Source organism: Mesorhizobium sp. Primo-A (assembly GCF_003997175.1).
Classification (GTDB): domain Bacteria; phylum Pseudomonadota; class Alphaproteobacteria; order Rhizobiales; family Rhizobiaceae; genus Mesorhizobium; species Mesorhizobium ciceri.
This window is the reverse complement of record NZ_RZTG01000002.1, coordinates 1-56,822: the sequence shown is the minus strand read 5'-3', so window position 1 is coordinate 56,822 and position 56,822 is coordinate 1. Positions and strand designations below refer to the sequence as shown.

Sequence of the window (56,822 nt, the reverse complement as noted above, 5' to 3'; positions counted from 1 at the left end):
CTGCGCCATCTCGGTGATCGCTACCCCGAGGTGATCGACAATTTCCGGCTGCCGAGCGGCTTCAATCCGACATTGGCGAACCGGCGTAAATTCGGGAGGCACGGCTGGGTGTCGGAGGGCCACTATGGGCTGGATCAGGGTATCGTGGTGATGATGATCGAGAACCATCGGTCAGGGCTGATCTGGAAGCTGATGCGGTCCAATCAGCATATCCGTCGCGGCCTGCACAAGGCCGGATTCAATGGCGGCTGGCTGTCTCAGCCGGCAAGCCCGGCGTCAGGTGGCGGCAATGTCGCGTGACCGGACCAGGACCACCGCCTTCCCCGTCGACAGCAACGACATCAGTCTGATCGCGAGCGCCCATCCGCCGCACTGGAAGAACCCGCAGCCGGACGGTCCCTACAACCTCGTCGTCATCGGTGCCGGGCCGGCTGGGCTGACTGCCGCCTACGAAGCGGCCGGCCTCGGCGCAAAGGTCGCGCTCATCGAGCGCAATCTGATCGGCGGAACTTGCGTCAATGTCGGTTGCATCCCGTCCAAGTCGATCATCCGCACCGCAAGGCTTTATGCCGACATGCGCGATGCCGAGAATTTCGGCGGCGACATGCCGGACCGTCTTCACGTCGACTTTCCGCGCGCCATGACGCGGATGCGGCAGATCCGGCAGCGGATCAGCCGCGCGGATGCCGCCGATAGGCTGGTTTCCGAAGGCATCGACCTTTATTTCGGCGAAACGCTGTTTTCCGGACCGGACGCTGTCACGGTCGCCGGACAAACCTTGCGTTTCAGGAAGGCGCTGATCGCGACAGGCGCGCGCCCGAGGCTGCCGACGATTCCAGGCCTTGCCGAGGCCGGCTATCTCAGCAACGAGACCATGTTCGAGCTCACGGAGTGCCCGAAGCGGCTTCTGGTCATTGGCGGCGGACCGCTCGGCTGCGAGGCGGCGCAGGCCTTCTGCCTGCTCGGTGCCAAGGTCATCCTGGCGCAACGGGAACCGATGTTCCTGCCCGGCGAGGAACGCGACGCCGCCCAGATCCTTTCGGACGCGCTGGCGCGCGAAGGTGTCGAGGTTCGCCTCAACACCGAGGTGGTAGCGGTGCGAACGGAAGGCGGCAAGAAGCTCGCCGACCTGGTGTGCGACGACATCACGACAACGATTTCCGTCGACGAGATCATCACCGGCATCGGCCGATCGCCCAATGTCGACGGCCTCGACCTGGAAAACGCCGGGGTGGCATACGATGCCGACGGTATCAAGGTGGACGATTATCTCCGCACCACAAATCCGCACATCTATGCGGCGGGCGATGTCTGCCTCGCCTACAAATTCACCCACACCGCCGAGGCCACAGCTCGCATGGTCGTGCGCAATGCCCTGTTTCTCGGACGCAGGAAACTGAGCGAGCTGGTCATTCCGTGGTGCACCTACACCGATCCGGAGATCGCCCATGTCGGCCTCTATCCGGCGGAGGCGCGCCAGAACGGCATCCCGGTCAAGACTTATACGGTGCTGATGCACGATGTCGCCCGGGCGGTCATGGACGGCGAGGAGGAGGGTTTCGTCAAAATCCACGTCAGGGAAGGGTCCGACCGCATCCTGGGCGCCACGGTCGTCGCCAGCCATGCCGGTGAGATGATCAATGCGGTGTCGCTGGCCATCAAATCGGGCATGGGATTGCGTGCGCTGGCCGACGTCATCCATCCCTTCCCGACGCAGGCGCTAGGCATAAAGATGGCCGGCGACACCTATCGGCGGACAAGGCTCACCTCATCATGGAAGCATCTGGCTGGCCGCTGGTTGGCGTGGTCCAGGCGATGGTGACATTCCGGCAGCCTGCCGCAGCTGGTGCATCGGACATTCGGCGACGATGCGGCGCTTGACGAAAGCCTCGTCGACCATCTCGGATATCCGCCAAACGTCGGTGCCATCCAGAGGTTAGCCGGCTCTATATTTCCGCGGATCCTGCGGGCCCTGCCGACCGCGACTCCAATTTCGTGGCTGCCCTGTCAGAGTGCGTGCAGAAGTTCTTGCCGAATGGGCTCGAGATAGGTTTGCGGATGCAAGCGTCCCCAAACATGGTCGCGCTCGGTCAGATGCTTAACCTGCTCTATCCAGCGCCTTGGCGCATCGGGGTCCCTGACCTCATGCCAGTCGTCGACGACAATGACCGGCAGACCCTGATAGAGCGGGTCGAGCGGCGAGGTCTTGGTGACGACGATGCAGCCGAGATAGAACAGCTCCCATGTCCTATGGCAGTCCAGGCCGTTGCCTTCGGTGGACAGGACAAGCGGGTATTGCGAGTACAGTTGCCAGATCGAGCGCTGCGAGACGCGTTTCGCCAGGAAATCGACATGCGGACATCCGCGCAGGACATCAAGCAGTTCCCGGCGCTGTCTCGAGCCATTGCTGATGCTGAAATCAGAGAACAGTCTGGGCGGGCGGCGGTCCACATGATCCTGCCGGGCGCGTATGATTTCCAGTTGCTTCACAAGCCCTTCCGGCGTGGCGAAGGACCGAGGCGTGTGAAGATCGAGCCCGATCGGGAAAGGCTTGACCCTGGGGTGAGTGCCGTCACAATTCTGGCTGTACCAGGAGACCAGGAAGGGGTTGGCGAGAAGCTGGTCGACGGTGCCCTTCGCCAGATCAGACGGCACCGAAGCATCGCCATCGGTCGTCAGCAGCGTGAACGGTGCCGTGATCGTCGGCAACACGATCCTGACGAACGTGTCGAGATCACAGGTTTGCGCATCCCTGGACAAGGTGCTCAGACGCAGCCAGACGATGCCATGTGCGCCGCTGTAATGCTGGCGGAAAAATGCCTCGCTCTGTGTCGATGCGGTTGACGCGTTGCGATACCAGCGCGGCCCGGCGAAATCGCAGAAATGTCCGATCCCCTGCGACCACAGCACGGGCGGAACGCCAAGAAATCTCAGCGCCCTGGAATAGACGGCTCTTTTGACTGCCCTTCGCAACCTGCCCATGGGCAACTCCTAGCGCGGATGCCAATACCGTTGCAACGTGCTGCCCGACATATTCGCCTTGAGCGGAACAAAGGCCAAAAGTTTCCCCGCAATACCCCTTCCGGCTCCGGAGAACCCAACTTACGACAGGCGCAGCCGCCGGCGAGGCTCGATCTACAGACTTGATTATGACAAAGGTCGAAGGGCTTGCGGTCGGCGCAAGGCCGCACGTCTCAATCGTGCAATTCCCGCGATATCGGCGGCCCCACCGAAAAGCCGGAGAATGTGACCTCGAAGCCCTCGCGTTGCGGCGAACAGCACATCATGCCGACATCGACCGTCCTGGAGATCGGAAAGTAGGCGAGCCGCACAGGCTTCCAGTGGCCGTCGGAAGCATCGAGATACTGGACACGGATCGTTTCGGCGTGACGGGTCAGCCGGATCCTGACGCCGCCCGGACCGGCATGAATGGCGACCAGCGACCAGTCTGACGTGTCGTTGGTGACCACGACGGAGAAATAGGCAAGGCCGTCGGTGTACTCGATACCGGCCTTGATCCAATGGGTTTCGCTGAGCCGGACCATCAGCCCCGCCTGATCATAAAGCACCTCGTAGTCGCCTTTGACGGTGACCTCGGCGGTGAAATCGCCTTCGACGGGCCGGTGCAGGAAGTGGCCATTGTCGCGCCAGAAACCGTAGAAGGTCTCGCGCCAGAAATCGGTCTCCTTGCCGGTGCGCACACGAACGCTGTCGCCGTCGATAGAATGGTGCGGCGGCGGGTTAAGCCAGGTCAGGTCCTGCACTGTCATCCTTCGCGCCGCTCCAATCCAGATGTGCATGGCGGGGTTGCCGGCGTGGTCGGCAGTGACCGATCAGCCCGGCTGATCGGTCGACGGCTGATCAGCCCGCGAATGTGTAGGCCGTCTTCACCGTGGTGTAGAACTCCGCCGCATAGTGGCCCTGCTCGCGCGGCCCATAGCTCGAACCCTTGCGGCCGCCGAAGGGAACATGGAAATCGACACCCGCCGTCGGCAGGTTGACCATCACCATGCCGGCCTCCGAATTGCGCTTGAAGTGCGTGGCATGCTTGAGGCTCGAAGTGCAGATGCCGGAGGTCAAGCCAAAGGGCGTGTCATTGGCGACGGAAAGCGCCTCGTCATAGTCCTTGACGCGAATGACGCTGGCGACAGGCCCGAAAATCTCCTCGCGCGAACTGCGCATGGCGTTGGTCGCCTCGGTCAGCAACGCCGGCTGCAGGTAGAAGCCCGGCGTCTTGCGGTCGAGCCGCTCGCCACCGAAGGCGAGCGTGGCACCTTCCCTGACGCCGATGGCGATATAGTCCTCGTCCTGCTTCAGCTGCGTCGCGTCGACGACAGGACCGATCTGGGTCTGCGCGTCGAGCGCATCGCCGATGACCAGTTTGCTCATGCGATCCTTGAGGGCGTCGACGAAGCGGTCGTGAATGCCGTCAGCCACAATCAGCCTGGACGAGGCGGTGCAACGCTGGCCGGTCGAGAAGAAGGCACCATTGAGCGCGCAATCGACGGCGATCGCGAGGTCGGCATCGTCGAGCACGACCAGCGGGTTCTTGCCGCCCATTTCAAGCTGGAACTTGCGCATGTGTTCGATGCTTGCCGCAGCGACGCGCTTGCCGGTGCCGACCGAGCCGGTGAAGCTGATGGCGTTGACATCGGGACTGTCGAGCATCGCCTGACCGACGACCGAGCCCTTGCCCATGACGAGATTGAGCACGCCCTTCGGCAGGCCGGCGCGATGCAGGATGTCGACGATGGTCCAGGCGCTCTCGGGAACCAGTTCCGCAGGCTTGAAGACGACGGTGTTGCCGTGTGTCAGCGCCGGGGCGATCTTCCAGGCCGGAATAGCGATCGGAAAATTCCACGGCGTGATGATGCCGACCACGCCGACCGCCTCGCGCGTCATCTCGACGCCGACGCCCGGCCGCACGCTCGGCACGACCTCTCCGGTCAAACGCAACGTTTCGCCGGCAAAGAAGTCGAATATCTGGGCGGCGCGAATTGTCTCGCCGATGCCTTCGGCCAGCGTCTTGCCTTCCTCTCGCGCCAGATTGCGGCCGATCTCGTCCTTGCGCGCCAGAATCTCGTCGGAGGCCTTTTTCAACACCGCGTGACGCGCCAGCGGACCGGAGCGGGACCAAGCCGGGAACGCTGCCTTGGCCGCAGCGATCGCCTGCTGGGCCTGTTCGACACCCGCCGAGGCATAGTCGCCGACGACGTCGCCGGTATCCGAGGGGTTGATGTTGCGCGAACCGGCATCGCCGACCCACTCGCCATCGATGAGGTTCTTTCGAAACAGCGTCATATCGTATGTTCCTGCTTGTTGGCCGCGCGGGCATCTGTCTGAACTGGTATTTGCCAGACAATTGCCTCGCGGGAAAGCAAACAGTGAACCGCCAGCCGCGACAAAAATCCCCGTGCCTGCGCCGCGCGGATGGCGGGCGACGACGATTCCCCATCGAGCCTCGATGCAGCCAACCTCCATCGTGCATCAATCCGCTTGGGCCGATTCATCCTGTACACTTATGTCCATAGCCTTGATTTGCCTGAGGCAGCATGTCATGCGTCGTGTCGATGGCAGCTCTCGAAACGACGATTCAGCGCGCCGGCGCCACCGGCAACATCAAGGCCACTCGCGAAGACTGGCTGAAGCTTGCGCTTGAAACGTTGATCTCTGACGGAGTCGAACGCGTCCGCGTGCTGACGCTTGGCCAGAAGCTCGATGTGTCGCGCTCCAGCTTCTACTGGTATTTCAAGAGCCGGCAGGATCTGCTCGATCAGTTGCTGGACTACTGGCGGCAGACGAATACCAAATTCATCGTGGAACGCGCCAGGCGGCCTTCCGCCACCGTCATACGCGGGGTGATGAGCATTTTCGAATGCTGGGTGGACGAAAGGCTGTTCGACCCCCAGCTGGATTTCGCGATCAGGGCCTGGGCCCGTCGCTCGCCCGCCATCAGGCGCGCCTTAGACGAGGCCGACGAGGAGCGTGTCAACGCCATACGCGACATGTTCATGCGTCACGGCTACGACGAGGAGGATGCCTTCGTGCGGGCCCGCGTGCTGTATTTCATGCAGATCGGCTATTACTCGCTTGAGCTCAACGAGCCGATGAGCAGCCGCCTGCCTCACGTCGCCGGTTATCTGCGCAGCTTCACCGGCCAGGAGCCTCCGGCGGAGGATGTCGAGGACTTCTCGCGCTATGTCGAGAAGACGCTTTCGCGCAATCGATAGTACGGGCCGCTCGGCCGCCGCGGCCTGACGATTTCGCGTCGTGCATCGGCCCAATAGCAAGCACGGTTGCTGCCGACAGCAGCAGAGGAGCCCTCTGCCGTATCGGCGCAGAGCGGCGCACGGGCGCTCATTCCGCTGTCCGCCAACCTCTAGACACATATGTACAATACCGATAGGGTACGCCACACTGGCTGGGTGGAGTGCGACAGGATGAAATCCCAATATCGGGCGATCGTCATCGGCGGCGGCGTGGTTGGAGCCTCGGTGCTCTATCACCTGGCGAAGTTCGGCTGGAGCGACGTCGCGCTGATCGAACGCGAGGTGCTGACCGCAGGGTCGAGTTGGCATGCGGCCGGCGGGTTCCATGCGCTGAACGCCGATCCCAACATCGCCGCCCTGCAGGCCTACACGATCGACCTGCTCTCCGAGGTCGAGAAAGAATCGGGCCAGAGCATCGGCATGCACATGACCGGTGGCATCTCGGTCGCCTCCGCGCCGGAGCGCTGGGAATGGTTGAAAGCGTCATACCGCATCTTCCAGACCATGGGCATCGACGATGTCCACCTGGTCGGAGTCGATGAGATCAAGCAGCGCTGCCCGATTCTCAACACCGATGGCATGCTGGGTGGACTCTATGCCGCGCGCGAAGGCCATATCGATCCCTCGGGCGTCGTGCACGCCTATGCCAAGGCAGCCAGGCTGCGCGGCGCCGATATCATCGAGCACAACCGCGTGCTGGCACTCAACCGCCGCGCGGACGGCGGCTGGGACGTAGTCACCGAGAAGGGCACGGTCATTGCCGAACACGTCGTCAATGCCGGCGGGCTGTGGGCCAAGCAGGTCGGCCGGATGGCCGGCATCGACCTGCCGGTGTCGCCGATGGAGCACCATTATCTCGTCACCGAGGCGCTGCCCGAAATCCAGGCGCTGGACAAGGAATTGCCGCTGATCGTCGATCTCGAAGGCTTCACCTACATGCGCCAGGAACAGAAGGGCCTGCTGCTCGGCATCTACGAGATCAACCACAAGCACTGGAACATGGATGGGGCGCCGTGGGATTACGGCATTGAACTGATCCAGGAAGACACCGACCGCATCGCCGACGAGTTGGCCCTCGGCTTCAGCCGATACCCCTGCCTGGAGAATGCCGGCATCAAGCGCTGGGTGAACGGCGCCTTCACCTTCTCGCCGGACGGCAATCCGCTGGTCGGCCCGGTGCGCGGGGTTCCCAACTACTGGGTGGCGTGCGGCGTCATGGCCGGTTTCCTGCAAGGCGGCGGGGTCGGCAAGTCGCTTGCCGAATGGATGATCCATGGCGAGCCGGAAGCCGATGTCTACGGCATGGACATCGCCCGCTATGGCGATTTCGCCTCCAACCGCGAATACATCAGGCAGACCACCGGGCAGTTCTATTCGCGCCGCTTTGTCATGAGCTATCCCAACGAGCAGTTGCCGGCGGGGCGGCCCTTGAAGACAGCCGGCGCGCATGACGCGATGGATGCCGCCGGCGCGCGCTGGGGCAATTCATGGGGCATGGAAGTGCCGCTCTATTTCGCGCCGCATGGCTTCGTCGAGACACCGACGCTGAAGCGCTCCAACGCCTTCGACATCGTCGCACAGGAGTGCCGCAAGGTGCGCGAGGGCGTCGGTCTGCTCGATATCACTGCCTTCTCACGCTACGAAATCGCCGGGCCGCAGGCGGAAGCTTGGCTCGACCGGCTGCTTGCCTGTGCGCTGCCCAATCCGGGTCGCGCCAAGCTCGCGCCTATGCTCGGCGAAAACGGCAAGCTCAAGGGCGACCTCACCGTCTTCAACTGGGGCGATGGCTCCTGGTGGATCATGGGATCCTACTATCTGCGGCAGTGGCATATGCGCTGGTTCGAGCAGCATATGAGCGACGGCGTCACCGTCCGCGACATTTCAGACGCGGTCGTCGGTTTCTCGCTGGCTGGTCCCAATGCGCGAATGTTGCTTGAGCGCCTCACACATCAGGACGTTTCGCACGAGGCCTTTGGCTTTCTAGCCTGCAAGACATTGGATGTCGGGCTGGTGCGGGCCAAGGTCGGACGGCTCTCGGTCATCGGCGAACTCGGCTACGAGATCCATTGCCAGGCCAATGAGCACGCGGGCCTGCGCCGCGCTCTGCTGACGGCAGGCAAGTATCTGGGCGTCACCGAATACGGCTTCAGCGCGGTCAATTCGCTGCGGCTCGAAAAGAGCTTTGGTATCTGGTCGCGCGAGTTCACGCAGGACTATACGCCCGATGAGACCGGGATGGACCGCTGGATCGCTTTCGACAAGGGCGATTTCATCGGCCGCGAGGCGGCCCGGAAGGAGCTGAAGGCTTCATCGAGGCGCACGCTGGTGACGCTCGAAATCGACGCGGCGGACGCCGATGCCAGCGGTTACGAGCCGGTCTGGTATAGAGGCAAGCTTGCTGGCTTCGTCACCTCGGGCGGCTACGGCCATACGGTCGGCAAGAGCCTCGCCATGGCGCTGGTCGAGCGCGAAGTGGCTGATATCGATACGCAGTTGACAACCCACATCGTCGGCGTCGAAAGAGGTGCGCGCGTCATCGCCTCGTCGCCATACGATCCACTGGGCAAGGCGATGCGGGCATGACCGATCGAACCGGTGACGTCGGTGCGGAAGACCATGCGATGATCCACGTTTCTTTCCGAAAATCAGGCCGGTCCGGCACGTCATGACCACACGCTATTCCGCCTTTTCGCTGTTCAAGGAGGGCCTGGCCGGCCAAACCGGCTGGCAACCGGCGTGGCGCTCGCCCGAGCCGAAACTGTCCTATGATGCGATCGTCATCGGTGGCGGCGGCCATGGGCTGGCAACGGCCTATTACCTGGCCAAGAACCACAACATCACCAGGGTAGCGGTGCTGGAAAAAGGCTGGATCGGCGGCGGCAACACCGGCCGCAACACCACCGTGGTGCGCTCCAACTACTATTATCCGGAGAGCGTCGAGCTATACGGGCTGGCGCACCGGCTCTATGAGGGATTGTCGAAAGAGCTCAACTACAACGTCATGCTGTCGCAACGCGGCATGGTCAATCTCTGCCACTCGACCGGCGAGATGGAGATCGGCGCCCGCACCGTCAACGCCATGCAGATCAACGGCATCAATGCAGAGCTGTTTTCGCCTGACGATGTGCGCCGGGTGGCGCCGATCTACAATTTTTCACCGGACGCACGCTTCCCGGTGTTCGGCGGTATCTGGCAAGGCAGGGCCGGAACGGCACGCCATGATGCGGTCGCCTGGGGCTATGCGCGGGCCGCAAGCCGACTCGGCGTCGACATCATCCAGAACTGCGAGATCACCGATTTCATCATCGAGGGCGGCCGCTGCCGTGGCGTCCAGACCTCGCGTGGCGCGATCCGTGCCGAGCGTATCGGCATGGCGGTGGCCGGGCATTCTTCGGTGCTGGCGGCCAAGGCCGGCTTCCGCCTGCCGATCAATTCCTATGCGCTGCAGGCCTGCGTGTCCGAACCGGTCAAGCCGATCCTCGACACGGTGGTGCTGTCGCCCGGCTGCGGCGTCTATGTCAGCCAGTCGGACAAGGGCGAGATCGTCATCGGCGGCGGGCTCGACCGCATCCCCTCCTACGCGCAGCGCGGCAATCTGCCGACGCTGGAGGGGGTGATCGCCGGCCTTTTGGAGATGTTCCCGATCTTCGGCCAGCTCAAGCTGATGCGGCAATGGGCTGGGATCGTCGATGTCGTGCCGGACTCCTCGCCGATCATCGGCCCCTCGCCGCTGCCCGGCCTGTTCCTCAATTGCGGCTGGGGCACGGGCGGCTTCAAGGCCATTCCCGCAGGCGGCACGCTGCTGGCGAACCTGCTGGCGACTGGCGAACACAACCACATCAGCCGTCCGTTCGACCTTGATCGCTTCGCCAGCGGGCGGCTGATCGACGAAGCGGCCGGCTCCGGCATCGCGCACTGATGCATGTCGCCCAAAAGTACGCAGCGGTTTGGGGAGAACGACATGCATAAAGACGAAGATTGAGGATTTTATGCAGCTTTTCCCTTGCCCATTCTGCGGCCCGCGCGACGAAACCGAATTCCACTATGGCGGCGATGCCGGAAATGCGCGGCCGGATGGCGCCGATGTGCCGATCGATCGCTGGGCTGATTACCTCTATCTGCGCACCAATCCGAAAGGCACGGCGCGCGAAATCTGGGTTCACATGAACTGCGGCGAGTTCTTCGTCATGGAGCGCGACACCGTCACCCACAAGGTGCTGTCCTCGGCCGCACTCGGCGGGGAGCACGTCGCGTGACCGCCTCGCGCCTTGCCACCGGCGGCAGCGCCATCGACCGCTCGCGCCCGATACGCTTCAGCTTCGACGGCACCACCGTGCAAGGCTTTGCCGGCGACACCATCGCCTCGGCGCTGCTGGCGGGTGACGTCGCGGTCGTCGGCCGCAGCTTCAAATACCACCGGCCGCGCGGCATATGGGGCGCCGGCGTCGAGGAGCCAAATGCGCTGGTCGATCTCGGCGGCACGCGGGCGACGCCGAACACCCGCGCCACGACCGAGCCGGTGCGCGACGGACTGGTGGCGAAAAGCGTCAACGCCACGCCCAGCGCACTGGCCGACCGCAACGCCTTCCTGGACCGTTTTGCGCGCTTCATCCCGGCCGCGTTCTACTACAAGACCTTCATGTGGCCGGACTGGCACAGGTTCGAGCCGCGCATCCGCGCCATGGCGGGGCTGGGCACAGTCGACGCCGACTGGACCTCGCCCGGCATGGCCGACCAGATCAACCATCATTGCGATGTGCTGGTTGTAGGCGCGGGACCGGCCGGGCTGGCGGCGGCAGGGCTGGCGTCCGGTGCTGGCCTGACCGTCACACTGGTCGACGACCAGCAGAGCCCCGGCGGATCGCTCGGCCATCGTGCCGCGGAGATCGACGGCAAGCCGGCGGCCGTATGGGGCAAGGAGACGATTGCCGGGCTTGCCGCTGGCGGTCACCTCATCCTGCCTTCGACCACCGCCTTCGGCATTTACGACCACAATCTGGTCGGGCTGAACCAGCGTCATCTCGACGGCCGGCCGGATACGCTGTGGCGGGTCAGGCCGCGCCAGATCGTGCTGGCGACCGGCGCCATCGAGCGGCCGCTGCCTTTCGCCAACAACGATCTGCCGGGCATCATGTCGGCGGATGCGGCGTTCGCCTATCTCCGGCGCCACGCTGTGCTGGTCGGCCGCCGCATCATCGTCGCCACCAACAATGACAGCGCCTATGAGGTGGCGGGGGCGCTTGCCGAGGTTGGCGCCGAAGTCAGGCTTGTCGATATCCGGCGTGACGGCGCGCCTGCGGCGGCGGCCAATGTCCGGCTGATCAAGGGGCGTTCTCTCGCATCCGCCAGCGGCAAGCTGCGCGTCGACGGCGTGACGCTCGACGACGGCACGAGGTTCGATGCCGATTGCGTTGTGGTCTCCGGCGGGTGGACGCCGACCATCCATCTCTTCGGCCAGGCCAAGGGCAAGCTCGCCTGGAGCGATGCGCGCGCGGCCTTCCTGCCGGGCGAACCGGTCGGCGGTATCGCCGTGGTCGGCGCCGCAGCCGGCGCGGTCTCCTTGTCGGAGGTGTTTGCCGGCGTGGAAAAGGCATTCGCCGGCAAGGAGAACGCGGCAACACCACGCAGCACCGGGCCGGAGGCGACGGACGGCATTCTCCCGGCCTGGCCGATGCCGGGCTCGAAAGGCCGCATCTGGATCGACTACCAGAACGACGTGACGGTGAAGGACGTCGAGCTGGCCGCACGCGAAAACTTCGTCTCGGTCGAACATCTGAAGCGCTACACCACGCTCGGCATGGCGACCGACCAGGGCAAGACCTCCAACCTGCCCGGGCTGGCGCTGATGGCAGGGATTACCGGCCGCACGGTGCCGGAGGTCGGCACCACCACCTACCGGCCGCCGTTCACGCCGGTGCCGCTGGCAAGCTTTGCCGGCGCGCGCGTCGGTGAATTGATGGCGCCGGTACGGCGGCTGCCGCTCGAAAACGTCCATCGCGCCAGCGGCGCTGTCTTCCAGGAATATGGCGGCTGGCTGCGGCCTGCTCATTATGGCGGCAACGCGGACGCGGAACGTTCGATCGCGGACGAGGCGCGACGTGCGCGCCAGTCGGTCGCGCTGTTCGATGGTTCGACGCTCGGCAAGATCGAGGTGATCGGGCCGCAGGCGGCGGCGTTCGTCGATTTCCTCTACTACAACACCATGTCAACATTGAAACCGGGCCGCTGCCGTTATGGCTTCATGCTGTCTGAGAACGGCGTGGTCTTCGACGACGGCGTGCTGGTGCGGCTGGACGAGCATCGCTTCGTCGTGTCGTGCTCGTCCTCGCATGTCGCCGCCGTCCATGCGCGGCTGGAGGAATGGCGCCAGGACCGTTTTGGCCGCGGCGCCGTCTACATCCACAACGCCACACCGGACATGGCGACACTGACCGTTTCGGGGCCAAATGCCCGCAAGCTGCTGGAAAAGCTGCATCTTGGCCTCTCGCTCGACGATGCCGACCTGCCGCATATGGCGATCGGTCATGGCACTTATGCCGGCGACGAAGTCCGCATCGCCCGCGTCAGTTTCACCGGCGACAGGAGCTACGAGATTTCGATCCGGGCCGACCACGCCGAGCCGCTATGGGCGCATCTGCGCGAGGCCGGCCAGGCGCTCGACGCCATCGTCATCGGCCTGGAGGCGCTGATGATCCTGCGTGCCGAAAAGGGTTTTATCGTCATCGGCAAGGACACCGACGGCACCACATTGCCGCATGATCTCGGCGTCCACGGTCCGCGGGCCAAACGCAAGACCGAGTTCGTCGGCCGCCGCTCATTGTTCACCGAGGAGGCGTCGCGTGACAATCGCATGCAGCTTGTCGGGCTGGCAGTGCCGCAAGGCGAAGCACCGCTGCCGACCGGCGCGCATGGCATCAAACGGATCGACGGCAGATTGCGCAGCCAGGGCTTTGTCACCTCGAGCTACCAGAGCCCGACGCTTGGCCGCCCGGTTGCGCTTGGGCTGATAGAGCGCGGCGCGACGCGGCACGGCGAGACGATTGACATCCAGTATCTCGGCAAGATCAGCAAGGCGACAATTACCGCCCCTTGCGCCTTCGACCCGGCAGGAGACCGGCTGCATGCGTGATCTCGCGGAAAAATGGTCCGTTGCACCGGACTGGCAATCGGCGGTGATCAAGGTGCCCGGCCTTGTGGTGCGCGCGGTCTGCGGCCTCAACCAGTTGCTGGTCAGCGGCGACCTCGACGCGTGGGCGCGGGCTTCGAGCGCCGACGGGAACGGAGTCGGAGCCTTTGGCACCGCACAAGGTGACCGCTATGCGGCGCGACTGGCGCGCGACCGGCTGCTGATCGTCTCGAACAGCCCGCTTGCCATCGCCTCGGGCTGGCACACAGACGGGTTCGCGGTGACGGCGATCAGCGCCGGGTTGCAAATGTTCGAGGCCGAGGGCACGGCGCTCGACGCTTTCATCGCGCGTGGAACGACGCTCGATCCCAGCCAAGCGAGCGCCAGTGCAGCGCTGTCCTTCGCCGACATCAGCGCCGTCGTCTATCGCCATGACGCCAAGCTGCGCATCCATGTCGATCGCGGTCTTGCCGCCTATCTCTGGACATGGATGGAAATTGCCGCCGGCAACATCGCCGCAGGATCAGCGAAGTAGCCGGTTACGGCTGGTCAGAGTGTGAACGACCAGAACAGGCAGGCCAGCGTCGCAGCGGCAAAGACGACGAAGAACAGGCTGCGCAGCAGCACGTTGCGGCGCAACTCGTTCATGACAAAGTGACAACCGACGATCGCCGCGGCAAACAGGAACCGCCAGTTCAGCAATGTCCACACGGCGCTGCCCTGCCCGAACGCCCATCTGGCGACCATACAGCCGACGATGGTCGCAAACAGTGCGATCACGGTCCAGAAAAGGGCATCGGCGGCATGGGTCAGGACGATACCGGCCGCCCTTATCGGCAGGATCATCATCAGCATCGCGCTGAAGAAATAGACGGCGGCAATCGGGATGAACACGCCGGCGTCGGCAATGCCGTCAAGGCGCCTGACGCCGATCGCGCCATAGGGATAGCCGTGCCTGGCGACAGCCAGGCTCAACGCCATGAGCAAGGCGGTCAGCACGGCGACCAATGCGAAGGATGTGAGGGCTTTGCTCATGACGTTCCTGTCCCAGACGAATCAGACAGGAACGGTTTTAGCGGTCGGTCGTAAATTGCGCGTAAGCGGGGGCGCTGCCCTCACGGATTTCGTTCAGTTCAATCTGGCTGACGACAGGCTATTCAGCGGCGATCCGGCCTGCCGAACGATTGGCCAGCACAAAGCCGACCTCGTCGACCGCCTGCGCCGCACGCTTAAGGATCGCCTCGGAGCGCAGCACGCCGTCGGTGAAATCCTTGTCGGTGGCGTAGACGGCGGTGGGCAGCGCAAAGGCCTCGAAGAAGCCGAACAGCGGCCGCAGCTGATGCTCGACGATCAAGGCATGGCGCTCGCCACCGCCGGTCGCCGTCAGCACGATGGGCTTTCCCCGCAATGCCGCCGGATCGATCAGGTCGAAGAAATGCTTGAACAGGCCGGTATAGCTGCCCTTGTAGGTCGGCGAGCCCACGACAAGCACGTCGGCGGCGAGGATTTGTTCCAGGATCGCGTGCGCCTGGCCGTCGAGATCGCGGGCCCATTTCGCCGTTCCCAGCGACGGCCCGAGATCCTCGATATCATAGGTGCTCGCCGATAGGCCGTGGCTGGCGGCGATGTCCCTGGCGACCAGATCGACGAAGGCGCGCGTCTTTGACGGCCTGGTGATGTTGCCGGAAAAGCCGACGACTGTTGGGTTTGACATGGCAGTGGGCCTCTTGGATGGTCGAAGGTTTGACGTGGCGGGCCGCCAGCCCGCCGGTGGAAAATCAGCTCCAGGCGTGCAGCGGCGGATTTTCGCCGTTGAGGAAATATTTGCCGAGGATCGAGTATTTCCAGCGCACCGGATCGTGCAGCGTGTGCGTGCGCGCGTTGCGCCAATGCCGGTCGAGATTGTGCTCGGCCAGGGTTGAGCGGGTCCCTGCCAGTTCGAACAGCTTGTTGGTGGCGGCGATGGCGATCTCTGTCGACAGGATTTTTGCCTCGGCAGTGACGATCTGGGCGTGCGCCACCGTCTCGGCTGTCGGCTCGGCCACTGCCCGGTCGATTGCATGACCGGCCTTTTCGAGCAGCGCCTGCGCCGCGTGCAGGCGCAGCGTCAGGTCGCCGATGGCCTGAATGGTGTAGGGATCGTCCCAGGCGTTGTCGACGCCGCTGTCGATCCAGGCGCGGCTTTTGGTCCTGACGAAATCGACCGTCTCGTCGATCGCCGCCTGGGCGATGCCGGTGTCCACGGCCACCTGGATGATCTGGAAGATGGCGCCGTCGGCGGTCGGTTTGTCGTAGCCCTTGTAGCCGGGTACCAGATGCGTCTTCGGCACCTTGACGTTGTCGATGATGACGGTGCCGGACAGGGTCGTGCGCTGGCCGAAGCTCGACCAGTCGTCGATGACGGTCAGGCCGGGTGCGCCGCGGTCGGCGATCGCATACCAGGCGCGGCCCTCGTCATCGAGCGCCACGATCGGCACCAGATGGGCGAGCAGCGCGCCGGACGAATAGAATTTCCGGCCGTTGACGACCACATGATCGCCGGCATCGGTGAAGCGGGTCTCAAAATCGGCGGCGCGCTTGGAGCCGAACTCGGAAAAGGCGTTGCCGAACCGGGTGCCCTTCAGCGCTTCGGCGAACAGCAGCTTCTGCTGGTCCGCGTCGGAGACGGTGCGGATGGCAGCGACGACGCCGAGATGGTTCTGCGCAACCTGGCCGATCGAGGAATCCGCCGCCGAGATGATCTCGATCACCTTCGCCAGCGTCGCATAGGACACCTCCGGCCCACCGAATGCCTTGGGTACATTGATCGACCACAGGCCGCTTTGCGAAAAGGCATCGAGTTCGGCGACCGGCCAGATCCGTTCACGGTCGCGCCGGGAGGAGTCCTTGACGAATTCGGCGGCGAGCGCATGGGCAACCGCAATCGCCTCGGCGTCGTCCTTGATGATGTGCGCCGGGGCGATCGGCCTTGCGACTGGCGGCACGGCGGCGGAAGCCTTGTCGGTCTTGACGGTCGAAACGGTCATTTCACTGCTCCTTGGGATTTCGATTCAGGCAACGGCGTGGAGATGGGCGGGCTTGGTGGCGGGTGACGCCTGTTGCCCGGGGTTCGATTGACCGAGATAGAAGGCCCTGATGTCCTCGCGCTGGCGAAGCTCGGGGGCCGCGCCGGCGAGAACGGAAACGCCGTTCTCCAGCACCGTGGCATGGTCGGCATATCGCAGCGCCACTGCGGAGTTCTGCTCGGCGACCAGGATGGATAGGCCAGTCTCGCGGTTGAGTTTTTTCAAGCTCTGGAAGATGTCCTGGACGATGATTGGCGCGAGCCCCATCGACGGTTCGTCCAGGACGAGCAGCCGCGGCCGCGACATCAGCGCCCTGCCGATGGCGGTCATCTGCTGTTCGCCGCCGGAGGTCAGGCCGGACAATGTCCGGCGTTTTTCCCGAAGCCTCGGGAAATAGCCGTAGATCCGTTCGAGATCCCCGTTGATCTCGGCGCGGCTGCCGCTGCGGCCGATGCCGCCGGCGATCAGATTCTCCTCGACGGTGAGGCTTTTGAAGCAGTGGCGGCCTTCCAGCACCTGAACCAGCCCGGCGCGCACCAGATCACCCGGTTTGCGGCGCGAGACATCCGAGCCGTCATAGCGGATGGTGCCGGCATTGACCTGGCCGCGTTCGGCCGGCAGCAGGTTGGAGACGGCCTTCAGCGTCGTGGTCTTGCCAGCGCCATTGGCACCGAGCAATGCCAGTATCTGGCCGCGCCTGAGCTCGAAACTGACGCCATGCAGCGCCGTGATGGCGTGGTTGTAGGTGGCATGGACCGTGTCCACAGCAAGAATGACGTCATCGTTCGGCATAGGCTGTTCTTTCGCGGTTCGAAAACCGAACAGGTCGGGCGCCACGGAAACTTGGTCCGCGACGCCCGGCACTGACTGATCAGTTGGTGGTCACAGCATTGGCATCGTCGGCGGTGCGCAGCTTGATGCCCTTCTCGGCGGCGTAGGCCTCGGCGGACTTCTCGATGATTGGCCGCAGCAGCGCCCAGTCCGGCGCGATCCAGTCGGAGACGACGTTCCACTTCTTGCCGTCCCACTGCTGGAAGGTCACGTAGCCTTCGCCTTCATGGTTGTCCCAGCTGACATTGATCGAGTGGAACAGGTCCTTGGCGCCGAGCGCCTCGACCTTGGCCGGATCAAGCTTGAGATGCTCGAAGCCCCAGCGGACCTCGTCGCCGGTCAGCGTGCGGTGGCCGAACTTCTCCTGCGCGATCCGGATCGCCTCGACATTGAGGATGCCGTTGACGATGCCGAGATTGTGGTAGACCGAGCCGATGCGCGCCTTGTCTTCAAGGTTACCCTTGCCGGCGCCGTAGACCGTCTTCACGATCTCCTGAACCACCGGGTAGGAGTTGCCGGAAGCCTGCGTGGTGATGGCGGTGTAACCCTTGGCGGCGTCGCCGGCAGGGATGACATCCTCTTCAGAATTCGACCAGACATTGCCGACGATGTGATCGACGGGATAGCCGACCTTGACCGCCGTCTTCAGCGCCACCGGGTTCATCACACCCCAGCCGCGCAGGACGACGAAATCCGGCTTGGCGCGGCGGATGGTCAGCCACTGCGACTGCTGCTCGTTGCCGGGATGCGGCACCTCGATCTGCTGCACGGTGAAGCCGTATTTCTGCGCCAGCAGCTCATAGATCGGGATGGTCTCCTTGCCGTAGGGCGAGCCGTGATAGAGCACGACGATCTTCTTTCCCTTCAGCTTGTCGATGCCGCCTTCCTTGGAGGCGATGTAGTTCACGATGCCTGATGTCTCGCTGTAGGGATTGAGCAGCAGCGGGAAGACGTAGGGGAAGACACGCCCGTCGGTGGAATCGGTGCGGCCGTGGTTGACGGTGATCAGCGGCACCTTGTCGGCGGTGATGCGGTCAATCATGGCATAGGCGATGCCGACCGAGAGCGGGTTCCAGGCGGCGGCGCCGGCATGGCTCTTCTGCCGCTCGTAGCATTCGACGCCGCGCTCGACCTCGTACTGGGTCTCGCATTCGTCCCAGGTCAGCTTGACGCCGTTGACGCCGCCGTCGCGGATGTTGATGAGGTTGAGATAGTCGATGAAGCCGCCGAAGAAGCCGGTGCCGCCGGCCGCGTAAGGCCCGACGCGATAGCTCTGCAGCGGAAAATATTGTTCGTCGGCGTGCGCGGCGGGCAAGGCCACCGACACGATCATCGCCGCGGACAACGCCGCCGCCTTGATTGTGCTGAGGAAAGTCATGGTCGAGGTACTCCCGGTATGGGCCGTCTTGTTCGGCCCCTTGTTCATTTTCCGATGGGATTCATTTTCAATGCATCAGCTCAAGTCGACTGCCAGGCGAACAGGAGCCGTCTTCGGACCCTGTCCCACAGCGCCACCAGCCCGTCGGGCTCAAGGATCAGAAACAGGATGATGAGCGCGCCCAGAACGATGCGCTGGCTCATGTCGAGCACGCCCGAATCGAAGAGATCGCCGAGCAGGAAGCCGCCGAGGCGCGACAGAGCGAGCGGGAAAACCACGATGAGGGCGGCGCCGAAAAACGCGCCGCGGATCGAAGCCAGCCCGCCGATGATGATGATGAACAGGATTTGGAACGACCGATCGAGATCGAAGCCGTCCGGCTCGACGGTCCTCAGATAGGCGAAGGCCCAGATGACGCCTGCGACGCCGATGATGAAGGACGAGATGGCGAAGGCCAGCAGCTTGGTCTTCAGCACCGGGATGCCGATGATGCGGGCGGCGGTTTCATTGTCGCGGATGGCGATGAAGTTGCGACCGGTCTGCGACGAGACCAGCCTATAGGCAAGGAAGGTCAGGACGGTGACGATTGTCAGCGCGAAGAGATAGCGACCGATGGCGCCGTCGAGCGCGAAACCTGAGATCGACAGTCTCGGCGCGTCGATGACGCCTGACGCCGAGTTGTTGGAGAACCAGCTGAACTTGGTCAGCGCCCATTGCACGAAGAACTGCGCGGCGAGCGTCGATACTGCGAGATAAAAACCCCTCAGCCGCAGGCTGGGCAGGCCAAAGACGATGCCGATCGCGGCGGCGACGATGCCGGCCAGGAAGATGCTGCCGATCGGCGGCAGGCCCTCGACGCGCAGGTTGAAATTATAGGCGGCGAAGGCGCCCGCCGCCATGAAGGCGGCACTGCCCAGCGAGACCTGGCCGGCATAGCCGGTGAGAATGTTCAAGCCCACGCCGGCGAGGCTGAGCGCCAGGAACGGCAGCAGGATGGCCTCGAACAGATAACTTGAGCCGATCAGCGGCACGACACCATAGGCGAAGGCGAGCAGCAGGACCGGTACGACCCATTTCGGCAGCACCGGCGCGGCGACGAAATCGCTTGTTATCGCGGTCATCGTTCAGATCCTCTCAACGAGCTTCTGGCCGAACAGGCCGGAAGGGCGGATCAGCAGGAAGACGAGCGCGACGACATAGGCAAACCAGCTCTCGATGCCGCCGCCGAAATAATCGCCGATATAGACCTCGGCGAGCTTCTCACTGGCGCCGATCAGAAGCCCGCCGACGATGGCGCCGAGGATGGAATCGAAGCCGCCGAGCACCAGCACCGGCAGCGCCTTCAGCACCACCAGCGACAGCGAGAACTGCACGCCGAGGCGTGCGCCCCAGAGCAGTCCCGCCACCAGGGCGACAAGGCCGGCGGCAGCCCACACGGTGGCCCAGATCAAGGGCAGCCTGAGGCCGACCGCGAGGGCCGCGAACTGGTCGTCGGCAACGGCGCGGAAGGAGAGGCCGATGCGGGTGTAGCGGAAGAACAGCGACAGCAGGAGGACCATGCCGGCGGCAACCACCGCGGCAAAAATGTCGAACTGGCTGATCAGCACGCCGCCGATTTCCAGCGGCACGTCCTCGATGCCGAGATCGAGGCCATGGACCTGCGTGCCCCAGATCAGCTGGGCGGCGCCCTCGATGATGTAGGACAGGCCGAGCGTCGCCATGAACAGTGTGATCGGCGGCTTGTTGGTCAGTGGCCGCAGCACCGTGCGCTCGATGGCGACACCCATCGCCACCATGATGGCGAAGGTGACCGCCAGCGCCAGCGCGAACGGAATACCGCGCTCGACGAGGCTGACGAAGGTGAGTGCCGCAAACAGCAGCATCGCGCCTTGCGCGAAATTGAGCACGCCCGAGGTCTTGTAGATGAGCACGAAGCCGATCGCGACAAGCGAATACATGACGCCTGAGAGCAGGCCGCCGACGAGCACTTCGATGAAGAATTGGTAGTCGAAATCGGCGATCATATGCCTGCCCCGTCCTCATTGTCCGAGGCGACGCCGAGATAGGCATCGATGACGCGTTGGTCGTTCCTGACTTCATCGGGCGTGGCGTCGGCGATCTTGCGGCCGTAGTCGAGAACGGCGATGCGATCGGACAGACCCATGACGACGCCGACATCGTGCTCGATCAACACCACGGTGGTGGCGAAACGATCGCGCGCGGCACGGACGAAAGACGCCATCTCGCTCTTTTCGCTCGCTGTCATGCCGGCCATCGGCTCGTCCAGCAAAAGCAGGCGCGGCTCGGCCACCAGCGCGCGGGCCAGTTCGACACGCTTCTGCAGCCCGTAAGGCAAGGTGCCGACAAGACGGTCGCGAATGGCGGTGAGATGGAGGAATTCAAGGATCTGTTCGGCACGGCTGCGTGAATCGCGCTGCTCGCCACGCGAGCGGCCGATGCCGAGCACCTGGCCGGCAAAGTTGGAGCGAACCTTGTAGGCAAGGCCAGAGGCGACATTGTCGAGGACGCTTAGGCCCTTGAACAGTGCGAGATTCTGGAAGGTTCTGGCGACGCCGAGATGGGCCAGCCGCTGCGTCGGGACCTGGGCATAGGAGGTACCGTCGAGCCGGACATGGCCGCGATCCGGCCGGTAGACGCCGCTGATGACGTTGATCAGCGAACTCTTGCCGGCGCCGTTCGGGCCGATGATGGCACGGATCTCGCCTTGGCGGACCGATAGGTCGATATCGGCCAGTGCCACGACGCCGCCAAAGGACAGGCTGATGCCCTGAAGCGAAAGCAACGGAGAGGCGGCGGCAACGGACTCTGCCGGCCTGGCGGCATCTTCGAACGACTGCTCCGGCCGCTGGTCTGACGGCAGGCCGCGCGCAAAGACCTCCGGTGCATAGGCGGAAGCCTCCATCACTCCGAGCGTATAACTGGGCAACGGCATTCCAATCGTCCTCGATTAGGCGCGCAAAATCCTGTTGCCGCCCGACGGATCAGCGCGCCGGGCAAGCTTCGTGCGTGCGGGCCGGCGCCTGTCCGGCGTGCCTATGGGGTGACTATTCCGCCGCCAGCGACGCCGCCGCCTCGGCGTGTTCCAGTTCGCGAACGAGCGGGATGACATGCTTGCCGAAATACTCGACCTCCTCCTGGAAGTGCAGGAAACCGAGCAGGATAAGATCCGCACCCGCGCGCTTCAGGTCGACGACGCGTTGAGCGACCTGCCTGGGGGTGCCGATCAGGTTCGAGCGGAAACCGTCATTGTACTGGACCAGATCGTCGAAGGACGATTTCGCCCAATTGCCCTCACCTTCCGGCGAGGCCTTGCCGGCATTCTTGACCTCATGGCCAAAAGCATTGACCGCGTCGGGATTGGCCTCGGCGATGATTTCGGCGAGCACCGCCCTGGCCTCGTCCTCGGTCTCGCGAACGACCGCGAAGGCGTTGACGCCAACTTTGACGGAATGGTTATTGGCCTTCGCCTTGACTCTGATATCATCGACCTGCTTGGCGATCTCGGCCGGCGTGTTGCCGTTGGTGAAGTACCAGTCCGAGACGCGCGATGCCATGTCGCGCGCGGCGCGCGACGAGCCGCCCTGGAAGATTTCGGGTACTTGCGGCGGTTTCGGCTTCAGCGAATACTCATTGAAGCGGTAGAAATCGCCACGGAAGGTGAAGCTGTCTTCAGTCCATATTCCGCGCAGCGCACGGATGAATTCCTCCGAGCGGCGGTAGCGCTCGTCATGGTCGAGCCAATGCTCGCCGATGGCGTGGAACTCGCCGCGGAACCAGCCGGAGACAAGGTTGATCGCGACGCGGCCGTTGGTCAGGTAGCTGATGGTGGCGATCTGCTTGGCCGCCAGCGCCGGGTTCCATGGTCCTGGCAGGATCGCTGCGATGACCTTGAGCGTCGTGGTCGCCGCCAGCAGATCATGGCTGAACGCCACCGATTCATGCTGTTCGTCGGCGCCGTAGCCGGCCGTGAAACGTATCTGGCTAAGCGCGTAGTCGAAGCCGGCCTTCTCGGCGATCTGCGCCAGCTTGCGATTGTACTCGGCAGAATGGTTGGTGCGCTGCTCGATGTTGGAAATCACCAGGCCGCCCGAAACATTCGGCACCCAGTAGGCGAATTTGATCGGATCGGCTTCTGCATGTGCCATGAACTGTCTCCCATTCAGGCCGTGTCGTTGATCGCTCCGGTCGCGCCGGCTCTGATATTTATTATGTTTATAGAATATATATACAAAGAAGGATTTTCCGTTTTTGGGGCGCTCTTGGGACGGAAATACCAATTTTCGCTGCCGAACCCGGCCCGCAGGTGTCAGCCCACGTGTGGACGGTGCGCGGCATTGGGGCCGATGGCCTGCGCTGACGGCAGCGTTACCAGCAGCTTGGCAATTTCAACCGCGACCGCCTGGGCATGGCGGGCGACTTCCGGCAGACCCATGAGCTCGCCGAAAGTCCCTCGTGCCAGCGGGCCGGCGACCAGGAGTGTCGCGACCGCCGCGCCGTCCCGGCCGATCGCGCGGCTGTCGAGACCTGTCTCGATGCCAAGCCCATATTGGTCCGTCCTGATCAAGCCGGCTTCCGCCAGCGAGCTTAGCGCCGGGTTCAGCTGCAGCGCCTGCCCATGGGCCGGACCGGTGGTGTTGATGACGGCAGCGAAGCGCATCGTCTCGATCCGGGTCTGCCCGCGCCGTTGAAAGCTGACAGCCAGGCTGCCGTCCTCGTCGTTCGACGCGACAAGCCTGGCGGCAATGGTGTCGACTGTACCGGCGGCATGACGCCGGTCGAGCACCGCGGCGACCTGCGGCGCGATCCTGAAACGATGCACGTCCCAGAACACGCGCAGCTGGCGCACCAGCCTTGCCCGCTCCGGCGGCGCAAGTGCGGCCCACAGCACCGGCCCCTGGAGGCGCAGCTGATCGAAGACCGACTGCCAGTTGACATTGGCGGCGCGCGCGGCCGCCAGCGTCGCGCGAATGGTCTTGAGCAGGCCGAGCGCCGTCGTGGCCGGCGCGGATGCAAAGTCGCCAAAAGGCTCGCCCCTGATATCCGGGTGGCCGCGCGAGCGCAGGCCGCGGCGCGACAGCGCGAGGATACGGCCGCGATGGCCACGGCGGTCAAGTTCGGCGACCATGTCGGCCGAGGTCAACCCGGAGCCGACGATCAGCACCGACGCCTCCGGCCCGATCCCTGAAAGCGCGGCGGAAGAGTACGGATCGGCGACGAAACCTGGCGCTTCCGTCAGCGAGGCCAGCGCGTTGGGAATTCCGGGCCGCGGATGCGTCGCTGCCAGGACGAGGATATCGGCGACGACCGGTCCGGCAGAGGTGTGCACGGTCCAGCCCGCGCCACTGGCATCGCGTGTCACGCGTGTGGCGGAACCTTCGACATGATGGACAAGGCCGGAACCGAGATACGGCGCCAGATGCTCGGCGACGTAGCGGCCGAATACGCGACGGCGCGGAAAAGCGTCGCCGTTCTTCCAGATGGCATCCGGGTCGTGTTCGAGTTCTCCGCTGCCAGCCAACCAGCGTGCAAAATGCTGCGGATCATCGGGAGCCATGCTCATCCTGACTGCGGGGACATTGACCCGGTGCGACGGTTCCTCGCTGGAATAGGCCAGGCCGCCGCCGAGCGCTGGTCGCGGCTCGATGACGGAAATCGACAGGCGCTCCGATTGAGGTGCCCGCGCCAGATGCCAGGCCACCGCCGCGCCGGAAAAGCCGCCGCCAAGGATGGCGACGCGCAACCGGCGGGCCGGAGGGAGCGCGTTCACGAGGCGCTGGCGAGCGATTTCGGCCGGTGGTCGCCGGCGATGGTCTCGCCGAACGGACCGGTGTTGACGGACGAGCCGGCGGCTTTTACCGGATGGTCGGTCGGCAGTTTCGGCAGCACCAGTTCGCCGAAGCGATAGGCTTCTTCCAGATGCGGATAGCCGGACAGGATGAAGGTATCGATGCCGAGGCGCCGGTACTCGTCGATGCGCTCGGCGATCGTGTCGGGGTCGCCGACAAGGGCAGTACCGGCACCGCCGCGCACCAGGCCGACGCCGGCCCACAAATTGGGCGCGATCTCGAGCTTGGCACGATCGCCGCCATGCAATGCGCTCATCCGCGCCTGCCCGACCGAATCCATGCGCGCAAAGACTTTTTGGGCCGAGGCGATCGTCGTGTCGTCGAGGCGGCTGATCAGCCTGTCGGCAGCGGCCCAGGCCTCCTCGGTGGTTTCGCGGGCGATGACATGCAGCCTAATGCCGAAAGAGAGCTTGCGGCCGGCCTTCTGCGCCAGTTCACGCACGCTGTCCAGCTTGCGCTCGACATCGGCGGGCGGCTCGCCCCAGGTCAAATACTTGTCGATCTCCTGCGCCGCCACCGTCGACCCGGCATCGGACGAACCGCCGAAATACAGCGGCGGGTAAGGCGTCTGCACCGGCGGAAACAGCAGCCTTCCGTCCTCGATGTGGAAATGCTTGCCGTCATGCTCGACCGTCTCGCCGCTCAGCACCCGCTTGTATATGCGCAGGAACTCCTGCGTCACCTCATAGCGTTCGGCATGCGACAGGAAAATGCCGTCGCCCTTGTTCTCCAGCGGATCGCCGCCGGTGACGACGTTGATCAGCAGGCGGCCATTGGAGATGCGGTCCAGCGTCGCAGTCATGCGCGCGGCCAGCGTCGGCGACTGCAAACCGGGCCGCACAGCGACAAGGAAACGCAAGCGTTCGGTCATCGGCACAAGAGCCGATGCGATCACCCAGGAATCCTCGCACGAGCGGCCGGTCGGCAACAGCACGCCATAGTAGCCGAGCGTGTCGGCCGCCTTCGCCACTTGCGTCAGATAGGGCAGATCGACCGATCTGCCGCCCTCGGCCGTGCCGAGATAGCGGCTGTCGCCATGCGTCGGCAGAAACCAGAGCACCTTGATACGGTCTGGAATGTGCTTGCTCATGGCCTGTCTCCCGTCGCCTGACGGAGGCGGCCGGAGATGCCTGCTTTGGTTGACGGCGAGCGCAAAAAGGTAGGCATGGCGTGGTCCTGTCCGGGTGGAAACCAGATCGCCAGTGCAGATTGCTTATTCCACAAACTCTGTAGAGTTAGTTTATTCCAATTCCGTTGCCGCTATTAGAATTTCTCTCCCCAAGAAATCGGCGGCGAGGCCGACCCGAGTGCAGCGGGCCGGCCTTCCTGCATCAGAACGCTGGTTCGACCGCGTTGACGTTGTCCTTGGTGACGACTGTCAGCGGGATCGGCAGCCGGTCCTTGACCTCCTTGCCCTCGATGATCTCGGCCATCGTGTTGATCGCCAGGCGGCCATCCTCGACGGGCGACTGGACGATGGTCGAGTACATCTCATTGGTGCGGATCGATTCGAACGCATCCTTCTGGCCATTGATGCCGACGATCGGCGGTGCGGCCTTGGAGGGGTTCGCCTCTTTCCATGCGTCGATGAAGCCGCGGGCCATCGTGTCGTCATTGGCGTAGACACCGCTGATCTGGTCGCCGAAGCGTGTGATCAGATCGCGGCTCACCACCAGCGCCTTTTGCTGGTCGAAGTCGGCGTTGACCGTGTCGAGCACGTTGATCTCGGCATTGGTTTCCTTGAGACGGTCGGTAAATCCGCTGACGCGGCCGATCGTGGTGCCGTTGCCGGCCTGGCCGGCGATGATGACGACGGAGCCCTTGCCGCCCAGCGCCTTGCTCAGCGAGTCCGCCGCCAGCTTGCCTTCCTCATAGACATCAGGCCCGGTGAACGACTTGATGAACGGCTTGGCATCGTCGCTCATCGGCGAATTGATGAGGATCGCCGGAATGTTCGCCTGCTGCGCGCGCGCCAGCCCCGGTATGTATGCCTGCGGGTCGAGCGGCCACAGGATGATGCCATCGACCTTGCGCGCAACGCAGGTGTTGAGCTGCTCGGTGCCTTTCTGGACATCAAAATCCTGGCTGAGGCTCAGGATCTCGATGCCGAGTTCCGCAGCGCGCGCCTGAAGCGCCTTGTTGGCCGGCGTCGCGTAGGCATGCGAATCCGCTGCCGTCACGTAGCAGACCGTCTTGGCGCTGGCCCAGCCCGTCGATGCCAGCACAGCCGCCATGGCGGCGACGTGAAGCATGCTTTTCTTGCCAATCATGCGTTTCCTCCCAATCATGTGGTTCCTCCTTGAGTGATTGGATTGTCGCGAACGAGCGCCGGGCGCGTGCCCGGAGCCCTCCCCTTGGTGGTAACGGCCCGATCGAGCACGACGAGCAGGATCAGGATAAGCCCGGACACGACCTGCTGGACGTATGCGGGAACGGACTGGAACTCCATCGCGATGGTCAGCGAGCCGATCGTCAGCACGCCGCCGAGCGTGCCGAGCGCGGATCCCTTGCCGCCTTCGAGACGAGTCCCGCCGACAACGACCGCGGCAATGACGGCGACCGTCAGTTCCGAGCCGAAGACAGGCGAGCCGGTGTTGGTGACGAGGCTCTGGAGAACCCCCGCCAGGCCGGCAAGCGTGCCGGCAAAGACAAAGCCGAGAAAGACGATACGGTCCGAGGCGATACCGCTTTCCTTGGCAGCCGCCGGGTTGGACCCCACCGCAAAGACGTTGCGCCCAGGTATGGTGCGCGTCAGCCAGAAATGCAGCAGCACGATCAGGGCGATGAACAGCACGCTGCGGAGGGTGAAGACATCGAGATAGATCTTGGCCAGCGCCAGGGAGAGCATGATGTCGGTTCCGGTCACCGGCTGGCTGTTGGTGATCCAGTGCGCGAGTGAGCGGAAGATCAGCATCGTCGCGAGCGTCAGCACGAGCGAATTCACCTTCAGGCCGACGACCAGCATGCCGTTGATGGCGCCTGCCAGGGTACCGACCAGGATGCCGGCGATCGCGGCAGGCAGGATGCCGATCTCTCGCTGCAGGATGACCGATACGATGCCGGCCAGGGCAAACACGGCGCCACCGGAGAGGTCGATCTGGCCCGATATCAAAAGCACCGTCAGGCCGACCGCGATCAGGCCGATCGTCGCCGCCCGGTCGAGACCGAGGCCGAGCGTCGATGCCGAGAGGTAGCCGGGGACCAACAGCGCGGAAATGACGAGCGTCAGGCCGAGAATGATGACGACGCGATGCTGCGAGACAAGCGAAAGAAAACGCATCACGCCACGCCCCGCTTGCGCAGCGCCGCATCCATGCCGACGGCACCGACGATCAGGATGCCGAGCACGAAACCCTGGATTGGCGTGCGCACACCGTCGAGCACCATGACGTTGGTCAGCAGTTGCACGAAGATGAGGCCGGCAATGGCCCGCGGCACCGATCCGAAGCCGCCGACGATCGACACGCCGCCGACCACCACCGCCGTGATGGCGCTGAATTCGTAGCCGCCGCCGATGAGCGGCCGCGCGCTCTGCAGCGTCAGCCCGAGCAAGCCGCCGCTGATGCCGGAAGCCAGTGCGGTGATCACGAAGGCGCCAGCCTTCACGGCCCGCACCGGAACCGCACTAGCCTCGGCGGCGCTGTAATTGCCGCCGGTGGCGAGCGTCCATCTGCCCCAGAAGGAGCGGGACAGGACGAAATGGCCGACAAGGGCGATGACCAGGAAGATCAACACCACGACCGGAATGCCGAACAGCCGGCCCTTGGCGAATTCGGCTGAGGCGGGATTGCTGCCATAGACGATGACCCCGCCGACAGCCGCCTGGACGATGCCCAGTCCGATCGTGCCAACGCCGAGCGTGGCAATGATGGGATTGATGCCGACATATCCGACCAGGCCCCCGTTGAGCAGGCCTATGAGGCCCGCGAGACCCACCGCCAGCAGGAACGCCGGCAGCGGCCCGATCATCGGCTGCAGCCCGAGCGACAGGATGGCGCCGCAGGCGATGGTGGCCGGCACCGACAGGTCGGCCAGGCCGCCGACCACGAGCACGAAGGTCATGCCGACGACGACGATGCCAACGATAGACATCGAGGTCAGGACGTTGAGCAAATTGCCTGACGTGAAGAAGGCGGGGCTGACGAGGGAGCCGTAGAGCATCACGGCGACGATGGCGAAGGCGAGCCCCGCCTTCGACAGGACATCGACAAGCCTGCTGCCACGCGTAAAGCGGTCGTTGCGGTTCACGCCACCGATCTCCATGGCCGCTTCGCTCAAGCCATCTCCTCCCCGGTGGCCAGCGCCATGATGCGCTCCTCGCTCAATTCGCTGCGCAAGAGAGGCTCGGAGGCATAGCCATCGCGCATCACCACCACGCGGTCGCAGACTCCGAGGATTTCGGGCAGTTCCGACGAGATCATCACGACCGCCATGCCGCCGGCGACGAGTTGGCCGATGATGTGGTGGATCTCGGCCTTGGCGCCGACGTCGACGCCCCGCGTCGGCTCGTCGAGGATCAAGGCCGAAGGTTTGGCGGCAAGCCATTTGGCGATGACCGCCTTCTGCTGGTTGCCGCCCGACAGAAGGCTGATGCGCCGTTCGCCGTCGGGCGGTGAAATCGAAAACTGCTTGACCGAATCCCGGGCAAGCGCGCGATCGGCGCTGCGGCTGATGCGTCCGAAACGGGTCAGGCGGCGCAGGATGGGCAGGCTGATGTTTTCCCGGACCGACATTCCAGGCACGACGCCATCGCCCTTGCGATCTTCCGGAACATAGGCAATGCCTGCCCTGACCGCCTGGGATGGCGAGTTGATCGAGACCTCGCGTCCGTTGACGCTGACCGTGCCCTCGACAAGCCGCGACAGGCCGAAGATTGCGCGGGCAACCTCGGTGCGGCCAGCGCCCACCAAGCCGGTCAAGCCCAGTATCTCGCCGGCGCGCACTTCGAAGCTGACATCGCGGAAGCGCTGTCCGTCGCTGATATGCTCCACGCGCAACACGGACTTGCCGATCGCGGCCGGACTTTTCGGGAAGACATTGCTAACTTCGCGACCGACCATCAGCCTGATCATATCGGCAGCCTTTATGCCCTTGATCGGACGCGTCTCGATCATTGAGCCATCGCGCAGCACCGTCACCTCATCGGCGATTTCGAGCACCTCCTTCAGCCGATGGCTGATGTAGACGATGGCGATGCCGTCATCGCGCATCTTGCGCAGGATCCGGAACAGCGCCGCCGTCTCATGCTCGCTGAGGCTGGATGTCGGCTCGTCCAGCACGATGATCCTCGGCTGCGCCGCATAGGCCTTGGCGATCTCGACGAGCTGCTGCTGGCTGATAGAAAGGTTGCCGAGCCGTTCACGCGGATTAATGGCCGCTCCGAGCTCGTCGAGGACGGCAGCCGCCGCCCTGACCATCTCGCGCTTGCGCAGAAAGGTCCATTTGCCGGGCATGCGGCCGAGATAGACGTTCTCGGCGACGGTCAGGTGGGGGACCAGATTGATTTCCTGGTGCACCATGCGGATGCCGAGCGCCTGGGCGTCGGCGGGCCGGCGCATGCGCACCTCGGCGTCACCGACTTTGATCGTGCCGCTGGTGGGCGCGTAGGATCCGTTGAGGATCTTCATGAGCGTCGATTTGCCGGCGCCGTTCTCACCCACGACCGCATGAACGGTGCCGAATTTCACGGCAAAATTGACGTTGGACAGAGCCTTCACGCCTGGAAAGTTCTTGCTGATGCCTCGCATATCCAAGGCGCAATCGGCGGCGACGGTCATATCTGGCTAGGTTCCTCCTGGCGGCCGGCCGGTGCGCTACATCGGCCTTCGATATGTTAGTATAATAGCGCTGCAAACGCAGTTCGGGCTTCTTCGAACAAGCTTGAATGGCCTGCGCTGTTGAAGATCCAAGCCTCAGTCCCGGACTGAATTTTCCATCGTTCATCCTCACTATTGCACTAATATAACAGTTCTGGCAAGCTGGATTCCGGCGGGTCGTCATGACGTCGTGCGTCACCGACCCCCACGCTTGTATTGGATGCGTTCCAATTGACATTCTAGTATTATCTGGCCATTTCTGGTGAACGAAGACACGGATTTGCAATGGACCTGGATCCTTCGACGCTCAATCGGGCTCTTCCGCTCCGCGATCAGATCTACCACAAGATCCGCAACCTGATCGTCGTCGGGCAGTTGAAGCCGGGAGAGGTCATCAACGAGGTCGCCATCGCGGAGGCCCTGGGGGTGTCTCGCACCCCCGTTCGCGAAGCGGTCAAGCGCATCAGCGACGAGGGCCTGGTCAAGATCCTGGCGCAGACCGGCACCTATGTTGCTCCGATCAGCCGGGCCGACCTGGAAGAAGCCTATGTCATCCGGCGGGCACTGGAGATGGAAAGCGCCCGACGCGCGGCCGCCAAGTTCACAGCGGCAGCCAGCGAATTGCTGGAAGACAACATGGCGGCGCACCGGCTTGCCATATCCCGCGGCAGATATGCCACCGCGATACAACTCGACGATGTCTTCCACCGCACCATAGCCGAGATCTGCGGCCTGCCGATGATCTGGAGAGCCGTCGACATCTCGAAGGCACAGATGGATCGCGGGCGCTATCTCGCTATCCCAAGACCGGGTTATGGCGAACAGACGATCGAGCAGCACGAGGCCATTTTCGACGCGCTGAAGCGCCACGACGCCGAGGGTGCGGCACGGGCCATGGAACATCATCTCGAGACGTCGTTCCGCAACACGCTCGAAGTCGCCGCCGACCTTCTCGGCTGAAGCCCCGCGAGCAACCAGCATGCAAAGAATGGGACTTTGTATCGGCGTGAAAGCCGAGGCGATCGCGGACTACAAGCGCGTCCACGCCGCCGTCTGGCCCGAAGTGCTCGACGTCATCAGCCGCGCCAACATCCGCAACTATTCGATCTTCCTGCGCGAACCGGAGAACCTTCTGTTCGCCTGCTGGGAGTATCACGGCAGCGACTTCGCCAGGGATGCAGCGCGGATGAGCGAGTCGCCGGCCATGCGCAAATGGTGGGAACTGTGCGACCCCATGCAGACGCCGCTGCCGACGCGCGCCGACGGCGAATGGTGGGCGGCCATGGGAGAGGTCTTCCATCTCGATTGACCGGAACGTTATCGGGCAGTCGCTTCCCGGATATGCCCCAACGACGTGGCGACCGGTCCGTCTTTCATGACGACCTCATCCAGTCTCCGGCCTTGACCTCCTTGACCTCTGACATTCTATTATATTAGTATTCCAAATCATTTCTTGTCTCTCGACCTCCTGTCGCGGAGAACTTTTTCAGAGTATGGGGTCATGGCGCGGTTCATCAAGCTTTCGGGGGCCGACAACATTCTTCTGGCGGTCGATCCGTTGAAGATCGGCGAAAAAGCCGGTGACGTGGCTGCCAGGGCACGCATACCGCGCGGGCACAAAATGGCCTTGCGCGACATCGGCTCGGACCAGCCGATCGTGAAATACGGCCAGACCATCGGTTTTGCGCGGGAACCAATCGTCGCCGGCGACTGGGTTCACGAGCACAATGTGTATCTGCGAAATTTCGAACGCGACTACGTCTTCGGCACGAATACCAGGCAAACCGAGATCGTTGCCGAGGCCGAGCGCGCTACTTTCATGGGTTACCGCCGGCCGAGCGGCAAGGTGGGCACGCGCAACTTCATTGCCGTCCTGACCTCGGTGAACTGCTCTGCCAGCGTCGCCCGGTTCATCACCGACGAGGTCAACCGGTCTGGCATCCTGCGCGACTATCCCAATGTCGACGGTATCATCGCACTCGTCCACGGCACTGGCTGCGGCATCGACACCAAGGGTCCCGCTTACGACCTGTTGAAAAGGACGCAATGGGGCTTTGCCACGAACCCCAATATCGGCGGCGTGCTGATGGTCGGACTCGGCTGCGAAGCGTTCCAGATCCCACGCTGGATGCAGTCGTACAACATCAAGGAGAGCACGATTTTCCGCACGATGACCATCCAGGAAACCGGCGGTACGCGAAAGACGGTCGAGGCTGGCGTGAAGGCGATCGTCGACATGCTGCCTACGGTGAACGCCGCCGAAAGGACGCCGCAACCAGCCTCCGAACTGGTGCTTGCGCTGCAATGCGGCGGATCGGACGGTTACTCCGGCATCAGCGCCAATCCGGCACTAGGTGCTGCGGTGGACCTGCTTGTCGGGCAAGGCGGTACGGCGGTGCTCTCGGAGACGCCCGAGATCTATGGCGCCGAACATCTCCTCGCCTTGCGCGCCGAGAGCCGCGCGGTGGGCGAAAAGCTGATCGAACGCATCCGCTGGTGGGAGGATTATACCGCCAGGCACGACATGGAGATGAACAACAACCCTTCGCCCGGCAACAAGCTGGGTGGGTTGACGACCATCCTGGAGAAATCGCTCGGCGCTTCCGCCAAGGGCGGCACCACCAATCTGCGGGCGGTGCTGGAATATGCCGAGCCGATCAACGAGCGCGGCCTCGTCTTCATGGATACGCCCGGCTACGACCCGGTCTCGGCCACCGGGCAGGTCGCCGGCGGCGCCAACATATTGTGCTTCACCACCGGCCGCGGTTCGGCCTTCGGCTGCAAGCCGACGCCCTCGATCAAGCTTGCCTCCAACAGCTTCATCTTCGAGCAGATGCGCGAGGACATGGATATCAATTGCGGAGACATACTGGACGGCGTCTCGCTGGCCGAGAAGGGCGAGGAGATCTTTGCCGAGATCCTGCGCGTCGCTTCCGGCGGGCGCACCAGGTCGGAAGCGCTCGGCTATGGCGACAACGAGTTCGTGCCATGGAGCCTTGGCGCGACCATGTAGCGATCGCCGGCCTGCACAGGCCGGCCTTTATCCCGGAAGTAGCTCAAACGGAAAGAACCGCTCGACATGAACAGGATCGATCTTGACGGCCAGCACGCTGTGGTCACCGGTGGCGCCCAAGGCCTCGGCTTCGCGATGGCCAGGCGTTTCGTCGCTTCCGGCGCGACGGTCAGCTTGTGGGATCTCGATGAGGCCCGCCTCGAAACCGCCAAGAAGGAACTCGGCAACGCTGCCACGACAGAGATCGTGGACGTCGCCGATTGGACGTCGGTGGACGCGGCGCGCGCCAGGACCGAAGATCTGGCCGGCAAGATTTCCATTCTGGTCAATTCCGCCGGAATTGCCGGCCCTGCCGCCCCGCTCGACGTCTACGACATCGAGACGTGGAAGAAGGTCATCGACGTCAACGTAAACGGTACGTTCTACGTCAATCGCGCCGTGGTTCCCGGAATGAAGGAGCGCAATTACGGACGGATCGTCAACATCGCTTCGGTCGCCGGCAAGGAGGGCAACCCCAACGCCTCCGCCTATTCAGCCTCGAAGGCGGCGGTCATCGGCTTGACCAAGTCGCTCGGCAAGGAACTGGCGCAGTACGACATCGCCGTGAACTGCATCTCGCCGGCCACGGCACAGACGCGCATCCTCGAACAGCTGACGCCGGAGCACATCGAATATATGCGCTCGCGCATTCCGCGCGGCCGCCTGCTGGAGGTCGACGAAGCCGCGGCGATGGTCGCCTGGCTCGTCTCCAAGGAGAACAGTTTCACGACCGCCTCCACGTTCGACCTGTCGGGTGGGCGGACGACCTATTGAAGGGCAGTTGCCGTTCAGCCAGGCAACCGACCGAGGCCAGCCGCAAAGCGCGCCACCATCGCCACGCCGGTCTCGTTGGGCCGCATCGCCGGAGCCCGGTCGTGTATCGGGATGCCTGCGCGGGCGCCGAACAGCCGCTTGCCGTAGCAGATCAGGTTCTCGATGCCCTGCATGACGAAGACCGCTGCCGGCAGCATTCTTGCGTACTCGGCCTCGGCCGTCGCTTCGTCACCGATCCGAAACGCATTGTAGGCGCGCACGGCGAGGTCGATGCCATCAGGCGCCAGGATCATGCCGCGGCAACCGATGCGGAAATTGTCGATCAGTTCAAGGCCGCCGCGTCCGTTGAAAACGGGTATCCGGCCTTCGGTGCGTTCGATCAATCCGGCAATGTCGGTGACAGGGCCTTCGCCCTTGATCAGCCTTATGTTGGGATGAAGCGTGACAAGTTCGCGGATCTCGTCCGATGACAGGCCGCGCCCGAAAAACGCCGGCGCGTTCTGGATCGCCACCGGCAGGTCGGTTGCCTCGGCGACGCGGCCGAAGAACCTGGTGTATTCCAGCGCACCATAGGATCCGACCGGCGGCGGCTGCAGGATCACCCAATCCGCTCCCACGCTTTCAGCATGGCGAAGCTGTGCCACCTGCTCAGCCACCGAAGCGCCGAAGATGGTGAAGGCAAGCGGCACTTTTCCAGCCGTATCTTCCGCCGTCCAGTCCATGATCGTCCGGCGCTCGGCCTCGGTCAGCTTGGCGACTTCCGTCGCCAGGCCGAGCGCCGCCATGCCGTGCACGCCCGTCGCCAGGCAGATCTCGACCTGCCGACGCATCGCCGCGCGGTCCAGTTGTTCGTTCGCGTCAAAGAGCGCGTAGAGAATGGCGTGAATGGCGTGGAAATCGTCAGGCCGGAAATTGGGCATGCTGGTCGGCCTCAATGGCTTTCGCGTGGAATGGCGTGGCCACGGCATCCGACGAGAAAGTCGAGATCGGCGCCGCGGTCCGCCTGCAGGACACGGTCGACATAGAGGCCCTGATAGCCGCCGCGCATCGCCGGGACGGGCGGTAGCCAGGATTCACGACGCCGCGCCAGCTCCTGTGCCGACACGTCGAGATGCAGCTTCCTTGCTTCGACGTCGAGCTCGATGAAGTCGCCGCTCCTGACCAGCGCCAGCGGGCCGCCGATGGCGGCTTCGGGTGCGGCATGCAGCACGACGGTGCCGAAGGCGGTGCCGGACATGCGGGCATCGGAGATGCGGATCATGTCGCGGACACCCTGCTTCAGCAGCTTCCGGGGCAGCGCCATGTTGCCGACCTCGGCCATCCCCGGATAGCCCTTGGGGCCGCAATTCTTCAGCACCATGATCGACGCTTCGTCGACGTCGAGCGCGGGATCGTCGACGCGCGCCTTGTAGTCGTCGATGTCCTCGAAGACGACGGCGCGGCCGCGATGCTTCATCAGGGCCGGTGACGCGGCTGACGGCTTGATGATGGCGCCGTCGGGCGCCAGATTGCCACGCAGCACCGCGATACCGCCATTGGGAGTAAGCGCCTTGTCGCGCGGGCGGATCACCTCGGGATTGTAGTTTTTAGCGTCACGGATGTTGTCGCGCACGGTCTTGCCGGTGACGGTCAGCACGTCGAGATCGAGCAGATCGCCGATCTCCTTCATGACCGCCGGAATGCCGCCTGCGTAGCAGAAGTCCTCCATCAGGAAGCGGCCTGACGGCATCAGGTCGAGGATGGTCGGTACATCGCGGCCATATCGATCCCAATCGTCCAGTGTCAGTTCGGTGCCGACGCGGCCGGCAATCGCCAGCAGATGCACGACCGCATTGGTCGAGCCGCCGATGGCACCATTGACACGGATGGCGTTGGCGAAAGCTTCTTTCTTGAGGATGGCGGACGGGCGGAGATTCTCATTGACCATCTCGACGATGCGCCGCCCCGTCATGCGGGCGATGCGGCTGCGGCGCGCGTCGACCGCCGGATAGGCAGCGTTGCCCGGCAGCGCCAGGCCGAGCGCTTCGACCATCGAGGCCATGGTCGAGGCCGTGCCCATGGTCATGCAATGACCCGGCGAGCGTGACATGGCACTCTCGGCATTAGCGAAATCCTGCTCGCTCATCACGCCGGCGCGGACATCCTCGGAGAATTTCCAGACATCGGTGCCGGAACCTATCTCGCGGCCCTGGAAACGGCCATTGAGCATCGGCCCGCCGGAAATGACGATCGACGGCAGGTCGCAGGAGGCCGCGCCCATGACCAGCGACGGGGTGGTCTTGTCGCAGCCTGCCATCAGCACGACACCGTCCATCGGATTGCCGCGGATCGCTTCCTCGACATCCATCGAGGCGAGATTGCGGAACAGCATCGCCGTCGGGCGCAGATTGGATTCGCCGCAGGAGAAGACCGGGAATTCCAGCGGCAGGCCGCCGGCTTCCAGCACGCCCGCCTTGATGTGCTCGATCAGGCCACGGAAATGCACGTGGCAAGGCGTGAATTCGGAGAAGGTGTTGCAGATGCCGATCACCGGGCGGCCGTCGAAGGCATCGTCGGGCAGGCCGTTGTTCTTCATCCAGCTGCGGTGAATGAAGGCGTCCTTGCCCTGCCCGCCGAACCAGTGCTGCGATCGTCTCTTGGTCATGGTTTTCCCGGAATTCAGGCTGGATGCTGGAGCTGGCTCAGCCCACCATCTACGACGAGCGTGGCCGCATTCATGAACGGGCACTCGTCGGAAATCATGAACACCGCAGCCAGCGCAATCTCGCGCGCCGTGGCGATGCGGCCGCCAGGATGTAGCGCCATGGTGTTGGCGCGTGCTGTGGCCGGATCGGCAAAGCTGTTCCAGTAGTCAATCGCCTTCTGGGTTTCGACATAGCCGGGCGCCAGCGCGTTCACGCGCACCCCTTGCGCCGCATATTCGAGCGCCAGCGATTTGGTCAGGCCGAGCAGCGCGTGCTTGGCGACCGGATAGGGAAAGGTGTGTGGGATGATGGTGAAGCTGTGCGTCGAGGCGATGTTGAGGATGGCGCCGCCGCCGCTCGCGATCATGCCCGGCAACACCGCCTTGCTGCAATTCCAAGCGCCCTTGACGTTGACGTCGAAGTTGCGGTTCCATTCCTCCTCGGTCGCCTCGAGCGGCGTCGAGAACACATTGATCCCGGCATTGTTGATCAGCGCGTTTATGGGGCCGATCTCGGCGGCCGCTTGGCTGACGGCAGCGGCAATTGCGGCACCGTCGCTGATGTCGGCTGCCGCATGCCCGACATGGCCGCGCGGCACGGCGAGGCCCGCGACGGTCTTGTCCAGCAGTGCGCCGTCGCGGTCGACCAGGAACAGTCTTGCGCCTTCGGCAAGGCAGGCCTCGGCGATCGCCAGCCCGATGCCTTGCGCGGCGCCGGTCAGGAAGATGCGTTTGCCGGAAAGGCGCTCAGCCATGGTTGTCGCTCCAGTCGAAGACGGTCATTGCGAATCTTGCTCTGAGAACCTCGCCGGGGGAAAGTACCTTGATCCCCATTGGGTCGGCATCGAAATGCTTCAACGCATTTGGGGTATGGCTCATCGGCTCCAGGCAGAAGAAGCTTCGGTCCGTGTCCGGCGCAAAGAGCATGTAGCGGTCGAGCTCCGCGTCCGCCTCGATGTCGATCCCCAGACAGTGCTCCGGCCAGATGATGCGCGCGATGCCGCTCCACCCTTCGAAGCCATTGTTCAGCCAACGGTCGGGCAAATGGCGCGGCGTTGAGAAATCGACATCGGCGGCAATGGCGCTCCTGGACGCTGGAAGGTGCCCGTCGCGCTCTGTCCACCAGGTTTCGGCCGGCGCAAACAAGGTCGTCCGCGGCGTGCGCGGAAAGAATGGATGGAAACCGAGGCCGAATGGCAGTGGAATGACGCCGGTATTTTCGACGGCAAGCCGGAGTTCCAGCCGCGCGCCGGCGAGCCGGAACGACTGTCGCGCATGGTAGACATAGGGCGAGTCGACGCCGCGCGGATGATCGAAGGCCAAATGGAGGCGGTCGACGCGATGCTCCTCGACCTTCCAGTTCGCCTGCCAGCCGTCACCGTGAATATAGAAAGGATCAGTCGTGTTGGGCGCCAGCGTGAAGTTTTGACCGCCGCAGGAAAACGCATTGCCCTCGACGCGATTGCCGATCGGCACCATCGGAAAGCAAGCGCAGTGCACAACGTCGAACTCGGCCTCGCCTTGGTAGGGACGCAGGAATGGCACCCCGTCGGCCGTATGGCCGTTGACGATTGCGCTGCCAGAGGGGCTGATCTCGACGCACAGCCGATTGCTTTCCAGTAGTATTCCAGCCGACATGCCCTGCCCCGAGTCAACGCCGGCCCAAAGCCGACGAGCGCAGATTGTCGAGCAGCACGGCCAGCAGCAAAATAACGCCGCGCACGATGTACTGGTAAAAGGCCGGGATGTTGAGCAGGTTCATGGCGTTCTCGGCGATGCCCATGATCAGCACGCCGACGATGACGCCCGACATGGTGGCGCGGCCGCCGGCAAGCGAGACGCCGCCGAGCACGCAGGCCGAGATGACCGAGAGTTCCAGTCCGACCGCCGCGTTGGGCTGGCCCGAGGTGATGCGCGACGCCAGCAGGATGCCGGCGATGCCGCAGACGACGCCTTGCAGCGCAAAAATCCAGATGCGCGTCCGGTCGACATTGACGCCGGCAAGGCGCGAAGCCTCCGGATTGCCGCCGATGGCCAATGTGTTCTTGCCGAAGACGGTGCGGTTGAGGACGAAGCCGAAGATGAAAAACAGGATGGCGAGCACCCAGACCGGCGTCGGAATGCCGAGCAGTTTGGACAGCGCGAGCTGGTAGAAATCCGGGCTGTTGATGCCGACGGCGCGGCCGTCGGACGCAATCAGCGCAAACCCGCGCACGATCTGCATGGTGGCCAGCGTCGTGATCAGCGCGTTGATGCGGAATTTGGCGATGACGACGCCATTGATGAAGCCGACGAAGGCGCCGCTGGCAATTGCCGCCAAGAGGCCAAGCAGGATCGAGCCGGTGTAATTCGACGCCATCACAGCGACCATGCCGGCAAAGGCGACGATGGAGCCGACCGACAGGTCGAAGTCGCGTGCGGCAAGGCAGAACATCATGGTGCAGGCGACGATACCGACGGTGACCACCGACTGCAGCAGGCCGAGCATATTGCGGTCGGTGAGGAAATTCGGCACCAGAGCCGAGACCAGCGCGAAGGCGACGACAAAGATGACGACGAGGCCCTGTTCGCCGAGCAGGATTTTTTTCAACTGGTCGGTCATGCCAAAAGTCCTCAAGATGCGATCGCGTCGGGGGTTTTCTGATCGGGGAGAGCGGCGGCCAGGATCGCCCTTTCGGCGAACTGGTCGCGGGTGAGCTCGGCGCTGACGCGGCCGCCGCACATCACCAGAATGCGATCGCAGATGCCCATCACCTCCGGCAGTTCGGACGAGACGACAACGATCGCCATGCCGTCCTGCGCAAGCTGGTAGAGCAGTTCATAGATTTCCGATTTGGCACCGACGTCGATGCCGCGCGTCGGCTCGTCGACAATGAGAACCCGCACCCCTTGTTCGGACAGCCAGCGGCCAAGAATGACCTTCTGCTGGTTGCCGCCGGAGAGGTTGATGATGTCCTGCTTGCGCGACGGCGTGCGCACCTTGAGCTTCTTGATGAAGGTTTCGGCGGTGGCGATCTCGCTGGCGCGGTTCAACACGCCGAAGCGCGTGTGATGGCGCCGCGACGAGATGTTGATGTTCTCCTCGACCGAGCGGCCCTGGATGATGCCGTCATGCTTGCGATCCTCCGAACACAGCACGATGCCGGCCCGGATCGTACCACGCGGATCGGTGGCAGGGACCAGCTTGCCATCGACGGTGATGGTGCCGCCCGAGCGCGGATCGGCGCCATAGACCAGACGCATCAGTTCCGAGCGCCCGGCGCCGATCAGGCCGAAGAAGCCGACGATCTCGCCTGCCCTCGCCTCGAAACTGGCCGGCGTCTTCAGTTTGGGGCCGCTGAGAGCGTCGACCTTCAGGCGGACATCGCCCGTTTTTCGTGCGCGAAAACCCCAGATATCCGAAATCTCGCGGCCGACCATTTCGGCGACGACCTGGTCGCGGGTGACGCCTTTCAGCGACGCATGGTGCGCCGCCAGCTTGCCGTCGCGCAGCACGGTCAGGCTGTCGCAGAGCCGGAACACTTCGTCGAGCCTGTGCGAGACGTAGATGATGACCTTGCCCTCGCCGCGCAGGCGGTCGATCAGGGCAAACAGGATTTCGCTTTCGCGCGAGGACAGCGACGAGGTCGGTTCGTCCAGCGCGATAACGCGTGCGTCGAGCATGATCGCCTTGGCGATCTCGACCATCTGGCGTTCGCCGATGGACAGCGTCTTGACCTTGCGGCGCATGTCGATGTCGATGCCGGCCGATTTCAGCTTGGCGCCGACGTCGTCCAGCATCCGGCGGCCGGCGATGATGCCGGCGTTGGCAGGGAAACGACCGAGGCTGAGATTTTCGGCAACGGTGAGTTCAGGAACCAGCTGCAGTTCCTGATGAATGACGATGACGCCATTGTCGAAGGCATCCCGGGTCGACGTATAGGCCTGAACCCTGCCGTCGATGCGGATCTCGCCCTGATCGGCATGCTGGTCGCCGGACAGTATCTTGATCAGGGTGGATTTGCCGGCGCCGTTCTCGCCCATCAGCCCATGCACGGCGCCTTTGTCGACGCCGAACGAGACGTCCGACAGCGCTTTGACGCCCGGATAGGTCTTGGTGATGTGCGAGAAGTCGAGAAAGGACACGGGCAGCGATCCTCTTGTGGAATGGCAAACAGGCGGCGGGATGAGCCGCCGCCTGTTTGTACAGGGAGGATTATTCGATGCCGAGGCCCTGGCGGACCTTCTGGTAGTCGTCGCGCTTGGCGAGTGCACCGGAAGTCAGGATCAGCTTCTCCGGCTCCTTGTTGCTGGCAACCCAGTCATACATGTTGAGCGCCGTTTCGTAGCCATGACGCTTCGGCGAGATGATCACGGTGCCGACGAAGCCGGTGGCCGTCGGCTTCTTGAACTCGTTGATCGCCGAATCCGCGCCGCCAATGCCAACGCCGATCACGCTATCAGCGGGGATGCCGACGCTTTCGGAGGCACGCACCGCACCCAGCACCGCTTCGTCGTTGAGGCCGAAAGAAACCCACTTCTTGATCTCGGCATGGGCGTTGAGCACGACGGTCGCCGCATTGAGGGCAGCTTCCGTATCGGTCTTGGCCTGAGGGGCGTCAAAAATGTTCTCGGCCTTGAAGCCGTTTGCCTTGAGCACCGAGATGGCGCCTTCGACGCGGTCGACGGCGGTCGGCAGTTGGTCATAGGAGACGCGGATGGCGCCGACCTCGTCGGCCTTCCAGCCGCGCGCCTTCATCTCGTCGACGATCGCCTGGCCGACCGCCTCGCCGATCTTGGTTGCCGAGATGCCCATATGCGGCACGTCTTCCAGCGCCTTGCCGTCGGCGCCGACCAGGCGGTCATCGACAGTCATCAGCTTGAGATTGTTGGCGGCGGCCTTGGCGACGATGCCGGGGCCGAGCTTCACGTCGGGCGTGCAGACGATGAAACCCTGCGCGCCCTGGGCGCCGAGATTGTCGATGGCCGACATCAGCTTCTCACCGTCTTCGGCGCCGATCTTGACCAGGGTAAAGCCCTTTTCCTTGGCGGCCTGATCAGCAAACTTCCATTCGTCCTGGAACCACGGCTCCTCGGGCTGTTTGACGATGAAGCCGATCTTGGTGTCCTGAGCATATGCAGCGATGGTCGTGACGGACAGCACGGCAAGCGCGCCCGCGACGAGCGCGGTCTTCAAAAGTCGCATGATTACCTCCCAGCGATAGACCGGGCGCTCAGCCCGGATGCCGGAGTCTCTAATCGCTTTTATCATACTCGTCAATTGATCTGGTATGATAATTAATGTACATGCTCTGACCAGCGATCGCTGGCGCAATTGATCCGCATCCGTTAAGGCCGGACCGGTTGTGCGAAACCAGCGGTTCGCCGCCTTGGAGGAGGGCTGAGGTGACCGGGACTTTGAAGAAACCGCAAGGCGACACAGCCACTCGCCGCCCGCGCGTTATGCCCGACGTGACCAAGGCGATTGCCTCGGACATCTTTTCCGGGCGCTATCCGGCCGGCTCCTCACTGCCGACCGAAAACGAGCTCGGCGTCGAATACAGCGTCAGCCGCACCGTCATCCGTGAGGCCCTGAAAGTGTTGGCGGCAAAAGGGCTGGTGCTGTCGCGGCCACGCGTCGGCACGATCGTCTGCAACGAGGACGACTGGAACATCATCGACCCGCAGGTGCTGGCCTGGCACGCGCCGCATGCACTGGACGACAAGCTCTTCGACGCCATTCTTGAGACTCGCCGGGCCATCGAGCCGCTGGTTGCCGAACTCGCCGCCACGCGCGCGACGCTGCAGGAAATCGCCGATCTCGAAGCCACCTGGCGCGGCATGGCCGGCGCCGGCGAGGATCTCGCCGCCTTCTCGCGCAGTGACATCGCTTTCCACCAGATCGTCTATGCCGCGAGCCATAACCCGATCTTTCGCCAGATCGGCAATCTCATCGACACCGGGCTGAAATTCTCGCTGGAGGCGACGGCGGTGATTTCGCTCGACCGGCGCATGGAGGCCGTGGCGGCGCACCGCGAGGTGGTCGAGGCGCTGCGTATGCGCAATGCCGATGCCGCGCGTGGCGCGGCAAACAAGATCCTCGACCTCGCGGCGCGCGACCTCGTCAGCGCCAAGAAACTCAAGAGCAACTGAGACTGCGCATGAAAATCATCTCGCTCACCACCTACATCGTTCCGCCGCGCTGGCTGTTCCTGAAGATCGAAACCGATGCCGGCGTCACCGGCTGGGGCGAGCCGGTGGTCGAAGGCCGGGCGCTGACCGTCGAGGCGGCGGTCAAGGAGCTTGGCGATTATCTCATCGGCAAGGATCCGCGCCTGATCGAGGACCACTGGACGGTGATGCACCGCGGCGGTTTCTACCGCGGCGGCCCGATCCTGATGAGCGCCATTGCCGGCATCGACCAGGCACTGTGGGACATCAAGGGCAAGGCGCTCGGCGTGCCCGTGCACGAACTGCTCGGCGGCAAGCTGCGCGACTCGATCAAGGTCTATTCCTGGATCGGCGGCGACCGCCCGGCGGAGGTCGCGGCCGGCGCCAGGGAAATGGTTGCGCGCGGTTTCCTGGCGCTCAAGATGAACGGTACCGAAGAACTGCAGATCGTCGACAGCCATGACAAGATCGACGCCGCTGTCGAACGCGTCGCCATGGTGCGCGAGGCCGTCGGGCCCAACATCGGCATCGCTGTCGATTTTCATGGCCGCGTGCACCGGCCGATGGCGCGTGCGCTCGTCAAGGAACTCGAACCCTATAGGCTGATGTTCATCGAGGAGCCGGTGCTCAGCGAAAACCGCGAGGCGCTGAAGGAGATCGCCGCGCTTGGCTCGACACCGATCGCGCTCGGAGAGCGGCTCTATAGCCGCTGGGACTTCAAGTCCGTGTTCGAGGAAGGCGTCGTCGACATCATCCAGCCCGACCTGTCGCATGCCGGCGGCATCACAGAATGCCGCAAGATCGCGGCGATGGCGGAAGCCTATGATGTCGCGGTCGCGCCGCATTGCCCGCTCGGGCCGATCGCGCTTGCCGCGTGCCTGCAGCTCGACGCGGTCAGCTACAACTGCTTCATCCAGGAGCAGAGCCTCGGCATCCACTACAACGCCGCCAACGACCTGCTCGACTATGCCGCCAACAAGGATGTCTTCCGCTACGAGGATGGTTATGTCGCCATTCCCGACGGCCCGGGCCTGGGTGTCGAGATCGACGAGGATTATGTCAAGGAACGCGCCAGGGAAGGCCACCGCTGGCGCAACCCGATCTGGCGCCACAAGGACGGTTCCTTCGCCGAGTGGTGATCCGGGCTGGCTTTCAGACTTCAAGCACTCCAGGAATAATGAAGACTTTGTCCGGCGAGCAGTTGCTCTCGAGAAATGGCTCGTTCGTTCGGTTTGATCGAGGGGCTTTCAGCGGCGTTGTCAAATTGACCATCAAACGCAGATGACCGCAGTGCGGCACATTCATCGGCTGCGAATTGCAGAGGGACTGTTTGGTGGAGCCAATCGGGATCGAACCGACGACCTCTTGAATGCCATTCAAGCGCTCTCCCAACTGAGCTATGGCCCCACTTCCGGCAGTCAACCGGCGCCGTTTCCGGCGAAGAGATCCGGCGCGGGTTGGAGACCGCGCCGTTAGTGCAGGCGGCTTCTAACCCCGCCTTTCTCAGATATCAAGCCTTCGAGAGCCGCTTTTTCTTCACAGACCACGAAAGCCCGCAAACGCCCGCTTTCAAGGCCGATCAGACCTCGTCGTCGTCGTCGCCAACGCCGATCATGTCGGCAACGTCGTCATCTTCTTCCTCTTCGTCGGCGAGGAAGGTGTCGTCCTCGTCGTCGCCGAGATCGACGTCGTCCTCATCGTCGCCAAGATCCGGCAGGTCGTCGCCCTTGACGTCCTCGTCGGCCTCTTCGAGCGAGACGACCTCAACGCCTTCTTCTTCCTCGGCGTCCACTTCCTTCTCGGCCACTTCCTCTTCCTCCTCGAGAGCGGCAATCTTGCCTTCCTCGAAATAGGAACGCGGATAGGTCTTGCCGGTGTAGGGCGAGACGATCGGGTCCTTGTTCAGGTCGTAGAATTTTCGGCCCGTCTCCGGGTCGATACGTTTTGTGCCAAGTTCGGTTTTTGCCACGGCAAGCCTCGTCAATAAAAGAGTGGTCCCCTTAACCACAGTTTGCAGCGCTGTCAAAGCGAAAAGCCGGCGTCACAAAACCATGCATTGAAAGGCCTCGCGTGAAGTGACGACCATGGGGATGACCATTTCGGCCCACCGTGGTACGAGACCGCCGCAACAAATGAAAAGCGCCGGCCCGCCGGCATTCCGTCCAGGGAAATTCCATGTCTCACGCCGCCGCCCCCAAGCCGGCCACCGCCCGCCAATCCCCAGCCCTTTCCGGCATCGCGCGCGTGCCGGGCGACAAGTCGATCTCGCACCGTTCCTTCATGTTCGGCGGCCTCGCCTCCGGCGAGACCCGCATCACTGGCCTGCTCGAAGGCGAGGACGTGATGCGCACGGGTGCCGCCATGAAGGCAATGGGCGCGCATATCGAGAAGAACGGCGACGAGTGGGTGATCCGCGGCACCGGCAACGGCGCGCTGCTGCAGCCGGAAGGCCCGCTCGATTTCGGCAATGCCGGCACCGGCTCGCGGCTGACCATGGGCCTTGTCGGCACCTATGACATGGAGACGACCTTCATCGGCGATGCCTCGCTGTCGGGCCGGCCGATGGGCCGTGTGCTGGAACCCTTGCGCCAGATGGGCGTGCAGGTGCTGAAGGCGACGCCGGGCGACCGCATGCCGATCACACTGCATGGACCCAAGCATGCCGCACCGATCACCTATCGCGTGCCGATGGCCTCGGCGCAGGTGAAGTCCGCAGTGCTGCTCGCCGGCCTCAACACGCCCGGCATCACCACGGTGATCGAGCCGGTGATGACACGCGACCACACCGAAAAGATGCTGAAGGGGTTTGGCGCCAATCTGTCGGTCGAAACCGACGAGCGTGGCGTGCGCCACATCTTCATCGAAGGCCAGGGCAAGCTGACCGGCCAGACCATCGCCGTGCCGGGCGACCCGTCCTCGGCCGGCTTCCCGCTGGTGGCCGCCCTGATCGTGCCGGGTTCGGACATCACGATCGAAAACGTACTGATGAACCCGACCCGCACCGGCCTGCTTTTGACGCTGCAGGAGATGGGCGGCAACATCGACATCCTCAACCCACGCAATGCCGGCGGCGAGGATGTCGCCGACCTGCGGGTACGTTACTCCGAGCTCAAGGGCGTCATCGTGCCGCCCGAGCGGGCGCCGTCGATGATCGACGAGTATCCGGTGCTGGCGGTCGCTGCGAGCTTCGCCGAGGGCGAAACGCTGATGCAGGGGCTGGAGGAGTTGCGGGTGAAGGAATCCGACCGGCTGTCGGCCGTCGCCAACGGGCTGACGCTCAACGGCGTCGACTGCACCGAGGGCGAAGCTTCGCTTGCCGTGCGCGGCAAACCGGGCGGCAAGGGCCTTGGCGGCCATCCCAACGGCAAGGACACCACCGTGCAGACCCACCTCGACCACCGCATCGCCATGAGCTTTCTGGTCATGGGGCTGGCGACGGAAAAGCCGGTGACCATTGACGACGCCGCCATGATCGCGACCAGCTTTCCGGAGTTCATGGGGCTGATGACGGCGCTGGGCGCGGAGATCGGGTGACGGTCGTGGCAACCAATAGCCTTGGTACGTTGGCAGGCCAGCGCCCAACCCTTTCGGCGGTCTGCCAATGACACACGTCTTCACCATCGCCATCGACGGCCCCGCCGGCGCCGGCAAGGGCACCCTCGCCCGCCGGCTGGCCGACCACTACCGCCTCAACCTGCTCGACACCGGCCTCACCTACCGTGCCGTGGCCTATGCGCTCATCCAGCACGCGCTGCCGCTCGACAATGTCTCGGCGGCTGAAACCGCTGCCCGCCAGGTCGATCTGGCAAAGCTCGACCGGACGGTCTTGTCGGCGCATGCGGTCGGCGAGGCGGCCTCCAAGGTCGCGGTGTACCCGACCGTGCGGCGCATCCTCGTCGAAAAGCAGCGCGACTTCGCCAAGACGCCGCCGGGTGCGGTGCTCGACGGGCGCGACATCGGCACCGTGGTGTGCCCCGACGCCGACATCAAACTCTATGTGACGGCGAGCGCCGAGGTGCGAGCACAGCGCCGGCTGGCCGAGATCGAGAGCATCGGCGGGACCGCTGATTTTACCGAGATCCTCGCCGATATCATGCGCCGCGACCAGCGCGACATGGGCCGTGCCGACTCACCTTTGAAGCCGGCCGCCGACGCGCACTTGCTTGATACCAGCGAAATGGCTATAGAAGCCGCGTTTCTTGCAGCCATGGCGATCATCGATGACGTCTTGGCCAAGAGAGACTAGGTCTGATCCGGGTTTTTCCCTCGTCTTTCCGTTGTCGGAGGCGAAGAAAATACCCATATCGGGCACGAACCAGCCTGCCAGCATTCTTCATGCGCCGGAATTGCCGCTTAAAGAGCGGCCCAGGGCTTTTGTAGCCCGGAACGCCGGCAGGCCAACGCAACGCTAACCCACGGCGCCCGTCCCGCTTCCAGATGCGGGGCACTCCAGGAGAAACAATGTCAGCTGCAAATCCCACTCGCGATGATTTCGCGAGCCTGCTCGAAGAATCATTTACAACAGGCCATTCCGGCGAAGGCCAGGTCGTCAAGGGCACGATCACCGCGATCGAAAAGGACATGGCCATCATCGACGTCGGCCTCAAGGTCGAAGGCCGCGTGCCGCTGAAGGAATTTGGCGTCAAGGGCAAGGACACTACCCTCAAGGTTGGTGACACCGTCGAAGTCTATGTCGAGCGCATTGAAAACGCGCTTGGCGAAGCGATGCTTTCCCGTGAGAAGGCCCGTCGCGAAGAGAGCTGGGTCCGTCTCGAAGAGAAGTTCACCAAGGGTGAGCGCGTCGAAGGCGTCATCTTCAACCAGGTCAAGGGCGGCTTCACGGTCGACCTCGACGGCGCCGTGGCCTTCCTGCCGCGCAGCCAGGTCGATATCCGCCCGATCCGCGACGTCTCCCCGCTGATGCACAACCCGCAGCCCTTCGAGATCCTCAAGATGGATCGCCGCCGCGGCAACATCGTGGTGTCTCGCCGTACCGTGCTCGAAGAGAGCCGCGCCGAACAGCGTTCGGAAATCGTGCAGAACCTCGAAGAAGGCCAGGTTGTCGAAGGCGTCGTCAAGAACATCACCGATTACGGTGCGTTCGTCGACCTCGGCGGCATCGACGGCCTGCTGCATGTCACCGACATGGCATGGCGCCGCGTCAACCATCCGACCGAAATCCTCAACATCGGTCAGACGGTCAAGGTGCAGATCATCCGCATCAACCAGGAAACCCACCGTATCTCGCTCGGCATGAAGCAGCTCGAGAGCGATCCGTGGTCCGAGATCGGCACCAAGTTCCCGATCGGCAAGAAGATCAAGGGCACCGTCACCAACATCACCGACTACGGCGCGTTCGTCGAGCTGGAGCCGGGCATCGAGGGTCTCATCCACGTTTCGGAAATGTCGTGGACGAAGAAGAACGTGCATCCAGGCAAGATCCTGTCGACGACCCAGGAAGTCGACGTGGTGGTGCTCGAAGTCGATCCGGCCAAGCGCCGCATCTCGCTCGGCCTCAAGCAGACGCTCGAGAATCCGTGGCAGGCTTTCGCCTCTAGCCATCCGGTCGGCAGCCAGGTCGAGGGCGAGGTCAAGAACAAGACCGAGTTCGGCCTGTTCATCGGCCTCGAAGGCGACGTGGACGGCATGGTGCACCTTTCCGACCTCGACTGGACCCGTCCGGGCGAGCAGGTCATCGAAGAGTACAATCGCGGCGACATGGTCAAGGCGCAGGTGCTCGACGTCGACATCGACAAGGAGCGCATCTCGCTCGGCATCAAGCAGCTGGCCAAGGATACGGTCGGCGAAGCGGCGACTTCAGGCGAACTGCGCAAGAACGCGGTCGTCACCTGCGAAGTCATCGGCGTCAAGGATGGCGGTCTGGAAGTGCGGCTGGTCGACAGCGGTATCGAAACCTTCATCAAGCGCTCCGACCTGAGCCGTGACCGCGACGAGCAGCGCCCCGAGCGCTTCACCGTCGGCCAGAAGGTCGATGCCCGCGTCATCGCCTTCGACAAGAAGACCCGCAAGCTGCAGGTCTCGATCAAGGCGCTGGAAATCGCCGAAGAGAAGGAAGCGGTCGCTCAGTACGGCTCGACCGACTCCGGCGCTTCGCTGGGCGACATCCTGGGTGCCGCGCTGAAGAAGCAGGGCAGCTAAGTCTTCGCACCGCGAAGCCTTCGCACAGGCTCCAAAACAAAACCCCGCCGGAGCGATCCGGCGGGGTTTTTTTTTGACCTAGGTAAAGGTTGGAAAGTTACGCCCTGCCGTAAAGCGGCACCAGCGTGCCGCTCATCGCCTGATTGGCCGGCGAGGCGAGATAGGCGATGGCCTCGGCGGCGGCTTCGAGGCTGACCCATCTTGTGACATCGGCATCCGGCATATCGGCGCGGTTTGCCGGCGTATCTAGCGTCGACGGCGCCACGGCATTGACCAGGATGCCCTTGTGCTTCAGCTCTTCGGCCATCGCCACCGTCATGGCTGCCACCGCCGCCTTGCTGGCGGCGTAAGCGACCATGCCGGCGCCGCGCCGCGGATCGAGCCCGGCGCGCGCGGTGACGTTGACGATGCGGCCCGCCGTGTCCGACGACAGCATCGAGCGGATCGCGGCGCGGCAGCACAGGAAGGCGGTGCGCGCATTGGTGTCCATCATCTCGGCAAAGGACGCCGACTCGATCTTTTCAACAGGCGCCGAGGTGAAGCCGCCAGCCAGATGGATCGAGCCCCAAAGGCCCGGAACCTGGCTATAGAACGCTTCGACCTTCGCGGGGTCCGAGAGATCGACGTTGTGCACCAGCTGGACACGGTCATGCGAGGTTAAGGGGAAATGCGTAGGGGCGGCGGCATGAGCATTGGGCACATGGCAGATCGCGCCGTCGCTCAGCAGTTTGCCGACAACCGCACCGCCGAGCGCACCGGTCCCACCAGTCACGACGATATGCTTGCCTTCAAGTGTTTCCGTCATCTTGGACGCTCCTGTCATTTTTTTATCGTTAGGTCATTTCTGTGCCGCCGACGCGAAGCGTCGCGCCTTTTGCGCCATCACTCAATTGACATCTCGACATGGCAGTTGTCGCGTCTTTGCATGCGTCCGACACTTCAGCCGTGGCCCGCCAAAACGGGAAACCCGCGCTTCAGTCAACTGTGATTTCGATGACGCGCGGCAGTCCGGTGGCCCGGGCGCGCTTCAGCGCGTCCGCGAGAGCGTCGATATCGGCAAGCCGTTCGGCGCCGATGCCATAAGCCTCGGCCAGCTTGCAGAAATCCGGCGGCGCCGGCGATACGCCAACCGGCTCGACGCCGACATCGAGCATCGAGGTTTCGATCTCGCGGTAGCCTCTGTTGTTCCAGACGACGAAGATGACCGGTACCCGCGCGTCGAGCGCGGCGCCCAGTTCCGGCAGCGTGAACTGGAAGCCGCCGTCACCCGTGAGGCAGACGACCGGCGCATCGGGTATCGCAAGGGCCGCGCCAATTGCGGCCGGCGGGCCGTAGCCAAGCGCGCCGAAGCCGGTGGCGGCATTGAACCAACCGCCTGGCCGATCATGGTCGTAATAGAGGTTGGCCGCATAGATCGGCTGCGTCGAATCGCCGACGATGAGCGCGCCCGGCAAAGCGTCGCGGATCATCTCGACGGCGCGCATCTGCCCCTGCAGTGTCGGATTGAGCTCGGCAAAGGCTGCTTTGCGTGTAGTAGCGGCGCGCGACGAACCGCCCTCGCTTGCCCGGACATGGCGGGTTTCCAGAAGCAGTGCTTCGAGCGCCTCGGCGCAATCGGCCTGGATCGAAACCGTCGCCGGGCGGCGGGCAAGCTGGTCCGCGCCGATATCGATGCGGATCAGGTTGGCGGGCAGGACGAAGCCGCCATCGCTGTAGCCGTCATAGTCGGTCGGGCCGAATTCGGTGCCGGCGGCAATCACCAGGTCGGCGTCGGCCATCAGCGCCCGTACTGTCTTCAGGCTGGGACTGGCCGGCACGCAAAGCGGATGACCATGCAGCAGGCCGCGCGCATTGGTGGTCTGGACGACCGGCGCCCCCAGCCGTTCGGCCAGACGCCGCAGTGGCGCTTCGGCGCGTTTGGCGCCGCCGCCGACCAGGATCAGCGGGCGGCGCGCTGCACTGATGAGTTTGGCCGCGTTGGCAATTGCGACACCTTCCGGCACGGGCGGCGTCACATTGCTCAGCATGGCAGCGATGCCATCCGCCGGCTTGACCATGACGTCGGTCGGGATCTCGATATGCACCGGGCCGGGCCGGGCCGATGAAAACAGGGCGAAGGCCTGCGCCAGCGCGCCGGGCAATTCGCCAGCCTCGGTAACGCGCTGCGAAAACAGCGCCACCTTCTCCATCATGCCGCGCTGATCCGGCAATTCGTGCAGATGGCCCAGCCCCTTGCCCAGCGTCGGCGTGGCGTTGACGCCTGAGATCACCAGCATCGGCACCGAATCGGCACGTGCCTGCCCCATGGCGGTGATGGTGTTGGTCAGCCCCGGTCCGGTGATGACGAAGGCGACGCCCGGTCTGCCGCTGGCGCGTGCGTAGCCATCGGCCATGAAGCCGGCGCCCTGTTCGTGACGCGGTGTGACGTGGCGGATCTTGGAGCGCGCTAGCCCGCGGTAGAGTTCTACCGTGTGGACGCCGGGAATCCCGAAGACCGTGTCGACGCCATGGGCTTCGAGCAGCGAAATGAGCGCTTCGCCGAGTGTCGTCATTGGTTTTCCTCCCCTTCCGGCGCGAGGCCTAGTTCGGCCTCGACGGCCTTGATGCCGATCGCCGCCAATTCGCCGGGCGAGAACATCTCGCCGGCCAGGCAGCCTTCGATCCAGAGTCCGTCGATGATCGCATTAATCGCGATGGCATGGTGGCGCAATTGGCTTGCGTCCGATTTGCGCCGTTCGGCGGCGAGCACCTCGGCCACAACCGCTTCCACCTCATTGCGAAAACCAAGGTAGCCTTCGCGGTGGGCGTGGGCCAAGGTCGGATCCGCTCTGGCGCGGCCGATGAAGGTTGCCCAGAGCGAAAACACCCGCGCGTCGATAATCGGCGCATTGAGGTTGGCGGTGACGAAAGCCGCAAGGCGCTGGCGAGGCGAGGCATTCTCCATGACCAAAGCCGCTTTCGCCTGCTCGGTCATGCGGCCCATCAGCGCTGCATAGGCTTCCTGCAGCAATTCTTCCTTGCCGGGAAAATAGTGCCGGATCAGCCCGGCGGTGACGCCGGCACGCAATGCGATGGTGCGCAAGGTGGCGCCCTGCAGGCCATGTTCCGCCACACTGTCCAGAGTGGCCTCGATCAGATCCTGCCGCCGCCGCTCCTCGCCCTCGCGACGGAACCTGCGGCGGGATGGCATATTCATTGGCGCAGGATCGGTCGCGTCAGGCATGTCGGCCCGCCCTCGCAGGCGATGCAGAGCGCATCCGCCTCGAAGATTTCGACCGTGCAGCCGGCGGCTTCCATCGCGGCTTTGGTCTTTGGAAAGCCTGCGACGGCAATGATCTTGTGTGGGCTGGTCGGCAGCACGTTCAGGCTAAGGCCGTTGGAAGCCGCGAACTCTTCGGCGTCGCCTTCGACCAGCCGGATGTTACGCGCCTTCAGCATCTGATAGAATGGGGCCGGCAAAAGCGGTGAATGGACCAATGCGAGGTCGTCGGCCAGCGGGCTGATCACCGACATCAGATGCAGGCACGCTTCTTCGCCTTGCCACAGCGGAAGATCAAAGCCGTAGACGGAAACGCCCAGCGGCGTCAGCAGGTTGGAAACCTGCTGGATGCCTTCCTGGTTGGAGCGGACACCGCGCCCGATCACCAGCGTACGGGCATCGAGCCATACGCAATCACCGCCTTCGACCTGGCCAGGAACCTCGACGCGGCCCAGGATTGGAATGCCCAGCCTTCGGTAGGTTTCCTCATGCAGCGAGGGCTCCCTGGCGCGCAACGGCTTGCCCATGGACAGAATCAGCGCGCCGCGATCGGTCATCAGCGACGGGTCGTGCGTGAACACCGAGTCCGAAAGTCCATCCGCCGTGTCCTCGATCCATTCGATTTCGGCACCGGAAGCCGCCACCAGTTCAGCAAGGAGCGCGTGCTGCGATGCCGCTTTCGCCGGATTGAATCCGGGGCCATAGTGCCAGGCAGCCCTGTCGGCATTGCGCATGGCGTTGGCCGCCGACCGCATCAGCACGCGGCGCAGCGGCGCCGCCATGGACTGTGATCCGAAAGCGCTCATCGAAGTCCTTTTTCGCTGAAAAAAATCGAGAAAATTTCATGGAAGGCTATTTATACACTTGCACAACAAGCTCGCAAGTGCCGTAATAAGCAGGATTGACGGGCTCTCGCCGTTGGGTCCATGCTGAAGTCTGGAGCGGGGCAGTACAGCGTATATGTTAATTAGCCGGATACACGTTCGACGAACCGCAGCCGACCCGATAGAGGTCACCCGGTGAGCGTGGTGGAAGCTGCCGCAGTCCGATCCGGCAAGGCGCAGGACGGCGCCGCCGAAGCCATCCATGTCGAGAACCTGCACAAGAAGTTCGGTGAGCTGCATGTGCTGAAGGGCGTCTCGCTGTCGGCGCGCGACGGCGAGGTCATCGCCATCATCGGCGGCTCGGGCTCCGGCAAATCGACCCTGCTGCGCTGCATCAACTGCCTGGAAAACCCGACCAGCGGCATCATTCGCGTCAATGGCGAGGAGATCAAGCTCAAGGCCGACAGCCACGGCCACACCATTCCGGCCGACCGCAAGCAGATCGAGCGCATCCGCTCCAAGCTCGGCATGGTGTTCCAAAACTTCAACCTGTGGAGCCACATGACGCTGATCGAAAACGTCATCGAGGTTCCGGTGCATGTGCTTGGCGTCAAGCGCGATGTGGCGATCGGCGAGGCCGAGAGGCTGCTCGCCCGTGTCGGTCTGGCTGAAAAGCGCGACGTCTATCCGGCCTATCTGTCGGGCGGCCAGCAGCAGCGCGCCGCGATCGCCCGGGCGCTGGCCATCAATCCGCGCGTCATGCTGTTCGACGAGCCCACCTCCGCGCTCGATCCCGAACTGGTCGGCGAGGTGCTGAAGGTGATCGGCGACCTGGCGCGCGAAGGCCGCACCATGGTGCTGGTCACCCACGAGATGAAGTTCGCCCGCGAGGTCGCGACCCATGTCGTCTACCTCTACAACGGGCTGGTCGAGGAAGAAGGGCCGCCGGAGCAGATCTTCGGCGCACCGAAATCCGAAAGGCTGAAGCAGTTCATCCGCAACATCGGCTAGGCAAGCCGGGACGGAAGAAAACCGGGAACCAACAACAAACTGGGAGTCATGAAATGAAGACCGTTCTGAAGACATTTGCCGCAGCGCTGCTGCTCGGCGTCGCCGCCATGGGCGTGGCCAAGGCCGATCCGGTCAAGATCGGCGTCGCCGCCGAGCCTTATCCGCCCTTCACCTCGCCCGATGCTTCGGGCAAATGGATCGGCTGGGAGATCGACTTCATCGACGCCGTCTGCGCCGAGGAGAAGCTCGATTGCGTCATCACCCCGGTTGCCTGGGACGGCATCATCCCGGCTCTGACGACCAAGAAGATCGACCTCATCGTCTCCTCGATGTCGATCACCGCCGAACGCGCGAAGACGATCGATTTCTCGGACAAGTACTATAACACGCCGACCGCGATCATCGGCCCGAAGGACCAGAAATTCGGCTCCGCTCCGGACGACCTCAAGGGCAAGATCGTCGGCGTGCAAGTGTCGACGGTGCACGCTGTCTATGCCAAGAAGCACTTTGGCAGCACAGCCTCCGAGATCAAGGAATACCAGACCCAGGACGAGGCCAACAACGATCTGGCCGCCGGCCGTCTCGACGCGGTGCAGGCCGATTCCATCGCGCTTGGCGAATTCCTCAAATCCGACCAGGGCAAAGCCTGCTGCGACCTGAAGGGCATGGTCGCTCCCGATGACGAAGTGCTCGGACCGGGCGTCGGCGCCGGCGTGCGCAAGGAAGACACCGACCTGAAGGGCAAAATCAACGCCGGCATCAAGGCGATCCGCGCCAACGGCAAATATGACGAGATCTCGAAGAAATACTTCGATTTCGACATTTACGGCGGCGGCGGCGCGCAGTCGAACTGACGATCCTCGTATGAGCTGTGGGGTGTGGCGTCGCGCCATGCCCCACCTGCTCGATCTTTCCCAGGCATGTTTGCCGCCGACGCAGCCGTCGGCGGTTAGTCAGCACTTCGGGGGCGACGCTGATCGACGCACTTCTTTCGGCCTCCGCGGCCGGCATCACCGAGCTTCTCTCGCCCTACCCGCCAGGCTGGGGCGGGGCGCTTCTGGTTGGGCTGCTGCATTCGATCGAGATCGCGCTGGGCGCCACGTGCCTCGGCCTTCTGATCGGCACCGGCGGCGCCTATGGCAAGCTTTATGGCGGGCCGGTGGTGCGCGATCTCCTGGCGGTTTACACCACCATCGTGCGCGCCGTGCCCGAACTGGTGCTGATCCTGCTGCTCTATTACGCCGGCACCGACCTGATCAATCAGGCGCTGACGGCCATGGGTTATCAGCGCGTCGACGTGAGCGGCCTTGCCGCCGGCATCGCCGTGCTCGGCTTCGTCCAGGGCGCCTATTCGACAGAGGTGATACGCGGCGCGATCCTGGCCATTCCGCAGGGCCAGATCGAAGCCGCCCGCGCCTATGGAATGTCTCCGGGCCTGATGTTGCGGCGCATCACCTTGCCGTCAATGCTGCCCTTCGCTATTCCGGGCCTCGCCAATCTCTGGCTGATCGCCACCAAGGACACCGCGCTATTGGCTGTTGTCGGCTTCTACGAGCTGGCGCTGGCAACGCGGCAGGCAGCGGGCGTCACCAAGGCCTATTTCACCTTCTTTTTCGCGGCGGGCGTGCTCTATCTGCTTTTGTCGCTGTTTTCCAACCTCGTTATCGGCCGGGTCGAGACCTGGTCGCGGCGCGGCATGCCTTCGCTCAAGGAGGCGCGCTGATGGCCAACGAGGCGACCATCATCGACGTCGTCGCGCGAACGTCGCTGTGGCTGCAGCCGCACCGCATCGTGCTGATCCTGATCGCACTGGGCCTTGTTCTGTCGGCCGCCTTTTTCATGCGCTGGGACTGGCTGCCGCAATATTATGAAATGGGCTTGATCGGCCTCTGGCGCTCGCTGTGGATCCTGGCCGTCACCTGCGTGCTGGGCTTCCTGCTGGCCGTCCCGCTTGGCCTGGCGCAGGCTGCCGGCTCGTTCTGGTTCGCCGCACCCGCCAAGGTGTTCTGCACGGTGATCCGGGGCACGCCGCTGCTGATCCAGCTCTGGCTGCTCTATTACGGCCTGGGTTCGCTGTTCCCGCAATATCCGTGGATCCGCGAATCCTGGATGTGGCCATATCTGCGGCAAGCCTGGCCCTATGGCGTGCTGGCGCTGACCCTGTCGTTCGCCGGTTATGAGGGCGAGGTGATGCGCGGCGCCTTCGCCGGCGTGCCCAAGGGGCAACTCGAAGCCGCCCGCGCCTTCGGCATGAGCCGCTGGAAGGCGTTCCGGCGGATCTGGCTGCCGCAAGCCATCTACCGGGCGCTGCCGACGCTGACCGGCGAGACCGTGCTGCAATTGAAGTCGACGCCGCTGGTGGCGACGATCAGCGTCATCGACATCTTCGCCGTTTCGTCCAAAGTACGGCAGGACACCTACCTCACCTACGAGCCCTTGCTGCTGCTGGCGCTGATCTACATGACGATAACCGGCATTCTGGTCTTCGCCTTCAGCAGGATAGAGGCCAGGATCCCGAACAAGATTGGTTAGAGGGGAGTAGGGGAGTAGGGGAGTAG

At 63.7% G+C, this 56,822-nt stretch carries 51 protein-coding genes and 1 tRNA gene (1 of these 52 running past the window's edge); 21 read left to right on the top strand and 31 right to left on the bottom strand.

Going from position 1 to position 56,822, the window contains the following annotated elements; genetic code table 11:
- Positions 1–300, top strand: the 3' portion of a protein-coding gene (locus tag EOC83_RS03095; protein WP_013528141.1) for a glucoamylase family protein. 1,050 nt of this gene lie to the left of the window's left edge; 300 of the gene's 1,350 nt are visible here — the last part of the coding sequence; the start codon falls outside the window, past its left edge; the stop codon is at positions 298–300.
- Positions 290–1,822 carry a mercuric reductase gene (locus EOC83_RS03090; protein ID WP_063169868.1) on the top strand — a complete coding sequence of 511 codons (1,533 nt, stop codon included), beginning with the start codon at positions 290–292 and terminating at the stop codon, positions 1,820–1,822. The genes EOC83_RS03095 and EOC83_RS03090 overlap by 11 nt, the downstream gene beginning before the upstream one ends.
- A gap of 185 nt (positions 1,823–2,007) precedes the next feature.
- Here EOC83_RS03090 and EOC83_RS03080 read toward each other — a convergent pair whose 3' ends face one another.
- The 3 genes from EOC83_RS03080 to EOC83_RS03070 form a co-directional block, all read right to left on the bottom strand.
- On the bottom strand, positions 2,008–2,982 hold the full coding sequence (locus tag EOC83_RS03080) for a hypothetical protein (RefSeq protein WP_063169867.1): 975 nt from the start codon (positions 2,980–2,982) through the stop codon (positions 2,008–2,010).
- Between the two features lie 212 nt (positions 2,983–3,194).
- A complete protein-coding gene (locus tag EOC83_RS03075; protein WP_063170443.1) occupies positions 3,195–3,770 on the bottom strand; it encodes a DUF1349 domain-containing protein in 576 nt (191 codons plus the stop codon).
- Between the two features lie 91 nt (positions 3,771–3,861).
- Positions 3,862–5,301, bottom strand: coding sequence for an aldehyde dehydrogenase family protein (locus tag EOC83_RS03070; RefSeq protein WP_013528145.1), 1,440 nt, complete (start codon positions 5,299–5,301; stop codon positions 3,862–3,864).
- A 269-nt stretch (positions 5,302–5,570) separates the two neighbouring features.
- Between EOC83_RS03070 and EOC83_RS03065 the strand changes: the two genes are divergently transcribed.
- From EOC83_RS03065 to EOC83_RS03040, 6 genes are all read left to right on the top strand, one after another.
- A complete protein-coding gene (locus tag EOC83_RS03065) occupies positions 5,571–6,230 on the top strand; it encodes a TetR/AcrR family transcriptional regulator (protein ID WP_024501867.1) in 660 nt (219 codons plus the stop codon).
- 210 nt (positions 6,231–6,440) lie between these two features.
- The gene (locus EOC83_RS03060) at positions 6,441–8,852 is read left to right on the top strand and encodes an FAD-dependent oxidoreductase (RefSeq protein WP_063169866.1); all 2,412 of its coding nucleotides are present in this window, start codon (positions 6,441–6,443) and stop codon (positions 8,850–8,852) included.
- Positions 8,853–8,934: 82 nt separating this feature from the next.
- On the top strand, positions 8,935–10,188 hold the full coding sequence (locus EOC83_RS03055) for a sarcosine oxidase subunit beta (protein ID WP_063169865.1): 1,254 nt from the start codon (positions 8,935–8,937) through the stop codon (positions 10,186–10,188).
- 70 nt (positions 10,189–10,258) lie between these two features.
- Positions 10,259–10,525: a sarcosine oxidase subunit delta gene (locus EOC83_RS03050; RefSeq protein WP_013528149.1), complete on the top strand. Its 267-nt coding sequence runs from the start codon at positions 10,259–10,261 to the stop codon at positions 10,523–10,525.
- Positions 10,522–13,398 carry a sarcosine oxidase subunit alpha family protein gene (locus EOC83_RS03045; RefSeq protein ID WP_063169864.1) on the top strand — a complete coding sequence of 959 codons (2,877 nt, stop codon included), beginning with the start codon at positions 10,522–10,524 and terminating at the stop codon, positions 13,396–13,398. Before EOC83_RS03050 ends, EOC83_RS03045 begins: the two co-directional genes overlap by 4 nt.
- On the top strand, positions 13,391–13,930 hold the full coding sequence (locus EOC83_RS03040) for a hypothetical protein (RefSeq protein WP_063169863.1): 540 nt from the start codon (positions 13,391–13,393) through the stop codon (positions 13,928–13,930). The genes EOC83_RS03045 and EOC83_RS03040 overlap by 8 nt, the downstream gene beginning before the upstream one ends.
- Before the next feature lie 14 nt (positions 13,931–13,944).
- Here the strand turns inward: EOC83_RS03040 and EOC83_RS03035 are convergent, their stop codons facing one another.
- From EOC83_RS03035 to EOC83_RS02965, 15 genes are all read right to left on the bottom strand, one after another.
- Complete coding sequence (locus tag EOC83_RS03035; protein ID WP_063169862.1) at positions 13,945–14,430, bottom strand: hypothetical protein; 486 nt, start codon at positions 14,428–14,430, stop codon at positions 13,945–13,947.
- Between the two features lie 118 nt (positions 14,431–14,548).
- On the bottom strand, positions 14,549–15,109 hold the full coding sequence (gene msuE, locus EOC83_RS03030; protein WP_027164238.1) for an FMN reductase: 561 nt from the start codon (positions 15,107–15,109) through the stop codon (positions 14,549–14,551).
- A 64-nt stretch (positions 15,110–15,173) separates the two neighbouring features.
- A complete protein-coding gene (locus tag EOC83_RS03025) occupies positions 15,174–16,421 on the bottom strand; it encodes an SfnB family sulfur acquisition oxidoreductase (RefSeq protein ID WP_063169861.1) in 1,248 nt (415 codons plus the stop codon).
- Positions 16,422–16,445: 24 nt separating this feature from the next.
- Positions 16,446–17,252: an ABC transporter ATP-binding protein gene (locus EOC83_RS03020; protein ID WP_024501876.1), complete on the bottom strand. Its 807-nt coding sequence runs from the start codon at positions 17,250–17,252 to the stop codon at positions 16,446–16,448.
- 79 nt (positions 17,253–17,331) lie between these two features.
- Positions 17,332–18,669, bottom strand: a complete 1,338-nt coding sequence (locus EOC83_RS03015) for an ABC transporter substrate-binding protein (protein ID WP_013528156.1) — start codon at positions 18,667–18,669, stop codon at positions 17,332–17,334.
- A gap of 80 nt (positions 18,670–18,749) precedes the next feature.
- On the bottom strand, positions 18,750–19,790 hold the full coding sequence (locus EOC83_RS03010; RefSeq protein ID WP_063169860.1) for a branched-chain amino acid ABC transporter permease: 1,041 nt from the start codon (positions 19,788–19,790) through the stop codon (positions 18,750–18,752).
- 3 nt (positions 19,791–19,793) lie between these two features.
- Positions 19,794–20,693, bottom strand: a complete 900-nt coding sequence (locus tag EOC83_RS03005; RefSeq protein ID WP_032898718.1) for a branched-chain amino acid ABC transporter permease — start codon at positions 20,691–20,693, stop codon at positions 19,794–19,796.
- Positions 20,690–21,622: an ABC transporter ATP-binding protein gene (locus EOC83_RS03000; RefSeq protein WP_063169859.1), complete on the bottom strand. Its 933-nt coding sequence runs from the start codon at positions 21,620–21,622 to the stop codon at positions 20,690–20,692. Before EOC83_RS03000 ends, EOC83_RS03005 begins: the two co-directional genes overlap by 4 nt.
- A 112-nt stretch (positions 21,623–21,734) precedes the next feature.
- Positions 21,735–22,835 (bottom strand): dimethylsulfone monooxygenase SfnG, encoded by a 1,101-nt coding sequence (sfnG, locus tag EOC83_RS02995; RefSeq protein WP_063169858.1) that lies wholly within the window; start codon positions 22,833–22,835, stop codon positions 21,735–21,737.
- 161 nt (positions 22,836–22,996) lie between these two features.
- Positions 22,997–24,457, bottom strand: coding sequence for an FAD/NAD(P)-binding protein (locus EOC83_RS02990; RefSeq protein ID WP_063169857.1), 1,461 nt, complete (start codon positions 24,455–24,457; stop codon positions 22,997–22,999).
- The gene (gene ssuD / locus EOC83_RS02985; RefSeq protein WP_063169856.1) at positions 24,454–25,626 is read right to left on the bottom strand and encodes an FMNH2-dependent alkanesulfonate monooxygenase; all 1,173 of its coding nucleotides are present in this window, start codon (positions 25,624–25,626) and stop codon (positions 24,454–24,456) included. The genes EOC83_RS02990 and ssuD overlap by 4 nt, the downstream gene beginning before the upstream one ends.
- Before the next feature lie 241 nt (positions 25,627–25,867).
- Positions 25,868–26,806, bottom strand: a complete 939-nt coding sequence (locus EOC83_RS02980) for a sugar ABC transporter substrate-binding protein (RefSeq protein WP_013528163.1) — start codon at positions 26,804–26,806, stop codon at positions 25,868–25,870.
- A 14-nt stretch (positions 26,807–26,820) separates the two neighbouring features.
- Complete coding sequence (locus EOC83_RS02975; protein WP_063169855.1) at positions 26,821–27,816, bottom strand: ABC transporter permease; 996 nt, start codon at positions 27,814–27,816, stop codon at positions 26,821–26,823.
- The gene (locus tag EOC83_RS02970) at positions 27,816–28,814 is read right to left on the bottom strand and encodes an ABC transporter permease (protein WP_244506882.1); all 999 of its coding nucleotides are present in this window, start codon (positions 28,812–28,814) and stop codon (positions 27,816–27,818) included. Before EOC83_RS02970 ends, EOC83_RS02975 begins: the two co-directional genes overlap by 1 nt.
- Positions 28,811–30,313, bottom strand: a complete 1,503-nt coding sequence (locus tag EOC83_RS02965) for a sugar ABC transporter ATP-binding protein (RefSeq protein WP_063169854.1) — start codon at positions 30,311–30,313, stop codon at positions 28,811–28,813. Before EOC83_RS02965 ends, EOC83_RS02970 begins: the two co-directional genes overlap by 4 nt.
- Positions 30,314–30,637: 324 nt before the next feature.
- Between EOC83_RS02965 and EOC83_RS02960 the strand changes: the two genes are divergently transcribed.
- The 4 genes from EOC83_RS02960 (at position 30,638) to EOC83_RS02945 (ending at position 34,178) form a co-directional block, all read left to right on the top strand.
- A complete protein-coding gene (locus EOC83_RS02960) occupies positions 30,638–31,312 on the top strand; it encodes a GntR family transcriptional regulator (RefSeq protein WP_013528167.1) in 675 nt (224 codons plus the stop codon).
- A gap of 19 nt (positions 31,313–31,331) precedes the next feature.
- The gene (locus EOC83_RS02955; RefSeq protein WP_063169853.1) at positions 31,332–31,661 is read left to right on the top strand and encodes an L-rhamnose mutarotase; all 330 of its coding nucleotides are present in this window, start codon (positions 31,332–31,334) and stop codon (positions 31,659–31,661) included.
- Between the two features lie 192 nt (positions 31,662–31,853).
- Positions 31,854–33,365: an altronate dehydratase family protein gene (locus EOC83_RS02950; RefSeq protein ID WP_063169852.1), complete on the top strand. Its 1,512-nt coding sequence runs from the start codon at positions 31,854–31,856 to the stop codon at positions 33,363–33,365.
- A 66-nt stretch (positions 33,366–33,431) separates the two neighbouring features.
- The gene (locus EOC83_RS02945; RefSeq protein WP_013528170.1) at positions 33,432–34,178 is read left to right on the top strand and encodes an SDR family NAD(P)-dependent oxidoreductase; all 747 of its coding nucleotides are present in this window, start codon (positions 33,432–33,434) and stop codon (positions 34,176–34,178) included.
- A 14-nt stretch (positions 34,179–34,192) separates the two neighbouring features.
- Here the strand turns inward: EOC83_RS02945 and EOC83_RS02940 are convergent, their stop codons facing one another.
- The 7 genes from EOC83_RS02940 to EOC83_RS02910 all read right to left on the bottom strand — a co-directional run bounded on the left by EOC83_RS02940 (position 34,193) and on the right by EOC83_RS02910 (position 42,046).
- Positions 34,193–35,098, bottom strand: coding sequence for a dihydrodipicolinate synthase family protein (locus tag EOC83_RS02940; protein ID WP_063169851.1), 906 nt, complete (start codon positions 35,096–35,098; stop codon positions 34,193–34,195).
- A gap of 11 nt (positions 35,099–35,109) precedes the next feature.
- On the bottom strand, positions 35,110–36,822 hold the full coding sequence (locus tag EOC83_RS02935) for an IlvD/Edd family dehydratase (RefSeq protein ID WP_063169850.1): 1,713 nt from the start codon (positions 36,820–36,822) through the stop codon (positions 35,110–35,112).
- 14 nt (positions 36,823–36,836) lie between these two features.
- Positions 36,837–37,616 carry an SDR family oxidoreductase gene (locus EOC83_RS02930; protein WP_063169849.1) on the bottom strand — a complete coding sequence of 260 codons (780 nt, stop codon included), beginning with the start codon at positions 37,614–37,616 and terminating at the stop codon, positions 36,837–36,839.
- Entirely contained in the window at positions 37,609–38,499 is an 891-nt protein-coding gene (locus tag EOC83_RS02925; protein ID WP_063169848.1) for an aldose 1-epimerase, read from the bottom strand. Before EOC83_RS02925 ends, EOC83_RS02930 begins: the two co-directional genes overlap by 8 nt.
- A 13-nt stretch (positions 38,500–38,512) precedes the next feature.
- Positions 38,513–39,463 carry an L-arabinose ABC transporter permease AraH gene (gene araH / locus EOC83_RS02920; protein WP_063169847.1) on the bottom strand — a complete coding sequence of 317 codons (951 nt, stop codon included), beginning with the start codon at positions 39,461–39,463 and terminating at the stop codon, positions 38,513–38,515.
- An 11-nt stretch (positions 39,464–39,474) separates the two neighbouring features.
- Positions 39,475–40,986 (bottom strand): L-arabinose ABC transporter ATP-binding protein AraG, encoded by a 1,512-nt coding sequence (gene araG / locus EOC83_RS02915; protein ID WP_027164219.1) that lies wholly within the window; start codon positions 40,984–40,986, stop codon positions 39,475–39,477.
- A gap of 70 nt (positions 40,987–41,056) precedes the next feature.
- Entirely contained in the window at positions 41,057–42,046 is a 990-nt protein-coding gene (locus EOC83_RS02910) for an arabinose ABC transporter substrate-binding protein (RefSeq protein WP_024501894.1), read from the bottom strand.
- Positions 42,047–42,303: 257 nt separating this feature from the next.
- On the opposite strand from EOC83_RS02910, the gene EOC83_RS02905 reads away from it, so the two are divergent.
- Together EOC83_RS02905 and dgoD are read left to right on the top strand one after the other, a co-directional pair.
- Complete coding sequence (locus EOC83_RS02905; RefSeq protein WP_050596413.1) at positions 42,304–42,993, top strand: FadR/GntR family transcriptional regulator; 690 nt, start codon at positions 42,304–42,306, stop codon at positions 42,991–42,993.
- Positions 42,994–43,001: 8 nt separating this feature from the next.
- Positions 43,002–44,150, top strand: coding sequence for a galactonate dehydratase (gene dgoD / locus EOC83_RS02900; RefSeq protein ID WP_024501895.1), 1,149 nt, complete (start codon positions 43,002–43,004; stop codon positions 44,148–44,150).
- A gap of 192 nt (positions 44,151–44,342) precedes the next feature.
- On the opposite strand, the gene EOC83_RS02895 is transcribed toward dgoD, so the two are convergent.
- Together EOC83_RS02895 and EOC83_RS02890 are read right to left on the bottom strand one after the other, a co-directional pair.
- Positions 44,343–44,418 (bottom strand) — tRNA-Ala (locus tag EOC83_RS02895).
- A gap of 172 nt (positions 44,419–44,590) precedes the next feature.
- Positions 44,591–44,980: a TIGR02300 family protein gene (locus EOC83_RS02890; protein ID WP_013528180.1), complete on the bottom strand. Its 390-nt coding sequence runs from the start codon at positions 44,978–44,980 to the stop codon at positions 44,591–44,593.
- Positions 44,981–45,186: 206 nt separating this feature from the next.
- Here EOC83_RS02890 and aroA point away from each other — a divergent pair, with 206 nt between their 5' ends.
- The 3 genes from aroA to rpsA all read left to right on the top strand — a co-directional run bounded on the left by aroA (position 45,187) and on the right by rpsA (position 49,170).
- Complete coding sequence (gene aroA, locus EOC83_RS02885) at positions 45,187–46,545, top strand: 3-phosphoshikimate 1-carboxyvinyltransferase (RefSeq protein WP_013528181.1); 1,359 nt, start codon at positions 45,187–45,189, stop codon at positions 46,543–46,545.
- A 67-nt stretch (positions 46,546–46,612) separates the two neighbouring features.
- Positions 46,613–47,257 (top strand): (d)CMP kinase, encoded by a 645-nt coding sequence (cmk, locus tag EOC83_RS02880; RefSeq protein WP_032898722.1) that lies wholly within the window; start codon positions 46,613–46,615, stop codon positions 47,255–47,257.
- Positions 47,258–47,472: 215 nt separating this feature from the next.
- Positions 47,473–49,170: a 30S ribosomal protein S1 gene (gene rpsA, locus EOC83_RS02875; RefSeq protein ID WP_013528183.1), complete on the top strand. Its 1,698-nt coding sequence runs from the start codon at positions 47,473–47,475 to the stop codon at positions 49,168–49,170.
- Positions 49,171–49,267: 97 nt separating this feature from the next.
- Here the strand turns inward: rpsA and EOC83_RS02870 are convergent, their stop codons facing one another.
- The 4 genes from EOC83_RS02870 to EOC83_RS02855 form a co-directional block, all read right to left on the bottom strand.
- Positions 49,268–49,975: an SDR family NAD(P)-dependent oxidoreductase gene (locus EOC83_RS02870; RefSeq protein ID WP_063169846.1), complete on the bottom strand. Its 708-nt coding sequence runs from the start codon at positions 49,973–49,975 to the stop codon at positions 49,268–49,270.
- A 169-nt stretch (positions 49,976–50,144) separates the two neighbouring features.
- Complete coding sequence (locus tag EOC83_RS02865) at positions 50,145–51,722, bottom strand: 5-guanidino-2-oxopentanoate decarboxylase (RefSeq protein ID WP_063169845.1); 1,578 nt, start codon at positions 51,720–51,722, stop codon at positions 50,145–50,147.
- Positions 51,719–52,366 (bottom strand): TetR family transcriptional regulator C-terminal domain-containing protein, encoded by a 648-nt coding sequence (locus EOC83_RS02860; protein ID WP_032809890.1) that lies wholly within the window; start codon positions 52,364–52,366, stop codon positions 51,719–51,721. The genes EOC83_RS02865 and EOC83_RS02860 overlap by 4 nt, the downstream gene beginning before the upstream one ends.
- Positions 52,363–53,235, bottom strand: coding sequence for a dimethylarginine dimethylaminohydrolase family protein (locus EOC83_RS02855; RefSeq protein WP_024501898.1), 873 nt, complete (start codon positions 53,233–53,235; stop codon positions 52,363–52,365). The genes EOC83_RS02860 and EOC83_RS02855 overlap by 4 nt, the downstream gene beginning before the upstream one ends.
- A gap of 213 nt (positions 53,236–53,448) precedes the next feature.
- Here EOC83_RS02855 and EOC83_RS02850 point away from each other — a divergent pair, with 213 nt between their 5' ends.
- From EOC83_RS02850 to EOC83_RS02835, 4 genes are all read left to right on the top strand, one after another.
- Complete coding sequence (locus EOC83_RS02850; protein WP_063169844.1) at positions 53,449–54,264, top strand: ABC transporter ATP-binding protein; 816 nt, start codon at positions 53,449–53,451, stop codon at positions 54,262–54,264.
- Between the two features lie 53 nt (positions 54,265–54,317).
- Positions 54,318–55,118 carry a transporter substrate-binding domain-containing protein gene (locus tag EOC83_RS02845; protein ID WP_063169843.1) on the top strand — a complete coding sequence of 267 codons (801 nt, stop codon included), beginning with the start codon at positions 54,318–54,320 and terminating at the stop codon, positions 55,116–55,118.
- A 155-nt stretch (positions 55,119–55,273) separates the two neighbouring features.
- The gene (locus EOC83_RS02840) at positions 55,274–55,987 is read left to right on the top strand and encodes an ABC transporter permease (RefSeq protein WP_196815384.1); all 714 of its coding nucleotides are present in this window, start codon (positions 55,274–55,276) and stop codon (positions 55,985–55,987) included.
- A complete protein-coding gene (locus EOC83_RS02835; protein WP_013528191.1) occupies positions 55,987–56,796 on the top strand; it encodes an ABC transporter permease in 810 nt (269 codons plus the stop codon). Before EOC83_RS02840 ends, EOC83_RS02835 begins: the two co-directional genes overlap by 1 nt.
- Positions 56,797–56,822 lie beyond the last annotated feature (26 nt).

What these genes read in the sequence shown, in the direction of transcription:
- EOC83_RS03075 (WP_063170443.1), bottom strand. Translation starts at nt 3,770, where the DNA reads ATGACAGTGCAGGACCTGACCTGGCTTAACCCGCCGCCGCACCATTCT.
- EOC83_RS02860 (WP_032809890.1), bottom strand. Translation starts at nt 52,366, where the DNA reads ATGAATATGCCATCCCGCCGCAGGTTCCGTCGCGAGGGCGAGGAGCGG.
- EOC83_RS03040 (WP_063169863.1), top strand. Translation starts at nt 13,391, where the DNA reads ATGCGTGATCTCGCGGAAAAATGGTCCGTTGCACCGGACTGGCAATCG.
- EOC83_RS02960 (WP_013528167.1), top strand. Translation starts at nt 30,638, where the DNA reads ATGGACCTGGATCCTTCGACGCTCAATCGGGCTCTTCCGCTCCGCGAT.
- dgoD (WP_024501895.1), top strand. Translation starts at nt 43,002, where the DNA reads ATGAAAATCATCTCGCTCACCACCTACATCGTTCCGCCGCGCTGGCTG.
- EOC83_RS03070 (WP_013528145.1), bottom strand. Translation starts at nt 5,301, where the DNA reads ATGACGCTGTTTCGAAAGAACCTCATCGATGGCGAGTGGGTCGGCGAT.
- EOC83_RS02910 (WP_024501894.1), bottom strand. Translation starts at nt 42,046, where the DNA reads ATGCGACTTTTGAAGACCGCGCTCGTCGCGGGCGCGCTTGCCGTGCTG.
- EOC83_RS03000 (WP_063169859.1), bottom strand. Translation starts at nt 21,622, where the DNA reads ATGCCGTTGCCCAGTTATACGCTCGGAGTGATGGAGGCTTCCGCCTAT.
- EOC83_RS03025 (WP_063169861.1), bottom strand. Translation starts at nt 16,421, where the DNA reads ATGACCGTTTCGACCGTCAAGACCGACAAGGCTTCCGCCGCCGTGCCG.
- EOC83_RS03055 (WP_063169865.1), top strand. Translation starts at nt 8,935, where the DNA reads ATGACCACACGCTATTCCGCCTTTTCGCTGTTCAAGGAGGGCCTGGCC.
- EOC83_RS03080 (WP_063169867.1), bottom strand. Translation starts at nt 2,982, where the DNA reads ATGGGCAGGTTGCGAAGGGCAGTCAAAAGAGCCGTCTATTCCAGGGCG.
- ssuD (WP_063169856.1), bottom strand. Translation starts at nt 25,626, where the DNA reads ATGAGCAAGCACATTCCAGACCGTATCAAGGTGCTCTGGTTTCTGCCG.
- EOC83_RS02945 (WP_013528170.1), top strand. Translation starts at nt 33,432, where the DNA reads ATGAACAGGATCGATCTTGACGGCCAGCACGCTGTGGTCACCGGTGGC.
- EOC83_RS02870 (WP_063169846.1), bottom strand. Translation starts at nt 49,975, where the DNA reads ATGACGGAAACACTTGAAGGCAAGCATATCGTCGTGACTGGTGGGACC.
- EOC83_RS03005 (WP_032898718.1), bottom strand. Translation starts at nt 20,693, where the DNA reads ATGATCGCCGATTTCGACTACCAATTCTTCATCGAAGTGCTCGTCGGC.
- EOC83_RS02980 (WP_013528163.1), bottom strand. Translation starts at nt 26,806, where the DNA reads ATGATTGGCAAGAAAAGCATGCTTCACGTCGCCGCCATGGCGGCTGTG.
- EOC83_RS02845 (WP_063169843.1), top strand. Translation starts at nt 54,318, where the DNA reads ATGAAGACCGTTCTGAAGACATTTGCCGCAGCGCTGCTGCTCGGCGTC.
- EOC83_RS02940 (WP_063169851.1), bottom strand. Translation starts at nt 35,098, where the DNA reads ATGCCCAATTTCCGGCCTGACGATTTCCACGCCATTCACGCCATTCTC.
- EOC83_RS02905 (WP_050596413.1), top strand. Translation starts at nt 42,304, where the DNA reads ATGCCCGACGTGACCAAGGCGATTGCCTCGGACATCTTTTCCGGGCGC.
- EOC83_RS03015 (WP_013528156.1), bottom strand. Translation starts at nt 18,669, where the DNA reads ATGACTTTCCTCAGCACAATCAAGGCGGCGGCGTTGTCCGCGGCGATG.
- EOC83_RS03090 (WP_063169868.1), top strand. Translation starts at nt 290, where the DNA reads ATGTCGCGTGACCGGACCAGGACCACCGCCTTCCCCGTCGACAGCAAC.
- EOC83_RS02835 (WP_013528191.1), top strand. Translation starts at nt 55,987, where the DNA reads ATGGCCAACGAGGCGACCATCATCGACGTCGTCGCGCGAACGTCGCTG.
- EOC83_RS02930 (WP_063169849.1), bottom strand. Translation starts at nt 37,616, where the DNA reads ATGGCTGAGCGCCTTTCCGGCAAACGCATCTTCCTGACCGGCGCCGCG.
- EOC83_RS02925 (WP_063169848.1), bottom strand. Translation starts at nt 38,499, where the DNA reads ATGTCGGCTGGAATACTACTGGAAAGCAATCGGCTGTGCGTCGAGATC.
- EOC83_RS02855 (WP_024501898.1), bottom strand. Translation starts at nt 53,235, where the DNA reads ATGAGCGCTTTCGGATCACAGTCCATGGCGGCGCCGCTGCGCCGCGTG.
- aroA (WP_013528181.1), top strand. Translation starts at nt 45,187, where the DNA reads ATGTCTCACGCCGCCGCCCCCAAGCCGGCCACCGCCCGCCAATCCCCA.
- msuE (WP_027164238.1), bottom strand. Translation starts at nt 15,109, where the DNA reads ATGTCAAACCCAACAGTCGTCGGCTTTTCCGGCAACATCACCAGGCCG.
- EOC83_RS03020 (WP_024501876.1), bottom strand. Translation starts at nt 17,252, where the DNA reads ATGCCGAACGATGACGTCATTCTTGCTGTGGACACGGTCCATGCCACC.
- araH (WP_063169847.1), bottom strand. Translation starts at nt 39,463, where the DNA reads ATGACCGACCAGTTGAAAAAAATCCTGCTCGGCGAACAGGGCCTCGTC.
- EOC83_RS02965 (WP_063169854.1), bottom strand. Translation starts at nt 30,313, where the DNA reads ATGACCGTCGCCGCCGATTGCGCCTTGGATATGCGAGGCATCAGCAAG.
- EOC83_RS02975 (WP_063169855.1), bottom strand. Translation starts at nt 27,816, where the DNA reads ATGCGTTTTCTTTCGCTTGTCTCGCAGCATCGCGTCGTCATCATTCTC.
- EOC83_RS03010 (WP_063169860.1), bottom strand. Translation starts at nt 19,790, where the DNA reads ATGACCGCGATAACAAGCGATTTCGTCGCCGCGCCGGTGCTGCCGAAA.
- sfnG (WP_063169858.1), bottom strand. Translation starts at nt 22,835, where the DNA reads ATGGCACATGCAGAAGCCGATCCGATCAAATTCGCCTACTGGGTGCCG.
- EOC83_RS02865 (WP_063169845.1), bottom strand. Translation starts at nt 51,722, where the DNA reads ATGACGACACTCGGCGAAGCGCTCATTTCGCTGCTCGAAGCCCATGGC.
- cmk (WP_032898722.1), top strand. Translation starts at nt 46,613, where the DNA reads ATGACACACGTCTTCACCATCGCCATCGACGGCCCCGCCGGCGCCGGC.
- EOC83_RS03050 (WP_013528149.1), top strand. Translation starts at nt 10,259, where the DNA reads ATGCAGCTTTTCCCTTGCCCATTCTGCGGCCCGCGCGACGAAACCGAA.
- EOC83_RS03065 (WP_024501867.1), top strand. Translation starts at nt 5,571, where the DNA reads ATGGCAGCTCTCGAAACGACGATTCAGCGCGCCGGCGCCACCGGCAAC.
- EOC83_RS03060 (WP_063169866.1), top strand. Translation starts at nt 6,441, where the DNA reads ATGAAATCCCAATATCGGGCGATCGTCATCGGCGGCGGCGTGGTTGGA.
- EOC83_RS02935 (WP_063169850.1), bottom strand. Translation starts at nt 36,822, where the DNA reads ATGACCAAGAGACGATCGCAGCACTGGTTCGGCGGGCAGGGCAAGGAC.
- rpsA (WP_013528183.1), top strand. Translation starts at nt 47,473, where the DNA reads ATGTCAGCTGCAAATCCCACTCGCGATGATTTCGCGAGCCTGCTCGAA.
- EOC83_RS02950 (WP_063169852.1), top strand. Translation starts at nt 31,854, where the DNA reads ATGGCGCGGTTCATCAAGCTTTCGGGGGCCGACAACATTCTTCTGGCG.
- EOC83_RS03035 (WP_063169862.1), bottom strand. Translation starts at nt 14,430, where the DNA reads ATGAGCAAAGCCCTCACATCCTTCGCATTGGTCGCCGTGCTGACCGCC.
- EOC83_RS02955 (WP_063169853.1), top strand. Translation starts at nt 31,332, where the DNA reads ATGCAAAGAATGGGACTTTGTATCGGCGTGAAAGCCGAGGCGATCGCG.